The sequence below is a fragment of the Bacillus cereus group sp. BfR-BA-01311 genome (genome assembly GCF_022664295.1).
Taxonomy (GTDB): Bacteria; Bacillota; Bacilli; order Bacillales; family Bacillaceae_G; genus Bacillus_A; species Bacillus_A cereus.
The window spans coordinates 57,672-114,686 of record NZ_JAKUHC010000001.1; the positions used below are offsets into that span (position 1 = coordinate 57,672).

A 57,015-nucleotide genomic window follows, 5' to 3' on the forward strand; every position below is an offset into this window, starting at 1 on the left:
CTCTACTTCTTTCCCGAAACAAGCAGAAGAAGGAAATCCGTTTATTATGACGGATCATACGGCGGAAACACGTATTTACTACGCGCTAGATTCGAATAAAACGTATCGACTAATTGATGAGCGTCTATTACAAAAATTAGAACTTACAGAACAGCAAGTGCGTGAAATGGCATTATTCAACGCACGCTCATTAGGTTATGAATTTAAACAAGACACAGTAGCGGGTAATACATTCTACTTTTTAAACACAAATGATGGGTATGACGCGACTCGTATTTTAAACGAATCGTTACTACAATCGATGCGTGAAAAGATTTCTGGTGACATGGTTGTTGCTGTTCCTCACCAAGATGTATTAATTATTGCTGATATCGTCAACGAAATCGGTTATGATATTATTGCACAAATGACAATGAAATTTTTTGCCGAAGGGCATGTTCCGATTACATCACTTTCATTCGTATATGAAGATGGAGAATTTGAACCAATCTTTATTTTAGCGAAAAATCGGAAGAAGACAGATGGAAAAGAGAAAGGATGAACGAAGTGAACGTTTTTTACAACCTTGAAGGAATTGGTGACACTTTAATTGTTGCCTTACAAGATATTACTTTAGAGAACCGTACTTTTGATCGCAAAGGAGATGTTGCACGCGTATACGATCGTGAAAGCAATGTAACAGCAGGATTCAACATCTTTAATGCATCTTCTTACTTAGAAGTAAAAGAAATAGGCAACCTTACATTAACGAAAGAGCTTGTAGAGAAAATCAACGAAATTTTAGCGAAGAATGGCTTTGAAGAAACAGTAGAAGCAGATCTTTCTCCGAAATTTGTTGTAGGCTATGTAGCTGAAAAAGAAAAGCATCCAAATGCTGACAAGCTAAATATCTGTAAAGTAGAAATCGGTACAGAAACATTACAAATCGTATGTGGTGCACCAAACGTTGATGCAGGACAAAAAGTTGTCGTTGCAAAAATTGGTGCTGTAATGCCAAGTGGTATGTTAATTAAACCAGCAGAACTTCGCGGTGTTCCTTCTTCTGGAATGATCTGCTCTGCACGTGAATTAGAGCTTCCAGATGCTCCACAAGAAAAAGGTATCCTTGTATTAGAAGATAGCTTTGAAGTTGGACAAGAGTTTAAATTTTAATTGATATAAGAAGAGAGAGGTTGTCCTTTTGGACAGTCTCTCTTTTTGTTTTGTCATTTTTTGTTGGTAAGTCGATATTCCGTGTCGAATCGTTGATATATGTAGAGTTACGATAGATATATTTGAAAAATCGTTGATATATGTAGAGTTACGATAGATATATTTGAAAAATCGTTGATATATGTAGAGTTACGATAGATATATTTGAAAAATCGTTGATATATTGAGAGTTGTGATAGATATATTTAAAAAATCGTTGATATATTGAGAGTTGTGATAGATATATTTAAAAAATCGTTGATATATGTAGAGTTACGATAGATATATTTGAAAAATCGTTGATATATGTAGAGTTGTGACAGATATATTCAAAAAATCATTCATATTATAAGGATGTCACCTTTTTTCTTAAAATCTATATTGTATTTTATAAACAAACTAGTTAAAATTTAGAAAAATAGAAGGGGATAGACGTATGAAACAACAAATAAAAATCGCAGAACTTCTAAAACGAATTGAAACTTCAAAACAGCAAGATGTTGAGCTAGGTACTTATGAAATATATGTGTTTAGTGAAAGTGAATTAGAAAAAGGACAAATCGGTTACCGATACGATAAACATAAAAATTCATTAATAAGTGAAGAAAACGGAAAGTGGCAAGAAGGATGGATTACAATTGGATATGAAACGGATATGGGCGATCCAGTTTTCGTAAATATAGATGATGACGCTTATCCGGTTTATACTGCAGAACGTGGTACAGAAAAATGGCAGCCAGTTTATATTGGAAATATGGATGAGATTATAGGGCAATTATAAGAAAAACTTTGAATCCGGTGCAAAGTGATGGGAGAGAAGTATGAAGTATGAAGTATATAAAAATAATGAGCATGATTGCATTCATTGGAATATATATGGCCGGTTGTTCACAAGAGCAGCCGAAAAAAGAAACTACATCTTCTATACAAGAGAAAAACAAAGATACCAAAGAAGACGCACCGGTAGAAAAACAGCAAGAACAAGAAATAAACGAAGAATTGCAAGCAATTCAAACGAATGAGCAAGTAGAACATAAGCAAGAGGAAGTATCATCTGAGGAAAAGAAAGAAGAAACTACGCCAGTACAGGCAACTGAGCAACCAGTGCAAAATAATGAACAAAAAGTAGAGAGTAATGAAAAACAAGAGAAGTTTCTCGTCGTTATTGATCCAGGGCATCAACAAAAAGCGAATTTAAATTTAGAGCCAATTGGACCAGGGGCAACAACGCAAAAATATAAAGTGACAGACGGTACAACGGGTGTTGTGACGAAAAAGAGAGAGGCTGTACTTGTATTAGAAATGGCTTTTTTATTAAAAGAAAAGCTTGAAGCAAAAGGGATACAAGTATTAATGACGAGAACATCACAAGACGTTGATATAAGTAATAAAGAACGGGCGACATTCGCAAATAATCATAAGGCGAATTTATTTTTACGTCTTCATGCAGATGGTTCTGAAAATCCAAACGAAAGTGGATTTGCTGTATTGACGCCGGCAGAAGGAAGTCCGTATACGAAAGAGATTTATGCGGAAAGTCTTCAAATCTCTCAAATGATTGTAAATAAAATGAGGGAGAATCAACAAGTAAAAGTAAATGGAATTAAATTTCGGGATGATCTTTCTGGATTTAATTGGGCAAAGGTTCCTGGCGTACTATTAGAACTTGGGTTTATGTCAAACCATGAAGAAGATAAAAAATTATCTGACCCGCAATATGTAAATTCTTTATTGCAAAGTGTAACGGATAGCATAGATGCATATCAGAAGAGTAAAGCTTAAGCGCAGTCTTATATGAAAGGCTGCGTTTTTTCATATGAAACACTCGTAAATTAGAATATTGTGGATAAATATGACATGCTTAATTTTACCTGCACTTTTTGCCGAATGCTGATACAATAAAGGATGTTACTATTTAGTAGAAAGAGTGGTAAGCATGTTAGATTGGATGAAAAAGCTGTTTAACAAAGAGGAAGAACAAACAGCGATGAATAAAGAAGTACCAAAGCAAATTGAAAGTCAGCCGAAAATTCCTCGTGTAAACCACTACACTGAAGCAAGAGAAGCACAAATGGCAAGTAGGAATGCAGGTAAATGCCGTTTTCCTTTAGTACCGGATAATGGGTTCGATGAAGAGGATGAAAGCGAAGTAAATCGCTTCGAAGAACAACCTGTTCAAGGAGTAACATATGAAGAACCTACTGCCCAAAGAGGAATAAAGGTGGAAAGAAGCAGACGACCGTATGTGGAAAAGGTAGTTTCTACATATGAAGAGCCGGAAGTGCAATATGAACCGGTGCGGGAGTCTGTCGTTAAAAAGGCATCTGCACCTTCGCAAGAGAGTAACCGTAGACCATTTCGTCCAACAGAAATGATTTCGCCAATTTATGGATATAATCGTCCTTCAGTAGAGAAAAAGGAAGAAAAGCAGGAGGAAGTAAAGGAAAGAGAAGACCTTGAAATATCTGTAGAGGGTAAATCAGTCGTTGATGCATGGTTAGAGAAAAAAGGATATAAATTATCTGATTTCTCAGAAGGTCAAGCACCAACTTCTTCTAGTCATAGAGCTGCTAACCAGCAAGGAGAGCAACAATATGAAGAGAATAAAAAGGAAGAAAAGTCAGTAGTTGATCAATGGCTAGAGAAAAACGGTTATGAAATCGAACGCCAAGTGCCTTTAGTAGAAGAAAAAGAAGTGATTCAAGAAATGAGTACACCGCAGGAAGTTTCAGCGGATGAATTACTTCATAAAACAGTAGCTGAGCAGATGGAAAGTGCTAAGCTAGAAAAAGATGTAGTGGTGTTAAACGAAAACAATCTACAAGAAGAATTAGTAGCTTCTAAAGTAGAGCACGAGGATACAATATTATCAGAAGAAATTAAACGTAACACAGAAATAAAACAACCTACTATTGAAGTAGAAAAGCAAGCTCCAGAAGAATCAGTGATTGTCAAAGCAGAAGAAAAACTTGAAGAAACAATCATTGTGGAAATACCAGAAGAAGTGGAAGTAATTGCAGAAGCAAAAGAGCTAGAAGAAGTGGAAGTAATTGCGGAAGCAAAAGAGCTAGAAGAAGTGGAAGTAATTGCAGAAACGGAAGAGTCAGAAGAAGTGGAAGTAATTGCGGAAGCAAAAGAGCTAGAAGAAGTGGAAGTAATTGCGGAAGCAGAAGAGTTAGAAGAAGTGGAAGTAATTGCGGAAGCAGAAGAGTCAGAAGAAGCTGAAGTAATTGCAGAAACAGAAGAGTCAGAAGAAGTGGAAGTAATTGCGGAAGCAGAAGAAGTAGAAGTGATTGCAGAAACAGAAGAGTCAGAAGAAGTGGAAGTAATTGCAGAAACGGAAGAGTCAGAAGAAGTGGAAGTAATTACAGAAACAGAAGAGTCAGAAGAAGTGGAAGTAATTGCGGAAGCAGAAGAAACAGAAGTGATTGCAGAAACAAAAGCGCCTGTAGTAGAGACATTTGTAGCACTTGAGGAAATTCAGCAAGAAGATGAAGCAATTGAACAAAAGAGTGAATTCATACATGTTTCTGAGGCTGATGAACAAACGAAGAAAGATGTTCAAAGCTTTGCGAATGTTTTAATTGCAGAAACAGAGGAAAATAGACGAGTTGTAGAAGAAGCACAGGTCGCAGAAGAGCAACGAGTTGTAGAAGAAGCGCCAGTCGTAGAAGAGCAACGAGTTGTAGAAGAAACACCAGTCGTAGAAGAGCAACGAGTTGTAGAAGAAACACCAATCGCAGAAGAGCAACCAGTTGTACAAAAAGAAGAACCAAAACGTGAGAAAAAGCGCCATGTACCATTTAATGTTGTTATGTTGAAACAAGATAGAACACGATTAATGGAAAGACATGCAGCTAGAGCAAATGCAATGCAGCCTTCTGCTAATGTACGAGTAGAGAATAAGCCAGTACAACAAGAGGTAGCAGAACCACAAGTGGAAGAACGCCCAGTGCAGCAAGTAGTAGCAGAACCACAAGTGGAAGAAAACCCAATGCAGCAGGTGGTAGTAGAACCACAAGTGGAAGAACGTCCAGTGCAGCAGGTGGTAGTAGAACCACAAGTGGAAGAGCGCCCAGTGCAGCAAGTAGCAGAACCACAAGTGGAAGAACGCCCAGTGCAGCAAGTAGTAGCAGAACCACAAGTGGAAGAGCAACCAATGCAGCAAGTAGTGGTAGAGCAAGTACAAAAGCCAATTTCAAGTACGGAAGTACAAGAGAAAGCATATGTTGTAAATCAAAGAGAGAACGATATGCGAAATGTATTGCATACACCACCGACATATACTGTTCCACCATTAGCGCTGTTGTCGATTCCACAGCAATCAGCGTTAGATAATACAGAATGGTTAGAGGAGCAGAAAGAATTATTAGATACAACGTTTAATAATTTTCACGTTGGCGCACATGTTATTAATGTATCGCAAGGGCCAGCGGTAACTCGTTTTGAAGTACAGCCAGACCCAGGTGTGAAAGTAAATAAAATTACAAACTTAAGTGATGATATTAAGTTAAGTTTAGCTGCGAAAGATATTCGTATTGAAGCGCCGATTCCAGGGAAGAGTGCAATTGGAATTGAAGTTCCAAATAAAGAAAGCAAGCCAGTATTTCTTCGCGAAATTTTAAGAAGTCCTGTATTCACAAAGAGTGAATCACCGCTTACTGTTGCGCTTGGACTTGATATTTCAGGGGACCCAATTGTAACGGATATTCGAAAAATGCCGCACGGACTTATTGCGGGTGCAACGGGTTCAGGTAAAAGTGTGTGTATTAACGCGATTTTAACGAGTATTTTATATAAAGCGAAACCACATGAAGTGAAGTTAATGTTAATTGATCCGAAGATGGTTGAGCTTGCACCATACAATTCTGTTCCGCATCTTGTAGCACCTGTTATTACGGATGTAAAAGCAGCGACAGCTGCATTAAAATGGGCAGTTGAGGAAATGGAACGCCGTTATGAATTGTTTGCACACGCAGGTGCTCGTGATTTAACTCGCTACAATACGATTGTAAGTGAGCGAGAAATTCCAGGAGAGACATTACCTTATATCGTTATTGTCATTGACGAGTTAGCCGATTTAATGATGGTAGCACCTGGTGATGTTGAGGAAGCGATTTGTCGTATTGCGCAAAAAGCACGTGCTTGTGGTATTCATTTATTAGTAGCGACGCAGCGTCCATCTGTAGATGTTATTACAGGTTTAATTAAGTCAAACATTCCAACGCGTATTGCGTTTACTGTATCATCTCAAGTTGATTCGCGTACGATTATTGATATTGGGGGCGCGGAGAAATTACTTGGCCGTGGTGATATGTTATTCTTAGGGAACGGTACATCTAAACCAGTTCGTGTACAAGGTGTATATGTATCGGATGATGAGATTGAAAAAACAGTTGATCATGTGAAAAAGCAAATGAAGCCGAATTACTTATTTAAGCAAGAGGATTTATTAGCGAAAACAGAACAAGCTGAGTCGGAAGACGAATTGTTCCTTGATGCATGTCAATTTGTTGTAGAACAAGGGGGAGCGTCCACATCTTCTGTACAGCGAAAATTCCGCATCGGTTATAATCGCGCGGCACGTCTCATTGAAGAGATGGAATCGCAAGGAATTATTTCTGAAGGTAGAGGAACGAAACCGAGAGATGTCCTTATTTCTGAGGATGAATTTGCCGCTATGCAGGAAACAAATGTATAGTAAACGGTTTTGCTGTATACTAAGAGAAAATGTTGGATAGTAAAGTAGGGAGTAAAGCGACATGAAAGAAATTGAATTAAAATTAAAAGGTGAAATAAATAGACTAACAAATAAAACATTTAAATTTGACGAACGTGTTGGAGAAGGTTGGTTCTCTGCCGTTTACTTTTTAAAAACTAGAGAAATCATCGAAGAATTTCGCCCGAAAAGTGTTGTAACGATGCAATTTTTCCAAAAGGAAAATGCAGTTCTTTGCGGAACGGATGAAGTAATTGCATTGCTACAAACATTCGCTAAAAATCCTGAGGAACTTGAAATTAACTCTTTAAAAGATGGCGATAAAATTAGTCCATTTGAAACAGTGTTAACAATTCATGGTCCTTATGAAAATTTCGGATTTTTAGAAGGTGTCATTGATGGGATTTTAGCTCGTCGTACATCGGTTGCGACAAACGTATATAACGTTGTCCAAGCTGCGCGTAGCGTAGATAAAGAAAAACCAGTTATTTTCATGGGAGACCGTGATGATCATTATACACAACAAGCTGGTGACGGTTATGCAGCATACATCGGAGGTATGAGCGCACAAGCGACGCATGCGATGAATGAATGGTGGGGCAAAAGTGGTATGGGGACGATGCCTCACGCATTAATTCAAATGTTTAATGGTGATGTTGTGGAAGCGGCAAAAGCATATCATAAGAAATTCCCAGAAGATGAATTAGTTGTACTAATTGATTACAATAATGATGTTATTACAGATGCACTTCGCGTAGCGCGTGAATTTGGATCAACATTAAAAGGTGTACGTGTAGATACGTCCCGCACGATGATTGATCAATACTTTATTCGCCACCCAGAAGTACTTGGAACATTCGATCCACGTGGTGTAAACCCATCGCTTGTATTCGCACTTCGTAAAGCACTTGATGAAGAAGGATTCCAGCATGTAGACATCGTTGTAACTGGTGGATTTGATGAGAAGCGTATTCGTGAATTTGAAGCTCAAAACGTACCTGTTGACATATACGGGGTAGGAAGTAGCTTATTAAAAATGAATATTGGCTTTACTGGTGATAATGTAGAACTAAATGGGAAACCAGAAGCAAAAGCTGGTCGTAAATATCGTCCAAACCCACGTTTAGAGCGTGTTCAATTAGAAAAAAGAGAAGAGATGTAAAAGAGAGAAAAACTGATAGGTGATTGACCCTATCAGTTTTTCTGTTATCATAGTATAGCGGCTTCTTTTTTGCTATAATGGACTTATTATGGACATATAAAGAAGTACGTACGAGTTTATCCTGATAAGTGAAGGGAAAGAATAACTTCACTACATCAAAAATGTATGATGATTACCAAAATAAGAAAAGATTCATATACTGTCTTATAGATAGGCCGTTGTATTAGTTCGAAATGTTGGAGGTTCTTTAAGATGACAGTTTACCATTTTGTAGGAATTAAAGGAACAGGAATGAGTTCATTAGCGCAAATTCTTCATGATATGAAGCATACTGTTCAAGGGTCTGATTATGAAAAGCGTTTCTTTACACAAACAGCGTTGGAAAAGCGTAGTATCTCGATCCTTCCTTTTGATAAGAATAATGTAGAAGAAGGACAAGTGATTATTGCAGGAAATGCATTTCCTGATACGCATGAAGAAATCGTAGCAGCAAAAGAATTAAACATCCCAGTCCATCGTTACCATCATTTCTTAGGTGACCTGATGAGCCAATACACAAGTGTTGCTGTAACTGGTGCACACGGAAAAACATCAACAACAGGTTTGTTAGCCCATGTAATGCAAGGTGCACACCCAACATCTTACCTTATTGGAGATGGAACAGGGCATGGGGTAGAAAATAGTAAGTATTTTGTATTTGAAGCTTGTGAGTATCGTCGTCATTTCTTGTCTTATAATCCAGACTATGCAATTATGACGAATATTGATTTTGATCATCCAGATTATTTTGCAGACATCAATGATGTATTCAGTGCATTCCAAGAGATGGCATTGCAAGTGAAAAAAGGCATTATTGCATGTGGAGATGATGAAGAACTTCAAAAAATTCAAGCGAAAGTACCTGTTATTTTCTATGGATTTGGAGAAGATAATGATTTCCAAGCACGCAACATTCAAAAGAGAACAGATGGTACGATATTTGATGTATTCGTTCGTAACACGTACTATGATACGTTCAAAATTACAGGATACGGCAATCACAGCGTATTAAATGCGTTAGCAGTAATCGCGCTTTGCCATTATGAAAATGTTGATGTAGAAGCAGTAAAACATCAATTAACAACTTTTGAAGGCGTAAAACGTCGCTTTAATGAAAAGCCGATGGGAGAGCAAGTAATCATCGATGACTACGCGCACCATCCGACAGAAATTAATGCAACGATTGAAGCAGCTCGTCAAAAACATCCAGAGCGTGAAATTGTCGCTGTATTCCAGCCGCATACATTCTCACGTACAGAAAAGTTCTTAGATGAGTTCGCAGAAAGCCTAAGCAAAGCTGACCAAGTATACTTATGTGATATTTTCGGATCAGCACGTGAAAACAAAGGTGAATTAACAATCGAAGATCTGCAAAAGCGTATTGACGGTGCAGAATTAATTACAGATACAACAACGGATGTATTAAAGAAACATAAAAACGGCGTTCTAATTTTCATGGGCGCAGGTGACATCCAAAAATTCGAAGCGGCTTACGTAAAAGAAGTTCAAGTTGCAGAGAAATAATAGAAAAGACGCATAGCTTGGCTGTGCGTCTTTTTTGTTGTGTTCAACTTTTATTTATGTATTGACCTAGAGCTAACTCTAGGTTGTAAGATGAAAATGTAAAAACAAGGGGGAGAGAACATGTATAAAATCGGTGAAGTAGCAGAATTAACAGGGATGGGCATTCATACTTTGCGCTACTATGAGAAATTAGGTTTATTACCACCACCAACGCGATATAGCGGTATTCGTCAATATACAGAAGGCGATGTACGTTTATTAAAATTTTTATATTCATTAAAACAAACTGGGATGTCATTAGAAGAGATGGCTGAGTTTGCAAGTGATGGGTGCATTATAGAGGAAATTAGGCAGAAGAAAGAGGAAGTACCAGCGAAAGTAAAAAAGAGAATTTCCATTTTAACAACGCACTTGGAGCGATTAAAAGAACAGCAGGAACAATTGCAAAAAGTTGTTCAGCTAACGGAGGAGAAGTTAGAAATTTATTACGGTTTTCTAGAAGAAAAGGACTTGGAGGCCGGCAATGAAAAATAAAGTATATACGCAGTTATTAGGTTTTGCGATATTTACTGGTGGGACATTTAATGCTTCGAAATATGCGGTGCAGTATTTCGAAGCAATTCATATAGCAGCATGGCGTTTTGGGATTGCTGCATTTGTGATGTTATGTTTGTTAAAAATACGAAAAGATTTTGATCTGGAAGTATGGATGCAGAATAGGACCTATTATCTTTTGCTAGGTATTGTTGGTGTATTCGGCTTTAACTTCTCTTTCTTTTTAGGAATGAAATATACAGAAGCTGTTAATGGTGCACTTATTATGGCGACAAATCCTCTCGTTACGACGCTGTTAGCAAGTGTCATTTTACGAGAGAAAATTGTGAAGCGCCAAGCTATTGGAATGTTACTTGCACTAATTGGCGTTGTTTTTGTACTTACACAAGGTTCGTTTACAATACTACAACATTTATCATTTTCAAAAGGGGATTTTTATATTTTATTAGGGAATATTTGCTGGGCGTTATACGGCGTGCTAGGCAGACGGTTTATTAAAACTGGTAATCCAATACAAACGACGACATATACGATGACTATTGGTGCACTTGCCTTTATTATCATATCTTCTACACAAAAAAGTATAGTACCAGTTTTAGAAATTCCTTTGTTGGCATGGGGAGCAATTCTCTTTATGGCAATTGGAATGAGTGTGCTTGGTTACTTATGGTGGAATAATGGAATTGCTCAAATTGGTGCAGCAAGGACATCTTTATTTTTTAATCTAGTGCCTGTTGTTACAATACTTATTTCTTTTATTGAAGGAGTCAATATAACATCTGCACAATCTGTAGGAATGATATTAGTTATTACGGGAGTATCGTATTCTTCTGGTTTTATACAAAGAAAATCAAAAGAAAGTGTTAATATTTAACTTTTTACATCTAAAAATGTTAGAATAATAAGAAAACTAAAAAGGGGACTAAAAAACATGTTCACACTCCGAGTAGATGACGAAATCGAACTACAATTACTAGAAAAACATCATAAAGAGGAATTATATCAATTATTAGATCAAAACCGTAATCATTTACGAAAATGGCTCCCTTGGGTAGATGGGACAAAATCTGCTGATGCTTATGATGAAATTTTTCCGATGTGGTTAAAGAAGTTTGCAGAGGGAGACGGTTTTGAAAGTGGTATACGTTACAAAGGAAAGCTCGTTGGGATGGTAGGCATTCATCCAGTGAGCTGGGGGAAGAAAGCGACGAGTCTTGGGTATTATCTTGCAGAAGATGCTGGCGGGAAAGGTATTATGACGCGTAGCGTAAAGGCTGTACTTCACTATGCATTTGAAAATTTAAAGCTGAATAAAATTGAAATTCGGTGCGGTGTTGGAAATGCGAAAAGCCGCGCAATTCCAGAACGTTTAGGATTTAAGTTAGATGGTATTTTACGAGATGAAGAATGGCTATATGATCATTTTCATGATATCGCTGTATATAGTTTACTAGCTTCAGAATGGAAAGAGATTCGATGAACGAGAAGATTCGTATTGTTCCATATGAAAGTACGTTTCAAGAGGAAGTAGTAGATCTTATCGTTCATATTCAGCAAAAAGAGTATAATGTTTCAATTACGAAAGAAGAGCAACCTGATTTACTTGAAATAGAAACATTCTATCAAAAGGATCACGGAAACTTTTGGGTAGCAATTTATGATGGTAAAGTAGTTGGAACAGTAGCTTTATTAGATATTGAGAATCATCAAGTAGCGCTAAGAAAAATGTTCGTACAAAAAGAGTTTCGCGGAAAAGAATGGGGTGCATCACATATGTTGCTTCAAACAGCAATTTCATGGGCTGAGAATAAAAAGCTGAAAGATATTTACTTAGGAACGACAGTGAAATTTTTAGCGGTGCATCGCTTTTATGAAAAGAATGGTTTTCAAAGTGTGAGTATAGACGAGTTGCCGAAAAACTTTCCAGTGTTAGAGGTAGATAAGAAATTTTATAGGTACATTGTGTAAAGGTCATTCAAAAATGGCCTTTTTTATTATTAAAATGGAAAAAGTGGTATAATTTAGGTTAGGGGGTGCGTGTATGAATTTTCCGATTCAAAGAAGTAAATCGGTAGTAATTTTCGTTTGTCTCACGTTAGTTTTTATGTTTGTATATCCACTTGTCATGATTGTCGCAAATAAAGATCAGTGGATATCAGCGTTAATTGGAATGGGATTATGTTTCATTGTAAATGTCCCGCTAGTTTGGGAAGTATTTATTAAAAAGCATAAAGTAGAAAATGGTGTATTAAAGTACGGCATTTTAAATGATGATGTTGTATTAAAAGATATAAGAATTATACGTCAGGTCGGAAAGTATCTTGAAATTACGACAAATGCATATAAAGTACATATGGTTGCGATGCCGCAAGATATGAATGAATTTTTGGCGCTTATCGAAAAAGAAAATCCACATGTGAAAATAGAAATGGTGGGTAAGAAATGAAATATGTAAAACCTTTGTTTTGCTTAGAAATATTACTGGTGCTTGCTATTTGCACTAGAGTATATATGAAATGGGATTTGCCCTTATATATACCAATATTAATAAGTACTATTGCAGTGGCGCTTTTATATTATTTTCATTTTCAGCAAACAAAAAGTGAGAAAAGTAGCACTATGTAGTTAGGGGGATTAGAAATGAAAAAAGCCCTTATGTTATTTTTACTTCTGTTAACTGCATCCTTTCTTTTAATAGGGTGTAGTGCGAAGAAGGAAAAGGCTGATATGAACTTAGAAAAGGCACAAAAAGTTGAAATTGAATCACTTACTGATTCAAGTGAGAAAAAAGTAATTACCGATAAGAAAAAAATTGAAAAGCTGTTTGAAGTCATGAAAATGGATAAGTGGAAAATGCAATCGGCTCCTTTAGATACTCCGCAAGGGAAAACATTTACAATGTATCAAGAGGATACACCGAAATTATTGGATTCGAGTAAAGATAAAAAAGAGTTACATGAAATTGGTACGATGACAGTATATAAAGATGTCCCTTATGTCGAAGTTGAAATGAAAAATAAGAAAATGAGTTTTAAAGTGCCAGAAGATGTGGCGAAAGAGTTATTAAAGTATTAATAAAAAAAACGCTCGGAAAAATCCCGAGCGTTTTTTTTATTATTTTAAGTTCTCTGGGTTTAAAGCTTCTAATTCAGGTACAACGAAGCGCCCGTCTTTACGGATTAGTACGTCGTCGAAGTAAATTTCGCCGCCGCCGTATTCAGGGCGTTGGATACATACTAAGTCCCAATGGATGTTCGAGTTGTTACCGTTCCATGCATCGTCGTAAGCTTGTCCAGGAGTGAAGTGGAAGCTGCCATCGATTTTTTCATCGAATAGGATGTCTCCCATTGGATGTAAGATGTATGGGTTTACGCCGATTGCGAACTCACCAACGTAGCGTGCGCCTTCGTCTGTATCGAAGATTTTGTTAATGCGTTCTGAATCGTTTGCAGTTGCTTCAACGATTTGGCCGTTCTCGAACTTAAGTTGTACATTTTCAAATGTATAACCGTTGTAAGGAGATGGTGTGTTGTAAGAAACTGTACCGTTAACAGAATCACGAACTGGTGCAGAGTATACTTCACCGTCTGGAATGTTTAAATGACCGGAGCATTTAATTGCTGGAATGTCTTTAATAGAGAATGTTAAGTCAGTTCCAGGACCAGTTAAACGAACTTTATCTGTTTTATTCATTAATGTAACAAGGCTGTCCATCGCCTTATCCATTTTACCGTAGTCTAAGTTACATACTTCAAAGTAGAAGTCTTCGAAAGCTTCTGTACTCATTTTAGCAAGCTGTGCCATAGAAGCATTTGGGTAGCGAAGAACAACCCAGCGTGTTTTTGGAACGCGAATGTCTCTATGAACTTTTTTACCAACTGTTTGGCCATGAACTTTCATACGCTCACTTGGAACGTCAGCTTGTTCATTAATATTATCGCCAGAGCGAAGGCCGATATAAGCGTCCATGTCTTTCATTACGCTTGCTTCATATGCAGCGATTTGTTCGAAATGTTCTTCAGTAGCACCCATTAATAAAGAGCGATCTACTTGATGATCTTTTAAAGAGACGAATGGGAAACCACCAGCTGCATATGCTTCTTTTACAAGTGCAGTTACAAGTTCTTTTTGTAAGCCAAAGTTTTCAATTAATACTTTTTCACCTTTTTGTAAGCGGATAGAGTAGTTAATTAAATTGTATGCTAACTTTTCAATACGTGGATCTTTCATATGTAAAGCCTCCCTACTAATTATGTATCCTCTCCTATTGTAACCTACTTAGTGGAATTTGTTGAATGATTTATGTTACAGTTAACGAATAAGTATGAAAATTCTAATGATGAGATAGGGATTAGAATGAAACGGAAAATGATTGTATAATAGGGGAAAGTATGAAAAAGATAAAGGAAGTGATGAAATGCAAGTTCTTTTATATGTAAGTGCGGCTATTATCGCGGTTGCTTTCGCAGTATTAGTAGTGTATGTATGCAGAACGTTGTTATCGGTTCAGAAGACGTTAGAAAACGTTGCAAGCACGTTAGAAGGTTTAGAAAAACAAATGCAAGGAATTAGCGTAGAGACAGAGCAATTATTACATAAAACGAATGCGTTAGCTGATGATATTCAACAGAAGTCACAGTCATTAAATAAAGTGGTAGCGGGTGTAGATGGGATTGGAACGACAATCCAATCTTTAAATACGAAGCTTCGTAATGTATCAGACTCTGTAACGGACGAAATTGAAAATAACGCTGATAAAGTAGCGCAAGTTGTACAGTGGAGCAGTGCGGCGATTGAAGTATACAATCATTACCGTGCGTCGAGACAAGAGAAGAAGGTTGAAAAAGAAGAGCGTAAATTAGAAAGAATTGAGAAAAAAGCTGAAAAGAAAGAGAAACGCTCTAGATTTCGTATGAGAGGTGAATCGTGATGAATATGACAAAACTTGAAACAATTGAAGAGCTTGAAGTCTTAGTAGAAAAGAACGAGCCGTATGTTCTTTTTAAACACAGTACGACATGCCCAATTAGTCACGGTGCATACACAGAATTTCAAGCGTATTGCAGCGAAGAAAGAGAAGTACCAGCGTATTACTTATACGTACAAGATGCGAGAGATGTGTCAAATCGTGTTGCAGAACAATACAGTATTAGACATGAATCACCACAAGTGTTATACATAAAAGATGGGATGGTAGTATGGAATACATCTCATTGGAATATTAAAAAAGATGCTTTAGAAGAGAATATAAAGTAAAAAGAAGCAAGCTAAAGGTGCTTGCTTCTTTTTTTTGTTTTTGTTGAAATATATTTAGTGGTACACTATTAATAGTTCAAACTAAATAACTAGATTGTTGAAAGTAGGTTTTAAGTAATGAAGAAAATGGCATTATCCTTCGCAGTCGTAAGTTTATTACTGGGAGCTTGTAGTAACAATAGTAATACGATTAGTAAGAAGGATGAAGTTATACAAAAAGATACAAAAGAAAAAAGTATGATTCCGAGAACTGCTGTTTCTAAAGATTATTATAGAACTGTTATTCCTTTAAAAGAACAAAAGGTTATTAATACAGCTAATATAAAAACAAATTCTAAATTAGATTTAGCAGAGTATGAAAATGGTTTAATAAATATTGCAACGCAGCAATTTGATACAGAGAGTCACGTACTGCAATTAAACCAGTATATTCCAGAGAAACTAATTGATGAACTAGTTGCGAAAGTAGAAGCGCCAGTTTTGACAAATATTATAGAACAAGATTATTTCGGAAAACAGAATTCAAATGAATTAAGTTTATCTGGTGTTATGATTGGCTTAGCTATGTCTTCAAGTGTATCGAATGAAGAGGCTATGTCTAAAGGGACTGAAGTTGCTAAACAACTTATTGAAGCTATTAACAAAAATGATAAATATAACAAATCTCCAATTACGTTTGCTATCTTTAAGCAAGAAAGTACAAGTTCTTTAAAAAATGGTACGTATATTGCTAGTGCTACTGTTCAAAAGAATGATACGAACCTTGGAAATTGGAGTACGATCGATGAAAAGTCGTATTCATATCCTTCTGATGAATTTACACAAGCACATGGAGAAGATAATACAAAAATAAATAACTTTGCTAAGGAAATAAAAGGTTTTTCTAATGGAGATTTTATTCCAGTCAACGCTAAAGTTTCTTATAAGAAAGATCAAATGGATACATTAAATATGAATATTGTTATTAAATATAACGGTAAAACAGAATTAATGGCTCTTACCCAATTGGCTGCTCAAGGCATGTTAGACAAATTGCCTAAAGATGCGAAAGTACAATTACAGATCAAGTCCGAGAGTAAAATTGAGGCCGTTATTATAAAAGAGAAAAACAGTGATAAACCGTTTGTTTCCTTCTTGTAAAAAAAGACAGTATGTAAACTGTCTTTTTTTTATTTTAAATGAAAATATATAATGTTTTTTGATAGTAATTCCTTGCTGTATATCGTGTGACAATCGTATATGTATCAGCTATAATAAATTATCTTAAAAAAGTAACATATAGGAATTTGAAAGAGGTGGCTTTCTTATGGCATCACAACAATTAGGTCGTTTACGTTCTGAAATTGATCAACTTAATTTACAAATATTAGAGTTACTAAACGAAAGAGGTCGTCTCGTACAAGAAGTTGGTAATTTAAAAGAAGTACAAGGTGTGAAACGTTTTGATCCTGTACGTGAAAGAAATATGCTGGATTTAATTGCAGAGAATAATAATGGTCCATTTGAAACTTCGACTTTACAACATATTTTCAAACAAATTTTTCAAGCTGGTTTAGAATTACAAGAAGACGATCATCGTAAAGCATTACTTGTTTCTCGTAAGAAAAAAACAGAAGATACGATTGTTGAAATTAATGGTGAAAAAATTGGTGACGGAAATCAGCATTTTATTATGGGACCGTGTGCAGTGGAAAGTTATGAACAAGTACGTCAAGTTGCTGAAGCAATGAAAGGACAAGGTCTGAAATTAATGCGTGGTGGTGCGTTCAAACCACGTACTTCACCGTATGATTTTCAAGGTCTTGGATTAGAGGGATTACAAATTTTGCGCCAGGTAGCAGATGAATATGATTTGGCTGTTATTAGTGAAATTTTAAATCCGAATGATATTGAGATGTCATTAGATTACGTTGATGTTATTCAAATTGGCGCTCGCAATATGCAAAACTTTGATTTGTTAAGGGCAGCTGGTGCTGTAAATAAACCAGTATTATTAAAACGTGGTCTATCAGCAACGATTGAAGAATTCATTAATGCGGCAGAATATATTATGGCAAAGGGAAATGGGAACATTATTTTATGTGAACGAGGTATTCGCACGTATGAAAGAGCGACGCGTAATACGCTTGATATTTCCGCTGTGCCGATTTTAAAGAAAGAAACACATTTACCTGTCGTTGTCGATGTAACGCATTCTACAGGGCGACGTGACCTTCTCTTACCAACTGCAAAAGCAGCGATGGCAATTGGTGCAGACGCAATTATGGCTGAAGTACATCCAGATCCAGCTGTAGCTTTATCTGATGCAGCGCAACAAATGAATATACCGCAGTTCAATGATTTTATGAATGAATTAAAATCATTTGGAAGTAAATTATAAAAACTTTTAATGAGCTGTTCCAAAAAGGCATTTTGGAACAGCTTTCTCCTATTGTATAGCGACTGTCATTGTCGATTTTTGTTGGTAAGTTGATATATTTAAAAAATCGCTGATATAATTAGAGTTGTGGTCGATATATTTGGAAAATCGCTGATATATTTCGAGTTACAGTCGATATATTCGAAAAATCGCCGATATAAATTTCATTTACTATCGTACTGCTTAAAATAAGATTTCTACTAAGGAAACATCTATTTTTTTACAAAAAATGCCCTTTTTTCATAAAAAATACGAAAATACGAGAAAAGAAGCGAATTTTTTCGAAACTTTTGCGGGAAAATATTGTATGAGCCTGCGTTTTTATCGTATCATTAGTAAAAGGAAGAACTCGGGACGATTGGTGGCATCTGCAAATAGAGTTGATGTCTTTTTTTCATTCAAGTAACCGATACATAAAAATAGATAACAAAAATAGAAGGAGTGTGCGATGAGATGAACGTAACAATATATGATGTAGCGCGTGAAGCGAACGTTTCAATGGCTACCGTATCACGCGTTGTGAACGGTAACCCAAATGTAAAGCCTACAACAAGAAAGAAAGTATTAGAAGCAATTGATCGTTTAGGATACCGCCCAAATGCGGTAGCACGTGGACTAGCAAGTAAGAAGACAACTACAGTAGGTGTTATTATTCCTGATATCTCAAATACGTTTTATGCAGAACTAGCTCGTGGAATTGAAGATATCGCAACAATGTACAAATATAACATCATTTTAAGTAACTCTGACCAAAACAAAGAGAAAGAGTTCCATTTATTAAATACGATGCTTGGAAAACAAGTGGACGGAATTGTTTTCATGGGTGAAGATATTACAGACATTCACATTGAAGAATTTAAAAAATCTCCAGTACCAATTGTATTAGCAGCATCATTTGATGAGCAAAATGAAACGCCATCAGTAAATATTGATTATACACAAGCAGCTTATGATGCAATGAAGCACTTTATCGAGCAAGGACATAAACGTATCGGTTTCGTCTCTGGTCCTTTCATTGATAAAGCGGGAAGCGCGAAGAAGTTACAAGGTTACAAAAAAGCTTTAGAAGAAGCAGGTATTTCATATGATGAAAATCTTGTAATCGATGGAGATTACACATATGACTCAGGTATCGAAGCATTCGAAAAGCTTTGGAGCAATGATGAAAAGCCAACAGCAATCTTCGTATCTTCTGATGAAATGGCACTAGGTGTAATCCATGCAGCACAAGACGCTGGATTAAACGTACCAACTGACGTAGAAGTACTTGGTTTCGATAATACACGCCTTGCATTAATGGTTCGTCCGCAGCTTTCAACAGTTGTTCAACCGATGTATGATATCGGTGCAGTAGCAATGCGTCTATTAACAAAGTATATGAACAAAGAAAAAGTGGAAGATCACACTGTTATCTTACCTCACCGTATCCAATTTAGAGATTCAACGAAGTAAGTATAAAAAAGCTCACAGCGATTGCTGTGAGCTTTTATTCGTATTCAGGAAAGTATTTTTGTACGACTGCATTTACCATTTCGTCTTTCTTAACGTGTAAAAATCTTGCATACAATTCTTTTCCGGTTTCAAATGGGGTATCGTCTAATTCAAACACATGCAATAGTTTTCGAAACGTCCATGTTATTTGCTGGCCGTACTTATTATCGTACGTATGCTCAGACTGTATAGCGATTTGTTCGCCTAGTGCATGAGCTTCTTCCAAACTGTTTGCTTTAACAAGAATAATACTTTCTTCAAAAAGTGTATCGTGATTCTCTTCATAATACTCATCAATTTTCGTAGAATCAGGCTCACTAGAATGAACAGACTCAAACAATAATTTTACAGCGTACATATTATGCTGCATGGTTCACTTTATAAATAATACTTGCGACAAGCGAAGCAGGTATTGTAAATACGTTACTTTGATAATGGTAATGTACTTGGGATTCTTCATAAGACATGTTGTCATATAGTTCGTTTTGTGAGACACTCATTTTTTTCTGTTTTTCTTTGAGCATTTTAATGTAGTTGTACTGTATTGGGACGAGAATGATGAAATAAGCTAATACGATTAGTGAAATCCAAATCATTATGAACACTCCCTTATAAAGAATATTTCTATATAACAATTATATCAATAAAAAGAAAAAATAACCATTTTTTTGTTGGAGCTAATTTTCTTCTAAAAATGCAAACAGTTCCTTTTGGTTTTTTAAATTGTGATCAATACATGTTCGAGCAACATATTTCAATCCTTGTAATAATGCATCTACGTGAAAAGTATCATAATGAATTATATTTCCCTCTACCATCGTTTCGTCTTTTTGCAAGTTAATTGATATTTTTAGTACAGTTATATTACTTTGTAAATTTACAACTTCGATGTAAAAAAACTGTTTGTCTAAGTCAATCGTAACATAATCGAATCGTTCGGATAGCTCTAATTTATATGTAGTAGTATATTCCAAATGAAAGCCTCCTTATTGTATAAGTGTATGTTATAATGCCTTCGCTATAGATGGGGCTATTCCTTGTTATATGTCACATAAGTGCAAATTTAACTATTATAGGGCAATGTCATGTATAATAGAAAGAAAAGGCTTGTGAGGGGGGAAAAGAGATGATCGTTCTTTGGATAATTACGCTTTGTATGACTGCTATTTTTGCATATATGACGTTAAAACAAAATGGTTTAAAGCGATTTGTTCCAGGAAGTATTCTTGCAGGAATTGCCCTTATCACGTATGTAATTTCTATTTTTATTGAAAGTGTATCAGTAGATATGAGCACAAGTTTAATGTTTATTGGTATTACACTATTTGCAGGTAGCATTATGGTACTTATGGTTGCTGGTATTATTTTATTTATTCATATGAATTCGGAAACGTTATAGCATATAGAAAAGGCATGTCCCAAGGGGACATGCCTTTTTATCCGTTCAATTATGCTCTATCTTTAGAAGAGTTTTGCTGTTTTAGTAAGTCGCGAATTTCGCCAAGAAGTTCTTCTTCTTTTGTTGGTTCTGGAAGTTCTTCCTCTTTTTCTTTTTCTCTTTTAGATGTTAGTTTGTTGAAAACTTTAACAAACATAAAGATAGCAGCTGCAATAATTAAGAAATCAAAAATAGTTTGGATGAAGTTACCATACATAATAGATGATTTACCGAATGTAATTTTTAAATCTGTAAAGTCAACGCCACCTAATACCATACCAAGTAATGGTGTGATGATATCTTTTACTAAAGAACTAACGATTTTACCGAATGCAGCACCGATTACAACCCCGACAGCTAAATCGATTACATTCCCTTTGAAAGCGAATTTTTTAAACTCGTTCCACATGTGTTAATCCCATCCTTTCCACGATTCATTATGAAATTTATAATTCCTATCAACATATTCTATAGAAATTTACGAGAGAAATAAAGAGGGAATGGGAATGAAAGTAAATTCTGAAAAATGTATCCGTTTTAATTTTTATTTACATCATCTAGTAAAGATTGTAGCATTTGCTGCGTTTTTAATCCTTCTAATCCATCTACAACAGGCTTTGTATCGCCTTGTACACACTCAATAAAATGATGAACAGCATCTTCAAAACCACGTTGTTTTAACGTCGTATCCCATGATGGGGAACCACTTTGTGAAACTGAGTTTTCCTGTTCAATTTCAAATGTATTCATATTTTTTACGCGAATGATTTTCCCTGGCATTACAAGTTCAATTTGTTCTAAATTTGTACCGGCATGGCGATGCATTGCAGTAGAAAGTAACAGTCCACTTGGAGTTGTATATGTATGATGTCCGTAAAGAAGTTCATTCTTTTCATTGATTTGCATCATATTGTGAACGGTGTTAAGGTCATCATTAGCTAACCAGCGAGCGGTATCTACAATGTGTAAATAATCATCTAACATAGTGAAGTCGTACGTATATGGCCCGACTTTATTTGTACGATGCTTTTCAATTCGAATCCATGAAATATCATTAGCCTGTTCTTTGGCAGCGACATACATAGGAACGAATCTGCGATTAAATCCGACCATTAATTTTCGGTTATACTTCTCGCTCAACTCGACTAGTTGCTCAGCTTGTTCCACTGTATCTGCTAGCGGTTTATCAACATAAACGTCGATCCCTTTTTTTAGAAGTTCAGAAACGATTTCATAATGCGATGCAGTTGAACTATGAACGAAGATTGCATCGCATTCCGAAGCTAACATTTCAATAGAATGAAAGTCTTGAATTCGGTATTGCTGGCAAACTTGTTTTCTTTTCTCTGCGTTAGGTGTAAACGCCCCTACAAAATTCCAATCAGTTTCTTTTGTAAGTGTTGGAAGATAGGCCTTTTGCGCAATACTTCCAAGTCCAATCATCCCAATTTTAGGTTTGTTCATGTTTATTCCCCCCCTATTAATAGTAATGTAACGGCTTAAATGTAGCATAGGGTGGGGGAGGAAGGCAAAAATTAGCTTTTTACTTACGGCCTTCTAACAAAATCTTCTCTATCTCTTCAAAGTGATGAGCGCGAGCATGCTCTAACGGGGTAACACCATCATTGTCTGGAATATTTACATCTGCACCGTGCTCAATAAGAAGGCGAATGACTTGTTGCTGTGTTTCGTTTCCGTTACTTAGTACGATGGCTTCCATTAAAGCTGTCCATCCCAGGTTATTTACATGATTTACATCAATATTTGTTCGAGTGAGGAGTTCCTTTATAACGTCAATATAGCCATGTTCTGAGGCTGGGATAAGAGCTGTTCCGCCGTAACGATTTGTAATCGTAGGATCTGCACCAGCATCAATTGTTAATTTTAAAATGTCTAAGTAACCTTCCGCACCGGCGTATAGAAAGGGATTATTTTTTATGTCATCTTGGATATTTACGTCAGCACCAGCTTCGATAAGTGCCTTTGCGGTTTTTACATCATTTTTGTATGTAGCAATCATAAGCGGGGTGCGTCCTTGACTATCCGTCGCATTTATATTTGCGCCTTGTTTTAGTAAAGATATAACAGTATTCGTTTCATTTTTTTCAGTGGCTGCTAGTAGTGCAGTCTCCATGTTTATCATCTCCTTTTTTACTTCTTGTTCTTGCGAGCATCCTTGTAAAAAAATTACGCAACATATCATACTGAATGTTTTTTTGAACATGGAATTTCAACCTCCTAATTTCAACTGTAAAATAGGAACATTAAATTTTTATAAACTGACGCTAAAATTACTATAAAATCGCTTGAGTAATTGAACATATATTTTTATGCTTATAAATAATAAGGTTTGATAAAGTGAAACTTTAATCAGTGGGGGTTTTGTTCATCCCCCACTGATTATTAGTTGAACCAATCGGGCTTTTATGGGCAGTTGATCCCCCACTTAACTTCTTTGCTTTCTCTGAATTTTGAGGTCGGGATCTTACTGCCCGTTAATGCGGGGTAAAGTGAGGATTTAAGATATGTCTATTAAAACAAGGTTTTTATTTTCTTATATTGCTGTTATCCTCGTTTCCATTACGCTTATATTAGTCGCGGGATTTTTAATCGTTTTTTCGATAACAGGTGACTTGGAAGCAGTGAAAAATTTCTATAAAAGTTCTTATATTCAAAAGCCGCTTACACCAGAAGAAGAGAATGCCTATCTTGAGTTGAAGTCAGCAGCTAAACAGCATCAATCTCAATTGTTAGATGAGTCGTTTGTCTCAGCAATAGAAAAAGAGGGTGTGAAAATAGTAGTAAGAAAAGGAGAAACACTTTCATATGCTTCAAACGTATTTGAAAGTGTATCTTTAAAAGAAGCCCTTCCGAAATTTGAATCAGCAAATATTAATAGTCGTGGTACAACGGAACTAGGCGATACATTTTATCGATATGTAAAGTTTGATTTTTATTTTCCTCAGGAAGAAGAGGGAAGTATATTTGTATTAAAAAAGCAAAGTTCATTTGTAGATCTTACACAAAAATTATTTCCAATCTTATTTGTATCTCTCTTACTACTAGCCATTTTACTCATTGGATTATTAAGTTACCTCGTTTCAAGAAGTGTAATAAAACCAATTTTTGTATTGAAAGGCGCAACGGAGAAAATTAAAGAAGGAAATTTAGATTTTCAAATACCAGTTACATCACACGATGAAATAGGACAATTAAATCAAGGATTTGAGGAAATGAGGAAGAGATTAAAAGAATCGATAGAGATGCAAACACAGTATGAAGAAAATAGAAAAGAGCTTATTTCAAACATCTCTCATGACTTAAAAACACCGATTACATCAATTATCGGATATGTAGAAGGAATAAAGGACGGGGTAGCAAATACGCCAGAAAAAATGGATAAGTATTTAACAACTATCCATACGAAAGCAAGACATATGGATACACTTATTGATGAATTATTTTTATTCTCAAAGCTCGATTTGAATCGAGTTCCCTTTCAGTTTGAAACGGTTGAATTGAATACGTTTATGCAAGAGTTAATCGAAGAGATGCAAATGGATTTAAGTAAAGAAGGTATAGAAGTTAACTTACAATTACATGCATCACCATTATATGTAACGGCTGATTGCGAAAAGATCAATAGAGTTATATCAAATTTAATTCATAATAGTGTGAAATACATGGATAAAGAAGAGAAGAAAATTACTGTAACAGTATCGAGTGATAATAATAAAGTTATTGTGAAAGTGATGGACAATGGATCAGGTATAGAATCTGATACGCTACCTTATATCTTTGAACGTTTTTATCGTGCAGAACAATCGCGGAATTCTAGCACAGGTGGAAGTGGACTTGGTTTAGCAATAGCGAAGCAAATTGTTGAAGAACATGGCGGGGAAATTTGGGCGGAAAGCGAGCTTGGTAAAGGCACAAGCATTTTCTTCTCATTGGAAAAAGTAGAGGAATGTGGTGAGTAAATTGAAAAGAATTTTACTAATAGAAGATGAAGTAAGTATTGCAGAATTACAGCGAGATTATTTAGAAATTAATGATTTCCAAGTTGATGTAGAGCATACAGGAGAAATAGGTTTACAAACAGCTCTGCAAGAAGACTATGATTTAATTATTTTAGATATTATGCTTCCGAAAATGAACGGATTCGAAATTTGTAAACAAATACGTGCTGTAAAAGATATTCCGATTCTACTTGTTTCAGCAAAAAAAGAAGATATAGATAAAATTCGCGGACTCGGATTAGGAGCGGATGATTATATAACGAAACCGTTTAGCCCGAGTGAATTAGTCGCAAGAGTAAAAGCGCATATTGCCCGTTATGAAAGATTATTAGGAAATGTAAGTAAGCAACGTGATACGTTATATATTCACGGAATTTCTATCGATCAACGAGCGAGAAAAGTTTTTATAAACAATGAAGAAGTGGCATTTACAACGAAGGAATTTGATTTATTAACATTCTTTGTAACACATCCAAACCAAGTATTAAATAAAGAACAGTTATTTGAACGCATTTGGGGACTAGACTCAGCTGGTGATTTAGCTACTGTTGTTGTTCACATTAGAAAACTACGTGAAAAAATTGAAAGAGATCCTGCTCACCCGCAATATATTGAAACAGTATGGGGAGCTGGCTATCGTTTTAATGTGTAGGGAACCTGCCGAGTAATTGGCAGGTTTTTTGTATGTTATTCGAATGAAAAGGAAGGAATAGGTAATTTATGTTAAAATGTAAAGAGAAACAAAACAGAGGAGAGCATAGGGAGCGTGCTATATGTTGGGGGATATATTAAAATATAATAAATCAAACAAGACTTTAAAGATTGGAACTAATATCGTACTTATCTTATTGATTATTGGTGCAATACAAATGTTTTATGATGAAGATTCTACGAATAATCATTTCGGTTGGTTCTTTTTTGCGATTTTTTGGGTAATTAAAATCATTTCTAGCTCTAAGGTAAGTTTAAAAGATAGAGATAAAAAGTCGGTATTACTTGATGTGGGTTTAGTTGTTATTTCTTTTGTTTTTTTAGTTGTTTTTAGTGTGAAATATTTCTTTTGAAAAAAGCTCATAGTCGTATAGAGGCTATGAGCTTTTTGTCAGTGTTTAGGTTTTCTTAATAATAACGGTACTGGCGTAACGATTTATAAAATGTTTGAGTAGTAGAAGTAAACTGAGCAGCTTCTTCTAAAAAAGGATAATGGTTGCTGTTTTCGAATGGAATGAAGATAGAATTACGTATCCCATCATGTATCTCGATAGAATATTGAATTGGGCACTGTACATCATATCTTCCGCATATAATAAGTGTCTTTGTTTGGATGGAAGGTAAATTCTCTCTTAAATCAAATGAAGGATATTCATTGGCGAAAGCATTCATCCGGCTAATGGACATTGTTTTATTGATTGGTTTACAAAAATAAGAGTTGTAGTTTTCTGGTTTATACAATGATAATTTTGTTCTCTTAGTAGATAGTTCTTTCCGTTCTTCATTTGTAAGGTGAGGGCTTTTTAAGTTTTCGATGAGCTCTTGCATATAATGAAACTGTGGATGTGCTGGGTGATAAATGCAGAATGGTGTTTCGGTATAGTTACTTGCTGCAGCTCCTACTACGGCTAATGATTGTAAGGAATTTGGATATGTAATCGCATATAAAAGTCCAAGCATGCCACCTGTTGAATGGCCAGCGAAATGCCATGTTGGAAGTTGTAATGCTTCTCGTATGGCTTCCAAGTCGTGGATTGTTTCAATCATGCTTAATTCGTTTTCTGACTGGGCGGTTACAGAGCGACCAGTATCTCGTAAATTAATGAGAAATACACGATGCGTAGCAGTAAAACATCCGCAAAGTAATCACCAGTTTCATTAAATTGTGAATAGTGATGTGTAATACAAAGCGATTCGCCATCTCCTTTTGTAAAGAGTTCAAATGTACCACGTTTCGTGTGGATCATTTGTCGTTTCCACATAATATCACTACCTTTTCTCATAAAAGTTGGGCCAGGCTGTTATGAAATGAAAATATATCGGCGCATTTCGAAATATATCAGCGATTATTAAAATATATCGACTTACCGACAGAAACCGACAATAAATAAAAGGAGGCTATTCAAAAACGAGCCTCCTTTTCGTTTAGTATAAAGATTTTGTCATATTATTCCGAATAATTTCAAGGGATTTCGCTACAGTTAATGCATTCTTTTCTTCAATTTCTGGTTTACGGGGGATAGGTTTATACATGTTGTCTGGATCTTCCCATGTGAGGGGAAGTTCTGTTTCTGCTTGTCCTTTCCAAGCTTCAATCCATTCTGGAGGGAGATAACCTGAGATGTTTTGGATGTTGTTCATTTCGAGCCAAATGAGTGCCCAAGCTCTTGGAACGACGCGCCAGTGATCATAGCCACCGCCACCGACAGCGATCCAGCGACCGTCGCAATATTCATTAGCAATTTCACGAGCGAGCTTCGGTATTTCGCGGTAAATATTCATTGTCGCACAAAGATGCGTAAGTGGGTCATAATAATGTGCGTCAGCACCATTTTGCGTTAAAATAATATCCGGTTTAAAGTACGCTGCAACTTCTTTTACAACAGTTCGATATGATTCTAAGAACGATTCATCTTCTGTAAAAGCATCGAGTGGAACGTTAAAAGAATAACTATAGCCATTACCTTGTCCGCGTTCATTTACAGCGCCAGTTCCAGGAAATAAATAGCGACCAGTTTCATGTAATGAAATTGTGCATACGTTAGGGTCATCATAAAACGACCACTGTACGCCATCACCGTGATGAGCATCTGTATCAATATATAAGACGCGTAAACCGTATTTCTTTTGAATATATTTCATTGCGATAGAACTGTCGTTATAAATACAAAAGCCAGATGCTTTGCCGCGAAAGCCGTGATGTAAGCCGCCGCCCAAATTAAGTGCATGTTTTACTTTCCCAGAGAGAACAGCATCGACAGCTGTTAACGTACCGCCGACGAGCAATGCGCTTGCTTCGTGCATATTTGGGAACATTGGTGTATCTTCTGTTCCGAGTCCATATGTCATCGCAATTGATTTTTCTAACTTTCCTTCTCCAGCACGTTTTACCGCATTTATGTACTCCTCTGTATGAACGTAGGCGATCTCTTCATCTGTAGCCATCCGTGGTGAGATGATTTGAGAGGGAGAGATGAAACCGCCCTTTTGTAATAAATCATACGTAAGTGTGACGCGCAGTTGGTTAAAAGGATGATCAGGGCTAAATGAATAGCCCCGAAAGTCATCCGAATAAATAAACGCGCTACTCATGCTTGCATCCCCATGATGTTTGGCCATAGTACGCGGTAGCCTTCTGCTTCAAGTGCATCAATCACTTTTAGAGGATTCATCGTTTGAATACGGAAAACGAGTACTTTATCATTCTCATCTTTTGCTGGGTAGACGAGAACGCTCACGATATTTATTTGTAAATCACTAAAAATAGCAACGACTTTTCCAAGAATACCAGGTTCATTTTTTACTTGAATTTCAATTTGCGAACTTGGTTGATGTGCTCCTGTTAATTTTACTAACGTGTGCAGTACTGTAGATTCAGAAATGATTCCAACTAACTTTCCGGCCTTTGTAACAGGAAGACAGCCAATTTTATTTTCAAAAAATAAAGTAGCAATTTCCTCAACGAAATCGAGAGGATGGCAAGTCATAACAGGATGTTTCATAATAAGTTCGAGCGGTTGCTGTAGCATATCGAGTGAAACTTGTTCATCTAGAATAGACGGACTTGCATCTCTTACATCCCGATCAGAAATAATGCCTACGACGTGATTATTTTGATCGACAATTGGAATGTGCCGAATGCCTTTCGTGCGTATCGTTCGGATTGCTGTTTCGATTGTATCGTTTGGATGTAATGTAACTACATTTTGATTCATAATTTCTTCTACAATCATTCCAGTTGCCCCCTTTATTAATACATAAAACGATTGTGAAAACGTAGACGATCAAAAGCTTGAATAGAATCCGTATCAACGCGTTTACCGATGCGGACCATTAAACAGTTGGCAGGATGTGAACAAATTTCAGGATCGTCTGTAGCCATCCATTGTAACCCGCCAGCATTCATCATCTTCTCCATTACTTTTCGGTATTCCCACACATTCAATCCTGTTTGTTTCAAATCCCAGTGCCAATAATATTCAGTCGTCAATATAATGTAATCTTCCATATAATCGTCCATCATAGAAACCTCTAGTAAGTTCTTTCCGACAGAACTCCCGCGGAAGGCTGGGACTACTTCAATTGCCCCAAGCTCAATTAAGTTTTCCATTTTTCCTTCTGACCATCGTTCAAGTGGATCAGGATACAAGTATGTAACATATCCAACAATTGTTTGGTCATGTCTAGCAATAATGAGACGAGCTTCTGGTAATTTAGAAATTTCGACAATTGCTTTATATTGTTGCTCGGCAGGACGAAACGCAATTAAGTCTGGATGAAACTCATACATTTCTAAGTTATGTGTAGAGACAGGACCTTCAATAATTAAAGTGCCTTTCGCTGTTTTTAAGTTTCTAGCATTATATATTTTTTTATGAATCAATGTATTGCTCACCACCTTGAGGGTTTGTGAATCTATTAATATCGTACTTTATAATATATGCGATGTGAATCGAAATTTGTCATTAAAAATTTGTCTAAAAATCAACAAATATACTGAAAATTTTAAATAATGTCATTATAATAGATAATAGAATACATAGGAGGGGGATGTAAAGTATGAAAGTAGAAACGCTTCCTGTCATTAAAGGAGAAAATAATTTGCCGAATTATGATGAGGCATACGCGAATTTTAACTGGGAAGAGGTTAATAAAAACTTTACTTGGAATGAAACAGGCCGAGTAAATATGGCGTATGAGGCAATTGATAAGCATGCGAAATCCGATCGAAAGAATAAAGTAGCTCTTTATTATCAAGATGGATCGCGAAAAGAGAAATATACATTTAAGGAAATGAAGGATTTTTCTAATAAAGCAGGAAACGTCCTTAAGAATTATGGCGATGTAGAAAAAGGCGATCGCGTTTTTATTTTTATGCCACGTTCTCCAGAGTTATATTTCGCACTTTTAGGTGCAGTGAAATTAGGAGCAATTGTTGGACCGCTATTTGAAGCATTTATGGAAGGCGCAGTTCGCGATCGCTTAGAAGATAGCGAAGCAAAGGTGTTAATTACAACGCCTGAATTGTTAGAGCGCGTACCATTAAATGATTTACCGGCTTTAAAAACAGTTTTCCTTGTTGGAGATAATGTAGAAGAAGGCGGTAAAACGGTAGCGTTCAATCCGTTATTTGAACAAGCTTCAAAAGAATTACATATTGAATGGTTAGGCCGTGAAGACGGTTTGATTCTACATTACACGTCTGGTTCTACTGGTAAGCCAAAAGGTGTGCTTCATGCGCAAAACGCAATGATTCAGCACTATCAAACGGCGAAGTGGGTATTAGATTTAAAAGAAGACGATGTATATTGGTGTACTGCTGACCCGGGCTGGGTAACTGGAACAGCTTACGGTATTTTCGCACCGTGGTTAGTTGGAGCGTCAAATGTTATTTTAGGTGGACGCTTTAGTCCAGAAGCTTGGTATGAAGCACTGCAAGATTACGGTGTGACGGTTTGGTACAGCGCCCCAACAGCATTCCGTATGTTAATGGGAGCTGGACAAGACGCAATTAAAAAATATGACTTATCACAAGTTCGTCACGTATTAAGCGTTGGTGAGCCGTTAAATCCAGAAGTAATTCGCTGGGGTATGAATGCATTTGGACTTCGTATTCATGATACGTGGTGGATGACAGAAACAGGTGGACAAGTAATTTGTAACTACCCTTGTATGGAAATCCGTCCAGGTTCAATGGGGAAACCAATTCCAGGTGTGAAAGCAGCGATTGTTGATAATGAAGGAAATGAAGTGCCTCCTTACACAATGGGTAACTTAGCAATTGCGAAAGGTTGGCCATCTATGATGCGCGGGATCTGGAATAACCAGCAAAAATATGAATCTTATTTCATGCCGGGAGATTGGTACGTATCAGGTGACTCTGCTTATATGGATGAAGATGGATACTTCTGGTTCCAAGGACGTATTGACGATGTAATTATGACGTCAGGTGAGCGCGTTGGTCCGTTTGAAGTAGAAAGTAAATTAATCGAGCATGCTGCTGTTGCAGAAGCTGGTGTAATTGGTATTCCTGATCCGGTGCGCGGCGAAATTATTAAAGCATTTATCGCACTTCGAGCAGGATACGAACCATCTGATGAATTAAAAGAAGAAATTCGTCAATTTGTAAAGAAAGGCCTAGCAGCTCATGCAGCGCCACGACAAATTGAATTTAGAGATAAATTACCGAAAACGAGAAGTGGTAAAATTATGCGCCGCGTATTAAAAGCGTGGGAGTTAAACTTACCAACAGGTGACTTATCAACGATGGAAGATTAAGAGAGAAAGGTCTGAACGAAAAATGTTCAGGCCTTTCTTTTTTATGATATCATGAACTCATATATATAAGTTAAAGGGGATAGTATGATGAAAACAGAAAAGGAAAAGATGATACTAGGAGAAATGTACATACCGGCTGATCCAGTTTTAGTACAAGAAAGAGAGCAAGCACGTATATTAACGAGAAAATTAAATGATACGCCAGAAGAGCAATTGAAAGAGCGTAGCGAAATCGTAAAAGAATTATTCGGAACGACAGGAGATAATATTCATCTTGAATCTTCTTTTAGATGTGATTACGGCTATAACATTCACGTTGGCGAAAATTTTTACGCGAACTTTGACTGTACGATTTTAGACGTATGCCCGGTAACAATCGGAGTGAACTGTATGTTAGCTCCAGGTGTTCACATTTATACAGCAACGCACCCGCTTGATCCAGTAGAGCGTATAAGCGGATCAGAATACGGAAAACCAGTTAAAATTGGCGATAACGTATGGATTGGCGGAAGAGCAATTATTAATCCAGGTGTAACAATTGGAGACAATGCGGTGATCGCATCTGGTGCTGTCGTAACGAAAGATGTGCCTAATAATGTAGTAGTTGGCGGGAATCCTGCAAAGATTATAAAAAAACTAAAATAATATTTGAACGAAGTGCCTTCCTCGTCTGTATACATTTATGAAAGAATAGATGAGGGAGGCTTTTTTATGTCTAATAAATTACTTCTTGCTTTTGCTTTAATTGGAATTATAGTTGTATTTTCTTGTGGTCTTTTCTTACCGATACCAATTGGATATAGAGTATCAATGCTTACAGCTGGAGTTATAATGGGTGTTCTGTTTTCAATCATTATTCCATTTGATAGAAAACATATAGTACGGAAAAATGGATATAAAATTGATTTTACAAAAACAAAAGTGTATTTTCGCTGGAATGTATTTGATACTATTTCTGTCTGCCTTGCGTTGTATGCATGCATATGTGTGCAAGCGTTAAATATTTTAGTTGCAATGGGATTTACGATTCAAAATCCATATGTGCAATTTTTTACAAATCAATCACAATTGTGGATTTTTATTGCGATTGCATATTTAATTTCCCGTATTTCATTAACGTTAAAAGGAATAAAGGAGATCAAAAACCATGGCGCAGATTGGGATTGAGGAAGAGCTCATGCTTGCGTATCAAAGTGGGGATAAGCAGGCTGGGGAAAAACTATACGTTTTAATCAAACCAGCGCTATACACATTTTTATATCGATTTAACCGAGATGAACAATTAAGTATCGATCTTGTGCAAGATACGTTTTTGACGCTAGAGCGTAAGAAACATATGTATGAACTTGAAAAAGGTAAAATAAAAACGTATTTATTTCAAATTGGTTATCGTCTTATGATTAATAAATTAAATAGGAGAAAGAAGTGGCGTACGCTTTTGCCATTTTTAGTGCCGATTCCGGAAAAAGAATTTTCTCACGAAGATCGGCTCACAGTAAGAGAAGCAATTTTGAAAGTTCCAGAAGAGCAAAGAGCGGTCCTAATCCTTTCTTATTATCATGACATGCAGCAAAAAGAAATTGCAGAGATATTAAACATTCCGATTGGAACCGTGAAATCGAGACTTCATAACGGGATAAAGAAATTGAAACAATTGCTGGAGGTGGACGAAATTGAGCGAAAATCCCTTTAAGAGTGAATATAAGTTAAAACAACATTTAGATAGTGATCATGTAGAAATACCAGACTTTCCAAAAACGGTAAGTCGATTCGATCGATTAATCGGGTTTCTTGGTTCCCCGGCGAAAGATCCTGTGGAGGCGACCATTGGGAATGATTTATCGGTTGTGTTTCATGTATCGTTATTAGTTGGGGTTCCAATTCTTTCTCTTATTACGATACTCTTTATGGCGTTGTAAAGGATTGGCAAGGAGGGAAACCCGACCTCTATTTGACACGCCTATATAAATGATGGTATAAAGAAAAGTATATGAATAATTGAGCGTGGAAAGGGAGAAGTAGTGATCATTTCCCTGTTTTAGAGAGCTGATGGCCGGTGAAAATCAGCACATAGATGATCGCGAATTACGCCCCTAGAGCATCTTTTTTCGATTGAATTGTATTCAAAAGGGAAAAGACGGTGCTAAGCCGTTATGTAAATAAGGTGGTAGGCTTTTTTGGTCTGCAACTAGGGTGGTAACGCGATAATCAAAATCGTCCCTTATTTGAAGGGGCGATTTTTTTATGTTTTTAACCTTCACGCCAGTAATGAACTTAAAGGAGAGTATGTAGGATATGGGTATTTTACAAGATCTTGAATTTCGCGGTCTAATTAATCAGCAAACAGATGCTGAGGGCCTTGAGCAATTATTAGAAAAAGAAAGCGTTAAATTATACTGTGGTTTCGACCCGACAGCAGATAGCTTACACATTGGTCATATGTTACCAGTATTAATGTTACGTCGTTTCCAATTAGCTGGTCACCAACCAATCGCACTTGTTGGCGGTGGTACTGGTATGATCGGTGATCCAAGTGGTAAAAAAGCAGAGCGTACATTAAATACGAAAGATACAGTTGCTTACTACACAGAAAGCATTAAAAACCAACTTTCAAACTTCTTAGAGTTTGAAAACGTGGACAACCCAGCAACGATGGCTAACAACTACGACTGGCTTGGTAGCTTAGATGTAATTTCATTCTTACGCGATATCGGTAAAAACTTCGGTTTAAACTATATGTTAGCAAAAGATACAGTAGCATCTCGTTTAGAAACTGGTATTTCATTCACTGAGTTCAGTTACATGATTTTACAATCATACGACTTCTTAAACTTATACCAACAACATAATTGCCGTCTGCAAATCGGTGGTAGTGACCAATGGGGTAACATTACAGCTGGTCTTGAATTAATCCGTAAATCAGAAGAAGATGCGAAAGCATTCGGTTTAACAATTCCACTTGTTACAAAATCTGACGGTACGAAGTTTGGTAAAACAGAAGGCGGCGCAATCTGGTTAGACCCAGAGAAAACAACTCCTTACGAGTTCTACCAATTCTGGATTAACACAGATGACCGCGACGTTGTTAAATACTTAAAATACTTCACATTCTTATCTCATGAAGAAATTCTTGAGCTTGAAAAGCAAGTAGCTGAAGCGCCAGAAAAACGTGCAGCACAAAAAGCGTTAGGTTCTGAAATGACAAAACTTGTTCACGGTGAAGAAGCATTAGAGCAAGCGATTAAAATTTCAGCTGCATTATTCAGCGGTTCTGTAGCAGAACTAACTGCAAGCGAAATCGAGCAAGGATTCAAAGACGTACCATCTGTAGAACGTACTGCAGAAGATACAGTATTAATCGACTTACTTGTAGAAAGCAAAATCTCTCCATCAAAACGTCAAGCACGTGAAGATGTAACGAACGGCGCAATCTATGTAAACGGTGAGCGTACACAAGCATTAGACTACGTTGTAACAGAAAAAGACCGCATCGAAGGTAAATTCACAATCATTCGCCGCGGTAAGAAGAAATATTTCTTAATTCGTTACTAATAAATAAAAAGCTTTGAGGAAATTCCTCAAAGCTTTTTTGTTTTAATCTCCTTTTCGAGTTCATACGGAAATCACATGTAAGCGGTATGATAAACGTATAACAATTAGAAAGGAGTGGTAAAACGAAATGTCACTAGAAGCATTGATTATTTTTTCTTTGCTAAACGCGGGTCAACTTGCAGAGAATTCGAAAGTTGATATACATAAAGAGCAGAAAGATGCTTATGTATATGTTCAAAAAGAGGAAAATAAATAACTTTAATATATATAAATAAAAGCTACTCGAAGTAACTGTTTTGGTGTCTTCGGTAGCTTTTTACATTATGAATAGATAGGAATTAATTCTCGCTTGAAATCTTCGTACATTTCAAAGGCAATTTTCATGATTTCTTTGAGTTCATCGTAACTGTGGAAATATAACACGGGTACTTTTCCCATGTCATTTGATAACAATCTTATAAATACGTCCCAAGGGTCTCCAACTCTAACTTCATCATTATGCCATGCTTCCCAAATTAATTCAGCAACACCATATTTTAAGCTGATGTTAAATCTAAAGGCGTAGCTATCTTTGTTTTTTACTTCACCTACAATAAAAAAGTCTGCTTTTTTATTGTAACGAGCTTTATAGCCAAGAGTCTCGAATACTTCAAATACTTTTTCATTTTCATAGTTTTCAAATGTATTTTCACTATTAGAAAATTTTTCTGATAAAGCTTTATATCTTTCTACAAAGTTAATTTTCTCAAGTACCTCTTTTATTTCAAGTTCTAAATCATATGCCATCAATTATTCCTCCCTAAATCTAATCCTAATAGCATATTTACCTTTCATTTCTTTCAAATACGTCTCAAAATTTTCCCTGAATTTGTTTCTTTTTTCGTACGTGAAATTGAAGTCTTTACAAATGTATAATTTGCTTGATACAGTTCATTTTGAAGTATCTTAGTTATAATATTTTCACCAGTAAAATCAAATATTCCTTTTCCATGATATTTGATTCGAAACAAAGGAAAAGCTAGCGTAAACGTTAGTTTAAATATTAATCAGGCGTTCTTCTTTGTGTGATTTTTATCTCCATCGCCATGCAATCGTGGTATCTTCAATGTGGATTGCTGGAATGCCGATTCCTAAATATTTCTCTTCGTTTTCATCGAAAACGGACCAATTTTCATCGTCTAGAAATTCAGGGTCAATACTTTCAAAGCCAAAAGTACTGTCTTCGTCTACCATTTCACGAAAATATTCTTGATAGGGTTTACTATTATCATTTAAATGTATTGTTCCATACATCCATGGTGTTTCTGCAAAAATGTCTCTGATTTCACCTATTTCAGTATCTTTAAAGTATAATTTCATATTTGCACCCTCTTATTCATGAATTTTGAAATAGTCTTTTGGTATCTCGCCTTTTATCAAATACTCATTATCTCTTTTTGTCCACTTTAGAGCGAGTTTTTTCCGATGAGGTGTTGTTAGTCTATCCTGCTCAATTAAACGTTCGAAATCGAATAGAACGGTATAAATTTTAGTTAAATGAAGAAATCCTGCTCTTGTGAGTCGGATTTTCTTTTTTTATATTTAAAATAACATTGTCTTTCTTGAATATGAAATTATGAATAGATAGGAATTAATTCTTGTGGCTCCACTTTTACTATTCATGTTAAAAGTCTAAATCTTTTTCATTACCATCATAATCTACTAGTAATGATCCTTCGTCTAAGGTATCCATTAACCATTCCACCAAACCATTCCATGATCTAGAAACGCTGTGAGTCTCCCTATCCCATTGTATTACCGTTGCATCGTATCCATTGCTTGATTCTAAGTCTATACATATCGAGTCACCATAGTTTAAATCTGCGATGATTAAATACGTGTCTGGCATCTTTGTCGGTCTTCGTTCTTTTTTAAACGAATCATTTAGATAAGAGCCACCACGCTGTTTTGGGCCCTGAGCAGCTGTATGAATTTCTGACAGGACTGTTCCAGGTATAAATAATTCTCCACCATTACACACTTGGACAAAATCTTTATATATATCAGGAATTTGAATGTTAAGTTCATTTTGAAGGCTTGTTATATCTTCTAAGTTAATTCCATTGTTTAGGGTGTGAATGCCATCTACATATTTATTAACTTCCTCAAAAAATGGTTGTAAATGATTGTTTTTTGAATAATATTTTCTTAGCATAAAACCATCTCCCTTTATTCATGTTTCCAAGGCACAACATCTCAAATCTAGATACATAAAGAAATCCTGCTCTTGTGAGTCGGATTTTCTTTTTTTATATATAAGATAAGATTGCCTTTCTTATATATAAAATTATGAATAGATAGGAATTAATTCTTGTTTAAAATCTTCATACATACCTAAAGCAATTTTTAAAATTTTTTCTAAGCTGTCATAATCGCTAAATAGTACGGGCTTAATTCTAGTATCTGGAGAAATTAAAAGTCTTGAATATAGACTCCATGGACTACCTAATCTTAGTTCATCATTATGATAAACTACCCAAGTAAAATCCAGAACGTTTACTTTAATACCAATATGAAAATAAAATAAATTTTCTTTTTTATCACCTAGTTCTCCAACTTTTAAAAACTTTTCTTTTTTATCATAAACTGATTTATAACCTAGCTTTTCAAGTATTTGTTGAATTTCTTCAATATTGGGATTAGGAATGATTTCTTCGGCATCATAATTTTCTCTCGAAAAAGAAGAAAGTTCTGTGTATCTATTAACAAAGTCAATTTTTTTAAGTGCTGTTTCTATTTCAGGTTTTAATTTTAAGTTCATAATTAATTCTCCTAAAACCTTAAGTCTGTCCTTGTTTTTTAGTCATTACTTCATGTATTTTTAAGGTGAAATTATGAATAAATAGGAATTAATTCTCGCTTGAAATCTTCGTACATTTCAAAGGCGATTTTCATGATTTCTTTGAGTTCATCGTAACTGTGGAAGCATGGACGAAGTATTTTTTCTGTATCATTTGATAATATTGCTACAAACATAGCCCATGGATCTCCAGCTCTTATTGCACCATTATGTCGTGCAGACCAAATAAACTCAACAAGGCCATGTTTTAAACTAATATTAAATCTAAAAGTATAGATGTTTTTATTCTTGACCTCACCAACAATAAAAAAGTTTTCTTTTTTCATAAAACGAGCTTTATAGCCAAGAGACTCAAATACTGCAATTACTTTTTCGTTTTCATAGTTTTCAAATGTGTTTTCTCTATCTGGAAATTGTTTTGATAATGCTTTATATCTCTGAATAAAATCAATTTTCTCAAGTACCTCTTTAATTTCGGGTTCTAAATCATACGCCATCAATTATTCCTCCATAAATCTAATATCAATATCATATTTTTCTTTTGCTAGCTTGATATATTCATCTATTTTTTTGAATTTTTTATTAGATGTTGGAATCTCTAAAATATGTCTTCCTTCTAGTAACTTTCCATCTATTCTCTCATATACAAGAAAATAATACCAATTTAAGGAAGGGGTTGTAAATTGAATATTCTAATAATTTGACAGTTAAAGAGATACTTGTTCATTAAGTTTTTTTAATCTTATTCAGATGCTCGGGTGATGAAGAGGTTTTTAAGTTGAATGTGAATAGAAAAAGGGAAGGTATAGATTATGTACAAATAAATACGTTGTAAAAATAATGTTAACAAAAGGAGAGTACAGCAAAGAAAAATGAATTATGGGGTAGGTTTTTATTAATGTGGATAAAAATGGATGAAATTTTAGAGAGAGGGCTAAGTTTTATTTTGTTACATTGTTCCGTTTTTATACATATACAGGCTATATTCAATAAAAAAAGCCCAGGCCCCTTGATAAACAAGGTTCCTAAGGCTTTTAATAATACTCTTTTCAGAGTACCGAGATTAACGAGAGTAGAACTCTACGATTAATGCTTCGTTGATTTCAGCTGGTAACTCAGCACGCTCAGCGTGACGAGTGTAAGTAGCTTCTAATTTGTCAGCATCGAAAGTTAAGTATTCTGGTACGAAGTTGTTAACTTCGATCGCTTCTTTAACAACAACAAGGCTGTTAGATTTTTCGCGAACGCTGATAGTTTGACCAGGTTTTACACGGTAAGATGGGATATCTACGCGAGCGCCATCAACCATGATGTGACCGTGGTTTACTAATTGGCGAGCTGCACGACGAGTGCGAGCTAAGCCCATACGGTAAACTAAGTTGTCAAGACGAGCTTCAAGAAGGATCATGAAGTTTTCGCCGTGCTTACCAGGCATTTTACCTGCTTGGTCAAATGTGCGACGGAATTGACGCTCAGTCATGCCGTACATGTGACGAAGTTTTTGTTTCTCTTGTAATTGTAAACCGTATTCTGAAAGTTTCTTACGTTGGTTAGGACCGTGAGGACCTGGTGCGTAAGGGCGTTTTTCTAATTCTTTTCCTGTGCCGCTTAGAGAGATTCCAAGACGACGAGACAGTTTCCAAGCTGGACCTGTATAACGAGCCATAGTTGACTCCTCCTTTAAAAATGTTTTTATTTACGTAAAATAAAAACAGACGTAATCGATATTTACGGGCATTTTGTTTTCATGTACCTTCGCTCCAGCAGCAGGGAGTTACGAGATACACCTCCGTAGAGGAACAAAATACAAACGATAAACTCACATTACAAGGCTGCCTTTTTATTTTACACAAACGCTATTATATCTTTTACCCAGAGTTTCGTCAAGCAAGTACGTTTTTGTTTTATGCATAAAAATTTTGGAAATTAATATAAGAAGGAATTTAAAACAATATAGAAGAAGAGATAGAAACACAAATAAAACGCTTACATAAAATGAAGGAAAACGTTCATCAAATTTTTATGGATGAATATGCGGCAATAAAAACATAAGGGGGATGTTTTTATGAAAAAGAAGCATATGGAGACAGCGTTAATTCATCACGGTTATAAACCTGAGGAACATAAAGGAAGTTTAACACCACCTTTATTTCAAACTTCTACATTTACATTTGAGACTGCGCAGCAAGGAGAGGCGAGTTTTGCGGGAGTGGATCCATCTTATATTTACTCACGGCTTGGAAATCCAACTGTGAAATTATTTGAAGAACGTATGGCGGTGTTAGAAGGAGGAGAAGAGGCACTTGCCTTTGGATCTGGTATGGCAGCTATTTCAGCGACTTTAATCGGTTTTTTAAAGGCTGGAGATCATATTATTTGTTCAAATGGATTATACGGATGCACGTACGGTTTTTTAGAAGTGTTAGAAGAAAAATTTATGATTACGCATTCGTTTTGTGATATGGAGACAGAGGTTGATATTGAAAATAAAATTCGCCCAAATACAAAGCTTATTTTCGTTGAAACACCGATTAATCCGACAATGAAATTAATTGATTTAAAACAAGTGATTCGGGTTGCAAAGCGAAATGGCTTACTTGTTATTGTTGATAATACATTTTGTTCACCTTATTTACAAAGACCGCTTGAGCTTGGCTGTGACGCTGTTGTGCATAGTGCGACAAAATATATTGGTGGTCACGGTGACGTTGTAGCAGGCGTAACAATTTGTAAAACGAAAGCATTAGCTGAAAAGATTCGCCCGATGCGAAAGGATATCGGCGGTATTATGGCACCGTTTGATGCGTGGTTATTATTACGCGGGTTAAAGACGTTAGCAGTAAGAATGGATCGTCATTGTGATAATGCAGAAAAAATTGTATCGTTCCTAAGAAAACATGATGCGGTAGAAGGTGTTTGGTATCCAGAAGGGGAGTTAGCATCTCGTCAAATGAAACGCGGGGGCGGTGTTATTTCTTTTTCAGTAAAAGGCGGAAAAGAAGAGACGCAAGCGTTTATTAATGATCTTCACTTTATTACAATTGCGGTGAGTTTAGGAGATACAGAAACGTTAATTCAGCATCCAGCAACGATGACGCACGCTGCGATTCCAGCTGAACTAAGAAAAGAAATGGGCATTTTCGATAATTTAATACGCTTATCAGTCGGTTTAGAATCGTGGGAGGATATCGTTTCTGATTTAGAGCAGGCATTAAAGAAAATATCTACTGTAAATCAATGAAAAAAGAGTGAGCTATCGGTTTTGTACAGGGCGTACTAAATCGATAACTCGCTCTTTTCTTTTTACATATGTTTTAGGAGTGTTTCCACAAACTTTTCTAAATAGCGCTGATCTACTTCATCAAAACGATTCTTTTCAGGACTATCAATGTCAAGTACACCAATGACAGCTCCTTCTTTCACAATCGGTACAACGATTTCTGAATTAGAAGCACTATCGCAAGCGATGTGACCTGGGAATTGGTGAACGTCTGCTACAAGCTGTGTTGTTTTCGTTTCAGCTGCTACGCCGCAAACGCCTCGTCCAAATGGAATGCGTACGCAAGCAGGCATTCCTTGGAACGGTCCAAGGACAAGCTGATTTCCTTCTGTTACGTAAAAGCCAACCCAATTAACGCGATCTAAAAATTGGTTTAATAATGCGGACGCATTTGATAAGTTTGCGACTACGTTTGATTCGCCAGTTAATAACGCATCCAGTTGTTTAATTACTGTCTCATATTGCTGCACGCGAGATCCTGCATAACTTTCTTTAGTAAACATGGAAACAGCTCCTTTTTTATCGAGATGTGTAAAATATTAGCAAAATACGATGTATTTCACATGACTTTGTCGATAGAAAATTAAAGGAATTTGTCTTAAAAGTCAAGAAATTTAAACTATAGCTGTTCAGTGAGGGGAAGTGAGCGCATGAAGCAGACGAAACAAAAAGTAATTGATGCGGCAATATCGTTGTTTAATACGAAAGGGTATGATGGAACATCGGTGCGAGACATTGCAAAGCGAGCGGATGTGAATGTAGCGAATATTTCATATTATTTTGCTGGGAAGCAAGGTTTATTAGAACAGCTTATTACTGATTTTTTAGAAGGATATATTCATGTGATTGAAATGTCGTTTGAACAGAGAGAGTATTTGTCGGCTAAAGATGTGATGGTGCAAATGGTGCGCGGGATTTTACGATATCAATTTGAAAATAGAGAACTAACACGTTTCTTCTACCGAGAGCTTTCGCTTGATACGACATTAATTCGTGAAGTGATGACCGTTTATTTTTCTAAAGAAAGATATTATATAGAACAAATGATTAGACAAGGACAAATGAAACAAGAATTTCAGAAAGTATCATTTACAATGTTTATGACGCAATTAAAAGGTATGATAAATATGCCGTTTTTATATCCACAATATATATCAGAAGTACTGCATTCTTTCCCGTCTGAGACATTTTTCATAGAAATGTACACGAAAGAGATTGAGCAATGGATGGAACAAGCATTATGTAAGGCGAATATGTACCATGAATGGCCAAGAGCTGTTCATATGTAAAGAATCCCCACCTAACGAACTGAGGTGGGGATTTTTATGTTTACTTTTCTTTGCCATAAATTGTTACATAATAGCGCGATAATTGTTAATGCAGCTCCAGCGATTTCAATTTTATCGACTGTATAACCTCGAAAGATAGAACCGATCAGTGCAAGGATAGGAACTAAATTCATAAATAATATGCCGTTAATAGATGAAATATAGCGATTTCCCATATTCCAGCAAAATACAGCGATAACGCCTGCGATAATCGACATATAAAAGAGCTCAAAACGAACGCTCACAACTGTACGCAGTGACGGCATAGTAACTATATTTGTGTACGTTAAGAAAGTAACAATAACGATGAGTGAAATGGAGCCAAATAAACAAGTTAATGTCGTGTACCTAAGTGGTGACCAAGATTGAAAACGAGCACCCCCGTTTGTATAAATGACCCAGCAAGTAACGCCGCATAGCATCAATATGTTTGTTGATAAGTGGCTTGCAGCTCCAAATAATAAGTGAATATTTCCTTTTGAAATGACAAGCATAACACCAAGTAATGCAACAAACATACAAAGGAATGTGTAGTTTTGTGGGCGGCGATTTTTCGTTATCCATTGCAGTGATAAGGCAATCAGTGGCATAAGGGATTGAATCATAGCTGCATGGATTGCTCCGGAAGGTCCGGCAAGTTGTTGTCCGTAGAAAACGAGAAAACCATACCCCGCAAAACCGACTGTCCCGTAAAAGAATAGAGAAAGTGTTCTTTTTTCTAAGCGGAGTGAAGTCTTTCCTTCAGTAATTAATAGCAAAATAAGAAAAATAATAGCTGCTGATCCATAGCGAATCGTTGTGAAGAAGAATGGATCGATAAATTGCAGAGCATTTGCCATTACAGGAAACATAAATCCCCAGGCAGTGACAGCGAGTAAGCATAGAAAGGATCCGAGTAGCATTTGTTTTTTGTTCAAGAGTATCTTTCCCCTTTACATTTCGTTATAGTAAGTTGATGAAATAAGTATAAAGAGTAATTGTTTATAGGAGGAAATATCGATTTCTTATAACGGTTATAACTTTTTGTTAGAGGTGTGTACGATGGATTTGGAGGCAGTACGATCGTTTATTGAAGTGAAGCATACGCGAAGTTTATCAAAGGCAAGTAAGATTTTACATATATCGCAACCAGCGCTTAGTAAACAAATTCAAAAGTTAGAAGCGGATTTAGAGGTTACGTTACTTAAGCGTTCTGCGCAAGGAGTAGAGTTAACGGAGGCAGGAGAGTTATTTATAAAAAGAATGTTACCGATTTTGGAGCAAATAAATGAAGTGAAAACAGAAATGAGGGGGTATCAAGAGAACCGGAAGTTTTCAATTGGTATACTACCGAGTTTAGCGGAGCATTACATATCAGAATGTAAAGATATATTAGGTGATGAGTTCGAAGTGGAATGGCAAATCGGGCATACGGAAGTATTAAGAGATTTATTTAAAGCGCGGGAGATTGACGCGATGTTCATCGATTCAGTAGTAGAAGGTGCTACGTATATAAAAGAAGTGCAACAAGAGAAAATTGTTTGTGCCGTTTCAAATAATCATCCGTACAAAGAGAAGATAGTCATTCAAATAGAAGAGCTGCACAATGAAAAATTAATTGTATATCCAGAAATATGTGATGTAAGGAAAATGATTATGAACATGTTTCATGAAATAGGTGTAAAACCAACTATAGCTGTGGAAACATCTTACGCAGAACCGATGCTTGCAATGGTAAAAGCTGGCCTTGGTATCACGTTACTTCCAGAAAGGGCAGTGGAGCAGTCTGTAAGGCAAGGAAATGTACATGTAATTTCTGTTGAACCACCACTCATGCGGAAAATTTATTTCGTATCCCATACGAAAGATTGTTTGTTATTACAATCATTTGAGGATAGGTAGTGAGGTAGGCGGAATATTGAGAAAGATTACAATCACATTGAAAGAAACATGAAATTTTAAAAAAAACTAGGTCAAAAACAAACCATTACATGGTATGATTAGTACATTGTTAGTTGTTAAATATAGGGGAATTCCCTTTTTATACATAATGCCTTCCATTTCATAAACGGAACGGACAAAAAAAGAGATATAACTAGGAGGCTTTTTTGCATGGATTCTATCCTGACGATCGTTATCATTGTAGTAAGCTCTATTCTAGTGCTGCTCATGATAGAGCTTGTGATAAGAAATCGTTCATATAAAGATATTGAAGCACTGGAGCAGTGGAAACAAGAGATAAAAGATAAACCTGTGGCAGATGAACTAAAACGGGTAAAAGATTTAAACATGACGGGTCAAACAGAAGAACTGTTTGGTAAATGGCGTGAAGAATGGGATGAAATTGTATCAACAACCCTTCCGAAAGCTGACAAAGATTTAGCGCAAGCGCGAAAATTCGCCTCGCAATTCTCCTTCCGAAAAGCAAAGCATGCGATGAACGAATCCATAAGTGGTTTAGATGAAGCTGATAATCGTATTACGGACATTTTAAATGAATTACAGCAATTGTTAGAAAGCCATGAGAAAAATAGCTCGGAAATTGAAGGGTTACGTGATACATATCGTAGTATGAAAAAGAGTGTTCTTGCTCATAGACATATGTATGGAGCAGCAGAGCAGAAAATCGAAGAGATGCTAGACGCTGAATCTGAGAAATTTAAAACCTTTGAAGAAGCAACAAACAATGGCGACTATTTAAAAGCGAGAGAAATTGTTATTAGTTTGGAAGAAGGTTTAGCAGATTTAGAAATCATTATTCACCAAATTCCAGATTTATTGGTAGAGTGTCAAGCGACGTTACCAGTTCAGCTGGAAGATTTATTACACGGACATAATGATATGGTAAGACAAGGTTATGTATTAGATTATTTGGAAGTCCCTAAAGAAGTTCGCGATATGACGAAACAACTACAAACATGTTTAATGGATATACAGGAGCTTCATATAACAGAAGCGGCTGAAAAAGTAGAAAATTTAAAAACACGTTTAGATGGCTTCTACGATCAATTGGAACAAGAAGTACATGCGAGACATTATGTGGAGCAAAAAACACTTTCTGTTTACGATGACTTAGAAGAAATGCGTATCGAAACGATTGAAACGAAAACAGAAACACAACTTGTAAAACAAAGCTATCAGTTACAAGATAAAGACATTGAGTCTCAAAAAGTAATTGAAAAGCAAATGCACATTTTAACGAAACGTTTTGAAATGCTACAATTACGCGTTGCAGAACAAGATATTGCCTTCTCTATTATTCGTGAGGAACTAGAAGAGGTTTATGAGCAATGTGAAACGTTAAAAGTACTTCATGCAGAATATAAAGAAATGCTGCAAGCGATGCGCAAAGAAGAATTTGAAGCACGTGAGAAGTTACAAGAAATGCGAAATACTATTTTCGAAACGAAACGCTTTATGCAAAAGTCGAATTTGCCAGGTCTTCCAGAGAGTATTATGGAAGATTTAAAAAGAGGGCAAATGGCAATGCAAGCTGTATATGAACAATTAGAAGTGAAGCCGTTAAATATGAACGCTGTAAATAGCAGTTTAGAAGAAGCATACACAACTGTGAACGGTGTGGCTGAAATGACAGAAGAGTTAATTGGACAAGCATATTTAGTGGAAAAATTAATTCAGTACGGTAACCGTTACCGTAGTCATGATGAAAACCTAGCAGAAAGTTTAAATTATGCTGAGAAATTATTCCGTGAATATCAATATGATGCAGCTTTAGAACAAGCGGCTTCAGTATTAGAGCAACTTGAACCTGGCGTTGTTCAAAAAATAGCTGAATATGTAGACAATGAACAAACCCTTTCATAAAAGGGTTTGTTTTTTTGTGTAATTTTGCAGACGATGTTGCTATAATGAATAGCGGAATACAGCAAGGTTATTCGTTTCAAAATAAAGTGAAACTGTAATCAGTAGGAGGATTCATCCCCATTGATTACTAGCCTTCACCAATCGGGCATTTACGGACAGCCCGACTCCTACCTAACTTCTTTGCTCTAACTGGATTTTGAGGTGAGAGTCTTATTGCCCGTTCATGCGGGATAAAGTGAAACTGTAATAGGAGGGCATCCTCGACAATTATTAGCCTTCACCAATCGAGATAAAACGGAACCTTTGCGTAGTCTTAGCGTAATGACACGTATTTATGATATGATTATACGATGTGATAGCGCTGAAAGGGGAAGAACGATGATCTATTTTGATAATAGTGCGACGACGAAGCCATATCCAGAAGCTCTTCAATCGTATGTGACGGTTGCTGGGAAATATTTTGGTAATCCTTCTTCTATTCATTCGCTTGGAGGAGAGGCAGAGCGTCTATTAACACAATCAAGAACGATTGCAGCGCAGCTTCTTCGTGTTAAACCTTCTGAAATTATTTTCACATCAGGTGGAACAGAAGGGAATAACCTTGCGATTAAAGGGATAGCGATGAGGAATCGTTCGCGCGGCAAACATATCATTACAACAAATATTGAACACGCGTCTGTGTTTGAGGCATATAAGCAATTAGAAGAACTCGGGTTTGATGTAACATATTTACCGGTTAACGAGCATGGTGTTGTGTCGGTAGAAGATGTGAAACGAGCACTTCGTGAAGATACGATTCTTGTGTCAATTATTCATGTGAACAACGAAACTGGAGCAATTCAGCCCGTTGCTGAAATTGGAACGTTATTATCGAATCATCCGAAAATAAGATTCCATGTAGATCATGTACAAGGGATAGGGAAAGTACCGCTTGATTTATATGCGTCTCATATTGATCTTTGCTCAATATCTGGACATAAATTCCACAGTGTAAAAGGAACGGGTCTTCTATATGTACGCGATGGTGTAAGATTAGATCCGATTTTATCAGGTGGTCAACAAGAGCTTAAGTATCGCTCTGGTACAGAGAATTTACCTGGCATTGTAGCGATGGTGAAAGCACTTCGCATGACAATGGAACAAGTGAAAGAAAAGGTAGCTCATTTGCAAAGTTTACAAGCAGAGCTTGTTCGTTTCTTTAAAGAAATGGAAGATGTAACGATTAACACGTCGCTTGCATATGCAGCACCGCACATTTTAAATGTATCATTTGTTGGTTTAAAACCAGAAGTAGTCGTTCATGCTTTAGAAGAACACGGTGTATATGTGTCAACGAAATCTGCTTGTTCTTCAAAAGCAAATGAAGTGAGCAGAGTGTTAGTGTCAATGGGAGTACCGCATGCAGCAGCTGCAAGCGCTATTCGTATTAGTTTGGCACCAGAAAACACAATGGAAGAAGTAAAACGATTTGAAGGTATTGTAAAAGAGACGATGCCAAAATTATATGAAGTGATGAGGTAAAGAAATTATGTTGAAATATGAATATATTTTAGTGCGTTACGGAGAAATGACGACAAAAGGTAAGAACCGTTCTAAGTTTGTAAGCACATTAAAAGATAACGTGAAGTTCAAACTGAAAAAATTCCCAAATATTAAAATCGATGCAACACACGATCGTATGTACATCCAGTTAAATGGTGAAGATCATGAAGCAGTCTCTGAAAGATTGAAGGATGTATTTGGTATTCATAAGTTTAACTTAGCGATGAAAGTACCATCAGAATTAGAAGACATTAAAAAAGGTGCATTAGCAGCTTTCTTACAAGTAAAAGGTGATGTGAAAACATTTAAAATTACTGTACACCGTTCTTATAAGCATTTCCCAATGAGAACGATGGAATTATTACCTGAGATTGGCGGACATATTCTAGAAAACACAGAAGATATTACAGTAGATGTTCATAATCCAGATGTAAATGTACGCGTAGAGATCCGCAGTGGCTATAGCTATATCATGTGCGATGAGCGTATGGGAGCTGGCGGTTTACCAGTTGGCGTTGGCGGAAAAGTAATGGTACTTCTTTCTGGTGGTATTGATAGCCCAGTAGCAGCTTACTTAACGATGAAACGCGGCGTATCTGTGGAAGCAGTTCACTTCCATAGTCCACCTTTCACAAGTGAGCGTGCAAAACAAAAAGTAATCGATTTAGCGCAAGAGTTAACGAAGTATTGTAAACGAGTAACGCTTCACCTTGTTCCGTTTACAGAAGTGCAAAAAACGATTAATAAAGAAATCCCATCTAGCTATTCAATGACGGTTATGCGCCGTATGATGATGCGTATTACAGAACGTATTGCTGAGGAGCGTAACGCACTTGCAATTACGACTGGTGAAAGTCTTGGACAAGTAGCAAGCCAAACGTTAGATAGTATGCATACGATTAACGAAGTAACAAACTACCCAGTTATTCGTCCGCTTATTACGATGGATAAATTAGAGATTATTAAAATCGCTGAAGAAATCGGCACGTATGATATTTCAATTCGTCCATATGAAGATTGCTGTACTGTATTCACACCAGCAAGCCCAGCGACGAAGCCGAAACGTGAAAAAGCAAATCGTTTTGAAGCGAAATACGATTTCACACCATTAATCGATGAAGCTGTAGCGAACAAAGAAACAATGGTATTACAAACGGTAGAAGTAGTGGCGGAAGAAGAAAAATTCGAAGAACTTTTCTAAAACCATAAATTACCATATCTAAATCGTGTATGAAGTCATGTTATTTATCACACTCTATACTCACAAGGAGGTGATATAACATGTCACGTAGCACAAATAAATTAGCGGTTCCTGGTGCTGAATCAGCATTAGACCAAATGAAATACGAAATCGCTCAAGAGTTTGGTGTTCAACTTGGAGCTGATGCAACAGCTCGCGCTAACGGTTCTGTTGGTGGTGAAATCACTAAACGTCTAGTTTCACTAGCTGAGCAACAATTAGGCGGTTTCCAAAAATAATCCCATATGATGGCTTAGAAAGAGCGGGTTCTCCCGCTCTTTCTTTTTTTGTGTTGTGTCGCTATTTGTCGGTAAGTCGATGTAATTTCGTTTACTAATTCGACAGAACTGAAAAATTTGTCAAAAGAAGAGGGTTCAAAATTAACAGAAAATTCTTTATTATATAAAGGAGGCATAAAGAAAAGGGAGGATATTTTATGAAGCGAGAAGAATTGTTGGCGCCACCGTCTTATAATTTAGTTTCTGAAATAGAGAAATATACAGGTGATAAAGGGAAGTTAGCTTTAATTTGGCAAGATGATAAAGGGAATCGAAGGGAAGTTACATACGCTGAATTAATGCAAGGTGCGAATAAAATTGGAAACGCTTTTATAAAAAGTGGTTTGCAAAAAGGGGACAAGCTTCTCATTATGATGCCGCGTTTAATTGAAGCGTACATGACGTATATTGCTGCTATTAAAGCAGGATTTGTCGTAATTCCAAGCTCGGAAATGTTACGTAAAAAAGATATAGAATATCGAATTGGACATGGAGAAGTAAAAGCGATAGTAAGCTATGAGCCGTATATTAGGCAGTTTGATGATATAGAAGCGATGGAATCTCTTCGAAAATTTGTCCTGAGCGAGCAGTCAGTAGATGGATGGGTTAATTTAAAAACAGCGTTAGAAACAGAGAGTGACATGTTAGAAATGGCGAAGACAGATAAAGAAGATATGGTCTTTTTATCTTACACGTCAGGAACGACAGGAAATCCAAAAGGTGTCGTTCATACACATGCGTGGGCATACGCTCATTTACGTACGAGCGCTCCAAATTGGCTCGGAATTGAAGAGAATGATATTGTATGGGCAACAGCTAGTCCAGGCTGGCAAAAGTGGATTTGGAGCCCGTTTTTAGCAACTTTAGGATCAGGGGCAACAGGGTTTGTATATCACGGTAAGTTTGAACCGAAAACGTACCTGAATTTATTAGACGATAATAAGGTGAATGTGCTTTGTTGTACACCGACTGAGTATAGATTAATGGCAAAGGTAGAAGATTTAAGTCAGTACAATTTAGAGGCATTACATAGCGCTGTATCCGCAGGAGAACCGTTAAATAGAGAAGTCATTGAAACGTTCAAAAAGCACTTTCATATTACAGTAAGAGACGGCTATGGGCAAACGGAAAATACATTACTTGTTGGTGTAATGAAAGGGATGGATATTAGACCAGGATCAATGGGGAAACCAACGCCAGGTAACCACGTCGATATCGTAAATGAGGAAGGTACTCCAGTTAAAGTAGGCGAAGTTGGTGATATTGCAGTTCACATTGAAACGCCAGCCCTCTTTAAACAATATTACAAAGACGATGAACGTACAGCGATGCAATTCCGCGGTGATTATTATATTACAGGGGATAAAGCGAAGAAAGATGGAGACGGCTACTTCTGGTTTGAAGGGCGCGGTGATGATATCATTATTAGTTCTGGTTATACAATCGGGCCGTTTGAAGTAGAGGATGCTCTTGTAAAACATCCGTACGTAAGAGAATGTGCAGTTGTCGCAAGTCCTGATGAAATTCGTGGAAGTGTCGTGAAGGCATTTATCGTATTAAGAGAGAATATAGAAAAGAACGAAGAAACATTAATTCCAACACTCCAACAACACGTCAAAGAACTCACTGCACCATATAAATACCCTCGCAAAATTGAATTTGTAGATGAACTACCAAAAACGATTTCTGGAAAAATTCGCCGTATTGAACTTAGAAAACAAGAGATGGAGATTCCGTCAAAATAATTTTGAAAACAGTGAAGTAAATAGTTGAATGAAATGCAAAACAATGATAATATAAAAACGAACACAAGTTCGATTTTATAAACTTAAAAAAGAGGTGTCCGTATGATTTTAGGTATTAATCCGTACTTAGTTTTAGATGGTAGTGGGCAAGAAGCTGTACAGTTTTATAAAGAGGCTTTAGATGCAAAAGTAGAAGTTATGCAAACTTTTGGTGACATGCCTGAAAATCCAGAATACCCGATTCCAGCTGAAGCGAAAGAGCGCGTTTTACATGCTACTTTAAAAGTTGGTAATACGGATCTTATGATTTCTGATACATTCCCAGGTCAAGGGCATGCAATCGGATCTCAAGTAACAATCGCAATTCAAATTAGTAATGCAGAAAAAGCAAAAGAAGTATTCGATAAGTTACAAGAAGGTGGAGAAGTTATCATGCCACTTCAAGAAACATTCTGGAGCCCAGCATACGGACAAGTAAAAGATAAATTTAATATTGAATGGCAAGTTACAACATCTACTACTGAACAAAAGTAATTTTTAGAAAAGCACCATGTTTTGAAATGGTGCTTTTTTTTATACAATAAAAAATAAAGGAGATGGGATATATGGGAGAAATTTGGTATGGCGGCACCATTTACACAGTGAGAGAAGAAAATGAAAAAGTGGACGCTGTTTACATTGAAAACGGTACGATCGTTGATGTTGGAAGTAAAGAAGAGTTAGAAAACCAATATGCCGCGGTTACATTGCACGATTTAAAAGGCAAAACGATGATTCCAGGTCTCGTTGATAGCCACATGCACCTTATTGGGCATGGGGAGAGATTGCTTCGTTTAGATTTATCAAATTGCACATCTTATGGCGAAGTGCTTACTCTCGTTCAGAAGCGAGTGGAAGAAGCTCCAAAGGGCTCTTGGATTATTGGAGAAGGATGGAATGAAAATAACTTTACAGATACAAAAGATGTTCACGCGCGTGATTTAGATGAAATTTCGAAAGAACATCCCATTTTACTAAAGAGAGTTTGTCGTCACGTTACATGGGTGAATGCATACATACTGCAAGAAGCGAATATAACAGCAGCGACAGAAGATCCAAAAGGCGGGAAAATTGGTAGGGATTCATCAAATAAGTTAACAGGGCTTTTATATGAACAAGGGCAAGAATTAATTAAACATGTTCAGCCAGAAATTGATGAAGCTTATTTACAAAGAGCTCTGCAAACAGCGATTAAAGATTGCTGGAAATACGGACTTGTTGGCGGGCATACGGAAGATTTAAATTATTATGGTGGTTTTAGAAAAACATATAATGCGTTTTCTCACGTTATAAAAGAAATGCCATTTAAAGCCCATTTGCTCGTTCACCATGAAGTAGCACATGAACGAAAAGAATATGAAAATGAACATTGTATTGAATTTGGAGCAATGAAAATTTTCTCTGACGGTTCTTTTGGCGGAAGAACAGCATTATTAAGTGAACCGTATGAAGATGCGAAGGAAACAAATGGAGTTGCGATTTTCTCACGTGAAGAACTTGCGGAATTAGTAAAGAAAGCACGAGATCTACATATGCCAGTTGCGATTCATACTATCGGTGACTTATCGCTTGAATATGTCATTGATGCACTCGAATTATATCCACCAGCAGAAGGGGTGCGTGACCGCATTATTCATTGTCAGCTTGCTCGTGAAGAGTTGATAGAAAGAATGAAAAACTTGCAAGCCATTATCGATATACAGCCAGTCTTTCTTTCATCAGATTTTCCGTCAGTCATTGAAAAACTAGGCGAGCACCGTCTTCGTTATGCGTACGCTTGGAAGACGTTACTGGAGGCAGGATTACACTGCAACGGTGGCTCAGATGCTCCTATTGAACAAGTGAATCCGTTTCTAGGCATATATAGCGCTGTTACACGTAGAAGTTTTATTGACGGTATATGCTATATGCCTGAGGAAAGATTAACGGTTTATGAGGCTGTTTCTTTATTTACAACAGGAAGTGCCTATGCAATCGGAAAAGAAGCGAAGCGAGGGCAAATTGCAAAAGGATATGAAGCAGATTTTACAATATTAGACCGCAATATTTTTGAAATTGAGGCAGAAGAAATAAAAGAAGTACAAGCAGAAATGACCGTAATAGATGGCCAAGTTGTCTATAGAAAAGATGCGTAAAAATATATGAGCGGTTTTCGGAATATATCGAATTACCGACAAAAACTGACAAGAATAACGGCCGGATAGTAAGAGAGTATTGTTCGCGTCAATCGGGGGAAATAAATAACCGCAGAATTATGGAATTTCATAATTCTGCGGTTATTTTAATCTTATAAAAACGTTCTCTGTACTTTTTCCCAGAAAGAATTGTTTTTTAATTTAACTGTTTTAATTTGTTTATCGCTTAAGCGTACAACAGCTTTTTCCACTTGTTTAATGCTAAGCGCTTCGTTATCCATGCCGATAACAGGATAATCGTTACCGTCTGGTCTTAGTTTTAAAGTTAATGTACGTTCGTGATTTAAAATGAAAGGTGAACCGAGCGTACGGTAAGTGTTGTTGTTTAAAGATGCTAGTTCGCTTACTTGGAAACATGGGATAAGCGGGTCAACAACTGCACCATGCAATGATTTATTGTAAGCAGTACTTCCTGTTGGGGTAGAAACAACTAAACCGTCCCCTCTAAATGTTTCGAAATATAAATCATCAACATGAACATCTACAACGAATGTTTTAATAATGCTAGAACGTAATGAGAACTCATTTAAACAATGGAAAGATGTACTGCCATCTACATCTACCTGAATTGTTGGATATTTTCGCACTTCAATTTCATTTTTTGTAATTTCTTGAAGGGCTGTATCAACGTGATCAATATGGAAATCGCAGTAGAACGAAATTTCATCTTTCGTAGAAATCCCTGCATATAAGCAATCTTCCCTAAAACCAGTTTTACGAACGGCTTGTAAGAAGGTTGCATCATCTCCAACACTGACGATAGCGTTTGCATTTTTTGGATGATCTAATATGGTAAATCCATTCTCTTCTAAAATACGATAGATTGGTTTCATTTTTTCAACGAGCGTTGCTTTGTCATCACCATAAAAGAAAAATAAATTGCGACGATCTGCCATTATGTATCCCTCCACTGCAGTTAAATTTTCTGTTTTTCGTGCTACATATCATTAGAGTCCGTTCCCTGATGATATGTTCAAATAATATATTTCGATATAAATTGTCAAAATACCTTTTTATTTTTAGAAAAATTTTTATATTCAATCTTATAAAACTCTGTTTAACGATGAATAAACTTGTCGATAATGGGTACGGAGTGAAAGGATGATACGTATGAAGTGGCTCGTAATTGGAATAATAATTCTTCTTCTTTTTATTTTGTTTATACTATTGTCGAAAATAAAGCTTAAGGTGACATTTTTATATTCAGAAATGGAAAAGCAATGTTTGCTTCAAGTGAAAATATGGATGATTCGATATACATTTGATGTGTTGGAAAGAATTGAAAAACAGCAGAAAAAGACAGGACAGAAAATCGAAAAAGCTGAAGAGGACGGCGGACTCGATAATAAAATTATGGCGCAACTTGACAGCATTGGTGAACTGATAAAAAAGCTTCAAGAAGTTCATACTATTGTTAAAGATTTTCTCAAACGAGTGAAAATCAATGGTTGGAAATGGCATACACAAATTGGAGCAGGCGATGCAGCTAGTACTGGAATTGTCACTGGATATGCATGGGGGACAAAAGGTATGGCTGCTGGAGTTGTCGGACAATATATGCATATTGTCGACGTACCAGAATTTGAAATTACCCCAGTTTTTCAAGGGAAAGGATTTGCATCAAGATGCGAGTTAACAGCATCTTTTCGTATATTCCGCGCTATAAAAACTGGCGTCAAATTACTCGTATTTATGAGAAGACAAAGATCTGGTATGACAGAAAAATCTGTTCAAGCATAGGGGGGATATAGAATGGACCATCCAATTCAAGGTTTAATGACAACAGCAATGCAGCATTTAAAACAAATGACTGATGTAAATACAATTGTTGGTGACCCAATTAAAGCGGCAGATGGAAGCGTAATTCTTACAGTTTCGAAAGTAAGTTTCGGATTTGCTGCTGGTGGAAGTGAATTTGGTAAAGTAGAACATTCAGGCCGTCATCCATTTGGCGGGGGAAGTGGTGGAGGAGTTTCTATTAATCCTGTTGCCTTTCTTGTTATAAATGGAGAAGGTGTAAAAGTGTTGCATTTAGATAAGCAAACACACGTCATCGATAAAATAATTGAATTAGCGCCACAAGCTGTTGATAAAGTGAAGGAAATGATGGATAAACGAAAAGAAGACGATCCTGAATTTCAAATTTAACGAATAGAGAAGCTAATCAATAGGTTAGCTTCTTTTATTTTTTTGTAAATAAAGCGATTTTATTTGCATTATCGATAGGGACAAACTATCATTTACATTGTACATATTTTGTTTAAATAAGGGAGGATTTTCAAGTGGCAAACGTAACTTTTAAAGGTAACCCAATGACTTTGGTTGGAACAGAAGTTAAAGTTGGCGATCAAGCGCCAAACTTCCAAGTATTAGCAAACGACTTATCTCCAGTAAGTTTAGAAACATACAAAGGCGAAGTAAAATTAATTAGTGTTGTACCTTCAATCGACACAGGTGTGTGTGATGCACAAACACGTCGTTTTAACCAAGATGCAGCAGGTATTGAAAACGCGAAAGTATTAACAATTAGCGCTGATTTACCATTCGCTCAAAAACGCTGGTGTGCAGCGAACGGTTTAGAAAATGTTGTTACACTTTCTGACCACCGCGACCTTTCATTCGGTGAAGCTTATGGCTTAGTAATGAAAGAGCTTCGTTTACTTGCTCGTGCAGTATTCGTAGTAGATAGCAATGACAAAGTAGTTTACGCAGAATACGTAAGCGAAGGTACAAGCCATCCAAACTATGAAGCAGCATTAGAAGCAGCTAAATCTGCGAAGTAATGTGATGAAAATGACCTCTTATAAAGAGGTCGTTTTTTCTCATATATTGCTCTGTAACAGCATCGATATATGAGAAAAAACGTTATATCATATATAACTAAAGGGGAGCTCTTGATAGGAGGTCGCTTTTTCTTTTTGGAAAAAATCACTTTGTGGTATGATATAAGTTATGTGTAAAAGAGAGAAGGAGGAATGTACGTGAGTCAGACAGTAGAAACATTATTTTCTATTTTTGATTCTTCTGCGGTAGTTTTACGTAAAGAATTAGATGTAACATATTTAGAGGCGCTTGTAGAAACAGGTGATAACTTGTTTGAGGGAGCGATTTTACAAGAGGAATTATCCGAATCAGCAATTGAAAGGCTGAATCGTGAATATAGTACGTTTAATGAAGAAACATATAAAGGTGAAGAAATTCGTAAAGCATTTCAGTTAGCCATCTTAAAAGGAATGAAAGAAGGCGTACAAGCGAATCATGAAATGACGCCTGATGCAGTTGGAATGTTCATGAGTTACTTATTCCATAAATTTATGCAAGGTCAAAACGAGATCACAGTTTTAGATCCTGCAATTGGAACAGGTAATTTAATGACTACAGTGTTTAATAGCGCCAAAGAAGGACTAACAATGAGTGGATTTGGTGTAGAAGTGGATGAAGTGCTAATTAAACTTGCTTTAGTAAATGCAAATTTACAAAAGCATGCAATCGAATTCTTCCATCAAGATGGACTAGCACCACTTTATATCGATCCAGTTGATGCAGTCGTTTCAGACTTACCGGTTGGTTATTATCCAAACGAAATCGGTGCAAGTGAATATAAATTAAAAGCAGATGAAGGAATGTCGTATGCCCATCACTTATTTATTGAACAAAGTGTGAAACATACGAAAGAGGGCGGTTACTTATTCTTCTTAGTACCAAACTTCATTTTTGAAAGTGACCAAGCACCGAAATTACATGCATTTATTAAAGAAACATGCTTTATTCAAGGGTTATTACAGCTTCCTGTTTCCATGTTTAAAAACGAGAAAAATGCAAAAAGTATATTTGTTCTCCAAAAGAAAGGCGCTAATGTAACAATGCCAAA

General features: G+C 36.4%; 63 protein-coding genes, 1 pseudogene and 1 other annotated feature (2 of these 65 running past the window's edge). Of the genes and pseudogenes, 44 read left to right on the forward strand and 20 right to left on the reverse strand.

The window, feature by feature from the left end:
• From MR136_RS00305 to MR136_RS00370, 14 genes are all read left to right on the forward strand, one after another.
• A protein-coding gene (locus tag MR136_RS00305; RefSeq protein ID WP_000784588.1) for a DUF1444 domain-containing protein crosses the window boundary here: on the forward strand, positions 1 to 541 show its 3' portion. 272 nt of this gene lie to the left of the window's left edge; 541 of the gene's 813 nt are visible here — the last part of the coding sequence; the start codon falls outside the window, past its left edge; it ends in the stop codon at positions 539 to 541.
• Entirely contained in the window at positions 538 to 1,152 is a 615-nt protein-coding gene (ytpR, locus tag MR136_RS00310) for a YtpR family tRNA-binding protein (protein ID WP_242259214.1), read from the forward strand. Before MR136_RS00305 ends, ytpR begins: the two co-directional genes overlap by 4 nt.
• Positions 1,153 to 1,627: 475 nt before the next feature.
• Positions 1,628 to 1,972, forward strand: coding sequence for a hypothetical protein (locus MR136_RS00315; protein WP_017674323.1), 345 nt, complete (start codon positions 1,628 to 1,630; stop codon positions 1,970 to 1,972).
• A gap of 47 nt (positions 1,973 to 2,019) precedes the next feature.
• On the forward strand, positions 2,020 to 2,973 hold the full coding sequence (locus MR136_RS00320; RefSeq protein WP_242259215.1) for an N-acetylmuramoyl-L-alanine amidase: 954 nt from the start codon (positions 2,020 to 2,022) through the stop codon (positions 2,971 to 2,973).
• 154 nt (positions 2,974 to 3,127) lie between these two features.
• A complete protein-coding gene (locus MR136_RS00325) occupies positions 3,128 to 6,892 on the forward strand; it encodes a DNA translocase FtsK (RefSeq protein ID WP_242259216.1) in 3,765 nt (1,254 codons plus the stop codon).
• Positions 6,893 to 6,953: 61 nt separating this feature from the next.
• On the forward strand, positions 6,954 to 8,072 hold the full coding sequence (locus tag MR136_RS00330) for a nicotinate phosphoribosyltransferase (protein ID WP_000658370.1): 1,119 nt from the start codon (positions 6,954 to 6,956) through the stop codon (positions 8,070 to 8,072).
• Positions 8,073 to 8,324: 252 nt separating this feature from the next.
• Positions 8,325 to 9,635, forward strand: a complete 1,311-nt coding sequence (murC, locus tag MR136_RS00335) for a UDP-N-acetylmuramate--L-alanine ligase (RefSeq protein ID WP_000219468.1) — start codon at positions 8,325 to 8,327, stop codon at positions 9,633 to 9,635.
• A gap of 120 nt (positions 9,636 to 9,755) precedes the next feature.
• Positions 9,756 to 10,169 carry a MerR family transcriptional regulator gene (locus MR136_RS00340; RefSeq protein ID WP_000276605.1) on the forward strand — a complete coding sequence of 138 codons (414 nt, stop codon included), beginning with the start codon at positions 9,756 to 9,758 and terminating at the stop codon, positions 10,167 to 10,169.
• A complete protein-coding gene (locus tag MR136_RS00345) occupies positions 10,159 to 11,064 on the forward strand; it encodes a DMT family transporter (RefSeq protein WP_017674377.1) in 906 nt (301 codons plus the stop codon). Before MR136_RS00340 ends, MR136_RS00345 begins: the two co-directional genes overlap by 11 nt.
• A 57-nt stretch (positions 11,065 to 11,121) precedes the next feature.
• Positions 11,122 to 11,670, forward strand: a complete 549-nt coding sequence (locus MR136_RS00350; RefSeq protein ID WP_000494681.1) for a GNAT family N-acetyltransferase — start codon at positions 11,122 to 11,124, stop codon at positions 11,668 to 11,670.
• Positions 11,667 to 12,158 carry a GNAT family N-acetyltransferase gene (locus MR136_RS00355; RefSeq protein ID WP_017674376.1) on the forward strand — a complete coding sequence of 164 codons (492 nt, stop codon included), beginning with the start codon at positions 11,667 to 11,669 and terminating at the stop codon, positions 12,156 to 12,158. Before MR136_RS00350 ends, MR136_RS00355 begins: the two co-directional genes overlap by 4 nt.
• 73 nt (positions 12,159 to 12,231) lie before the next feature.
• On the forward strand, positions 12,232 to 12,636 hold the full coding sequence (locus MR136_RS00360; RefSeq protein WP_001010645.1) for a PH domain-containing protein: 405 nt from the start codon (positions 12,232 to 12,234) through the stop codon (positions 12,634 to 12,636).
• Positions 12,633 to 12,815 (forward strand): hypothetical protein, encoded by a 183-nt coding sequence (locus tag MR136_RS00365; RefSeq protein WP_000878355.1) that lies wholly within the window; start codon positions 12,633 to 12,635, stop codon positions 12,813 to 12,815. Before MR136_RS00360 ends, MR136_RS00365 begins: the two co-directional genes overlap by 4 nt.
• Positions 12,816 to 12,830: 15 nt before the next feature.
• Positions 12,831 to 13,265, forward strand: coding sequence for a hypothetical protein (locus tag MR136_RS00370; protein ID WP_000709855.1), 435 nt, complete (start codon positions 12,831 to 12,833; stop codon positions 13,263 to 13,265).
• A gap of 39 nt (positions 13,266 to 13,304) precedes the next feature.
• On the opposite strand, the gene MR136_RS00375 is transcribed toward MR136_RS00370, so the two are convergent.
• On the reverse strand, positions 13,305 to 14,420 hold the full coding sequence (locus MR136_RS00375) for an aminopeptidase (RefSeq protein WP_000654729.1): 1,116 nt from the start codon (positions 14,418 to 14,420) through the stop codon (positions 13,305 to 13,307).
• A 187-nt stretch (positions 14,421 to 14,607) separates the two neighbouring features.
• Here MR136_RS00375 and MR136_RS00380 point away from each other — a divergent pair, with 187 nt between their 5' ends.
• The 5 genes from MR136_RS00380 to ccpA all read left to right on the forward strand — a co-directional run bounded on the left by MR136_RS00380 (position 14,608) and on the right by ccpA (position 19,317).
• Positions 14,608 to 15,120 (forward strand): DUF948 domain-containing protein, encoded by a 513-nt coding sequence (locus MR136_RS00380; RefSeq protein ID WP_001197720.1) that lies wholly within the window; start codon positions 14,608 to 14,610, stop codon positions 15,118 to 15,120.
• Positions 15,120 to 15,446, forward strand: a complete 327-nt coding sequence (ytxJ, locus tag MR136_RS00385; protein ID WP_001057469.1) for a bacillithiol system redox-active protein YtxJ — start codon at positions 15,120 to 15,122, stop codon at positions 15,444 to 15,446. The genes MR136_RS00380 and ytxJ overlap by 1 nt, the downstream gene beginning before the upstream one ends.
• A 117-nt stretch (positions 15,447 to 15,563) precedes the next feature.
• Entirely contained in the window at positions 15,564 to 16,586 is a 1,023-nt protein-coding gene (locus MR136_RS00390) for a CamS family sex pheromone protein (protein WP_000738025.1), read from the forward strand.
• A 166-nt stretch (positions 16,587 to 16,752) separates the two neighbouring features.
• On the forward strand, positions 16,753 to 17,826 hold the full coding sequence (locus tag MR136_RS00395; protein WP_000168209.1) for a bifunctional 3-deoxy-7-phosphoheptulonate synthase/chorismate mutase: 1,074 nt from the start codon (positions 16,753 to 16,755) through the stop codon (positions 17,824 to 17,826).
• A gap of 492 nt (positions 17,827 to 18,318) precedes the next feature.
• Positions 18,319 to 19,317, forward strand: a complete 999-nt coding sequence (ccpA, locus tag MR136_RS00400) for a catabolite control protein A (RefSeq protein WP_001103297.1) — start codon at positions 18,319 to 18,321, stop codon at positions 19,315 to 19,317.
• A 34-nt stretch (positions 19,318 to 19,351) separates the two neighbouring features.
• Here the strand turns inward: ccpA and MR136_RS00405 are convergent, their stop codons facing one another.
• From MR136_RS00405 to dhp61, 3 genes are all read right to left on the reverse strand, one after another.
• Positions 19,352 to 19,714 (reverse strand): DUF4288 domain-containing protein, encoded by a 363-nt coding sequence (locus MR136_RS00405; protein WP_031312407.1) that lies wholly within the window; start codon positions 19,712 to 19,714, stop codon positions 19,352 to 19,354.
• A gap of 1 nt (position 19,715) precedes the next feature.
• Positions 19,716 to 19,952 carry a DUF3949 domain-containing protein gene (locus MR136_RS00410; protein WP_000637903.1) on the reverse strand — a complete coding sequence of 79 codons (237 nt, stop codon included), beginning with the start codon at positions 19,950 to 19,952 and terminating at the stop codon, positions 19,716 to 19,718.
• Between the two features lie 81 nt (positions 19,953 to 20,033).
• Positions 20,034 to 20,330, reverse strand: coding sequence for a protein Dhp61 (gene dhp61, locus MR136_RS00415; protein WP_000456864.1), 297 nt, complete (start codon positions 20,328 to 20,330; stop codon positions 20,034 to 20,036).
• A gap of 152 nt (positions 20,331 to 20,482) precedes the next feature.
• On the opposite strand from dhp61, the gene MR136_RS00420 reads away from it, so the two are divergent.
• Entirely contained in the window at positions 20,483 to 20,755 is a 273-nt protein-coding gene (locus tag MR136_RS00420) for a DUF3917 domain-containing protein (RefSeq protein WP_000636589.1), read from the forward strand.
• Positions 20,756 to 20,804: 49 nt separating this feature from the next.
• Here MR136_RS00420 and mscL read toward each other — a convergent pair whose 3' ends face one another.
• From mscL to MR136_RS00435, 3 genes are all read right to left on the reverse strand, one after another.
• A complete protein-coding gene (mscL, locus tag MR136_RS00425; protein WP_088338885.1) occupies positions 20,805 to 21,203 on the reverse strand; it encodes a large-conductance mechanosensitive channel protein MscL in 399 nt (132 codons plus the stop codon).
• A 128-nt stretch (positions 21,204 to 21,331) separates the two neighbouring features.
• The gene (locus tag MR136_RS00430) at positions 21,332 to 22,258 is read right to left on the reverse strand and encodes a Gfo/Idh/MocA family protein (RefSeq protein ID WP_088338884.1); all 927 of its coding nucleotides are present in this window, start codon (positions 22,256 to 22,258) and stop codon (positions 21,332 to 21,334) included.
• A gap of 79 nt (positions 22,259 to 22,337) precedes the next feature.
• The gene (locus MR136_RS00435) at positions 22,338 to 23,018 is read right to left on the reverse strand and encodes an ankyrin repeat domain-containing protein (protein WP_242259218.1); all 681 of its coding nucleotides are present in this window, start codon (positions 23,016 to 23,018) and stop codon (positions 22,338 to 22,340) included.
• Positions 23,019 to 23,319: 301 nt separating this feature from the next.
• Between MR136_RS00435 and MR136_RS00440 the strand changes: the two genes are divergently transcribed.
• The 3 genes from MR136_RS00440 (at position 23,320) to MR136_RS00450 (ending at position 25,877) form a co-directional block, all read left to right on the forward strand.
• Positions 23,320 to 24,774: a sensor histidine kinase gene (locus MR136_RS00440; RefSeq protein ID WP_017674374.1), complete on the forward strand. Its 1,455-nt coding sequence runs from the start codon at positions 23,320 to 23,322 to the stop codon at positions 24,772 to 24,774.
• A 1-nt stretch (position 24,775) separates the two neighbouring features.
• Positions 24,776 to 25,465, forward strand: a complete 690-nt coding sequence (locus MR136_RS00445) for a response regulator transcription factor (protein WP_088338888.1) — start codon at positions 24,776 to 24,778, stop codon at positions 25,463 to 25,465.
• Positions 25,466 to 25,586: 121 nt separating this feature from the next.
• Positions 25,587 to 25,877, forward strand: coding sequence for a hypothetical protein (locus tag MR136_RS00450; protein WP_088338883.1), 291 nt, complete (start codon positions 25,587 to 25,589; stop codon positions 25,875 to 25,877).
• A gap of 55 nt (positions 25,878 to 25,932) precedes the next feature.
• Here MR136_RS00450 and MR136_RS00455 read toward each other — a convergent pair.
• From MR136_RS00455 to acuA, 4 genes and pseudogenes are all read right to left on the reverse strand, one after another.
• Positions 25,933 to 26,807 (reverse strand): annotated as a pseudogene (locus tag MR136_RS00455) (alpha/beta fold hydrolase).
• 142 nt (positions 26,808 to 26,949) lie between these two features.
• A complete protein-coding gene (gene acuC / locus MR136_RS00460) occupies positions 26,950 to 28,116 on the reverse strand; it encodes an acetoin utilization protein AcuC (RefSeq protein ID WP_000092823.1) in 1,167 nt (388 codons plus the stop codon).
• A complete protein-coding gene (locus MR136_RS00465; protein ID WP_000634583.1) occupies positions 28,113 to 28,757 on the reverse strand; it encodes an acetoin utilization AcuB family protein in 645 nt (214 codons plus the stop codon). The genes acuC and MR136_RS00465 overlap by 4 nt, the downstream gene beginning before the upstream one ends.
• A 17-nt stretch (positions 28,758 to 28,774) precedes the next feature.
• Positions 28,775 to 29,407 carry an acetoin utilization protein acetyltransferase AcuA gene (gene acuA, locus MR136_RS00470; RefSeq protein ID WP_000581388.1) on the reverse strand — a complete coding sequence of 211 codons (633 nt, stop codon included), beginning with the start codon at positions 29,405 to 29,407 and terminating at the stop codon, positions 28,775 to 28,777.
• A gap of 176 nt (positions 29,408 to 29,583) precedes the next feature.
• On the opposite strand from acuA, the gene acsA reads away from it, so the two are divergent.
• The 7 genes from acsA (at position 29,584) to MR136_RS00505 (ending at position 35,110) form a co-directional block, all read left to right on the forward strand.
• Positions 29,584 to 31,302: an acetate--CoA ligase gene (acsA, locus tag MR136_RS00475; RefSeq protein WP_088338882.1), complete on the forward strand. Its 1,719-nt coding sequence runs from the start codon at positions 29,584 to 29,586 to the stop codon at positions 31,300 to 31,302.
• An 84-nt stretch (positions 31,303 to 31,386) separates the two neighbouring features.
• Positions 31,387 to 31,947, forward strand: a complete 561-nt coding sequence (locus MR136_RS00480) for a maltose acetyltransferase domain-containing protein (protein ID WP_069461629.1) — start codon at positions 31,387 to 31,389, stop codon at positions 31,945 to 31,947.
• Between the two features lie 66 nt (positions 31,948 to 32,013).
• Positions 32,014 to 32,469, forward strand: a complete 456-nt coding sequence (locus MR136_RS00485; protein WP_000066428.1) for a hypothetical protein — start codon at positions 32,014 to 32,016, stop codon at positions 32,467 to 32,469.
• Entirely contained in the window at positions 32,450 to 32,995 is a 546-nt protein-coding gene (locus MR136_RS00490; protein ID WP_000057185.1) for an RNA polymerase sigma factor, read from the forward strand. The genes MR136_RS00485 and MR136_RS00490 overlap by 20 nt, the downstream gene beginning before the upstream one ends.
• Entirely contained in the window at positions 32,976 to 33,221 is a 246-nt protein-coding gene (locus tag MR136_RS00495; protein WP_001293782.1) for a hypothetical protein, read from the forward strand. Before MR136_RS00490 ends, MR136_RS00495 begins: the two co-directional genes overlap by 20 nt.
• 77 nt (positions 33,222 to 33,298) lie before the next feature.
• Positions 33,299 to 33,527: a binding site (T-box leader), on the forward strand.
• 70 nt (positions 33,528 to 33,597) lie between these two features.
• Complete coding sequence (tyrS, locus tag MR136_RS00500; protein WP_242245127.1) at positions 33,598 to 34,854, forward strand: tyrosine--tRNA ligase; 1,257 nt, start codon at positions 33,598 to 33,600, stop codon at positions 34,852 to 34,854.
• A gap of 127 nt (positions 34,855 to 34,981) precedes the next feature.
• Positions 34,982 to 35,110 carry a hypothetical protein gene (locus MR136_RS00505; RefSeq protein ID WP_000050940.1) on the forward strand — a complete coding sequence of 43 codons (129 nt, stop codon included), beginning with the start codon at positions 34,982 to 34,984 and terminating at the stop codon, positions 35,108 to 35,110.
• 65 nt (positions 35,111 to 35,175) lie between these two features.
• On the opposite strand, the gene MR136_RS00510 is transcribed toward MR136_RS00505, so the two are convergent.
• The 6 genes from MR136_RS00510 to rpsD form a co-directional block, all read right to left on the reverse strand.
• Positions 35,176 to 35,640: a hypothetical protein gene (locus MR136_RS00510; RefSeq protein WP_065703043.1), complete on the reverse strand. Its 465-nt coding sequence runs from the start codon at positions 35,638 to 35,640 to the stop codon at positions 35,176 to 35,178.
• A 285-nt stretch (positions 35,641 to 35,925) separates the two neighbouring features.
• The gene (locus tag MR136_RS00515) at positions 35,926 to 36,213 is read right to left on the reverse strand and encodes a hypothetical protein (RefSeq protein WP_000780767.1); all 288 of its coding nucleotides are present in this window, start codon (positions 36,211 to 36,213) and stop codon (positions 35,926 to 35,928) included.
• 304 nt (positions 36,214 to 36,517) lie between these two features.
• Positions 36,518 to 37,048, reverse strand: a complete 531-nt coding sequence (locus MR136_RS00520; RefSeq protein ID WP_000944939.1) for an SMI1/KNR4 family protein — start codon at positions 37,046 to 37,048, stop codon at positions 36,518 to 36,520.
• Between the two features lie 132 nt (positions 37,049 to 37,180).
• On the reverse strand, positions 37,181 to 37,654 hold the full coding sequence (locus MR136_RS00525; protein ID WP_001049760.1) for a hypothetical protein: 474 nt from the start codon (positions 37,652 to 37,654) through the stop codon (positions 37,181 to 37,183).
• A gap of 71 nt (positions 37,655 to 37,725) precedes the next feature.
• Positions 37,726 to 38,190, reverse strand: a complete 465-nt coding sequence (locus tag MR136_RS00530; RefSeq protein WP_000312819.1) for a hypothetical protein — start codon at positions 38,188 to 38,190, stop codon at positions 37,726 to 37,728.
• A gap of 566 nt (positions 38,191 to 38,756) precedes the next feature.
• Entirely contained in the window at positions 38,757 to 39,359 is a 603-nt protein-coding gene (gene rpsD / locus MR136_RS00535) for a 30S ribosomal protein S4 (RefSeq protein WP_000135315.1), read from the reverse strand.
• A 399-nt stretch (positions 39,360 to 39,758) separates the two neighbouring features.
• Here rpsD and megL point away from each other — a divergent pair, with 399 nt between their 5' ends.
• Positions 39,759 to 40,934 carry a methionine gamma-lyase gene (megL, locus tag MR136_RS00540; protein ID WP_063220471.1) on the forward strand — a complete coding sequence of 392 codons (1,176 nt, stop codon included), beginning with the start codon at positions 39,759 to 39,761 and terminating at the stop codon, positions 40,932 to 40,934.
• 62 nt (positions 40,935 to 40,996) lie between these two features.
• Here the strand turns inward: megL and MR136_RS00545 are convergent, their stop codons facing one another.
• Positions 40,997 to 41,476, reverse strand: coding sequence for a GAF domain-containing protein (locus MR136_RS00545; protein WP_000494340.1), 480 nt, complete (start codon positions 41,474 to 41,476; stop codon positions 40,997 to 40,999).
• Between the two features lie 147 nt (positions 41,477 to 41,623).
• Between MR136_RS00545 and refZ the strand changes: the two genes are divergently transcribed.
• Positions 41,624 to 42,262, forward strand: coding sequence for a forespore capture DNA-binding protein RefZ (gene refZ / locus MR136_RS00550; RefSeq protein ID WP_000814921.1), 639 nt, complete (start codon positions 41,624 to 41,626; stop codon positions 42,260 to 42,262).
• 11 nt (positions 42,263 to 42,273) lie between these two features.
• On the opposite strand, the gene MR136_RS00555 is transcribed toward refZ, so the two are convergent.
• The gene (locus MR136_RS00555; RefSeq protein ID WP_001036052.1) at positions 42,274 to 43,218 is read right to left on the reverse strand and encodes a DMT family transporter; all 945 of its coding nucleotides are present in this window, start codon (positions 43,216 to 43,218) and stop codon (positions 42,274 to 42,276) included.
• A gap of 124 nt (positions 43,219 to 43,342) precedes the next feature.
• Between MR136_RS00555 and MR136_RS00560 the strand changes: the two genes are divergently transcribed.
• From MR136_RS00560 to MR136_RS00595, 8 genes are all read left to right on the forward strand, one after another.
• Positions 43,343 to 44,182, forward strand: coding sequence for a LysR family transcriptional regulator (locus MR136_RS00560; RefSeq protein ID WP_000362528.1), 840 nt, complete (start codon positions 43,343 to 43,345; stop codon positions 44,180 to 44,182).
• Positions 44,183 to 44,392: 210 nt separating this feature from the next.
• Entirely contained in the window at positions 44,393 to 46,105 is a 1,713-nt protein-coding gene (ezrA, locus tag MR136_RS00565; RefSeq protein WP_242259223.1) for a septation ring formation regulator EzrA, read from the forward strand.
• A gap of 378 nt (positions 46,106 to 46,483) precedes the next feature.
• Positions 46,484 to 47,626 (forward strand): cysteine desulfurase family protein, encoded by a 1,143-nt coding sequence (locus MR136_RS00570; RefSeq protein WP_061457760.1) that lies wholly within the window; start codon positions 46,484 to 46,486, stop codon positions 47,624 to 47,626.
• A 7-nt stretch (positions 47,627 to 47,633) separates the two neighbouring features.
• Complete coding sequence (thiI, locus tag MR136_RS00575) at positions 47,634 to 48,848, forward strand: tRNA uracil 4-sulfurtransferase ThiI (protein WP_000922341.1); 1,215 nt, start codon at positions 47,634 to 47,636, stop codon at positions 48,846 to 48,848.
• A gap of 80 nt (positions 48,849 to 48,928) precedes the next feature.
• Positions 48,929 to 49,126 carry an alpha/beta-type small acid-soluble spore protein gene (locus MR136_RS00580; RefSeq protein WP_000091639.1) on the forward strand — a complete coding sequence of 66 codons (198 nt, stop codon included), beginning with the start codon at positions 48,929 to 48,931 and terminating at the stop codon, positions 49,124 to 49,126.
• 197 nt (positions 49,127 to 49,323) lie between these two features.
• Positions 49,324 to 50,910 carry an acyl-CoA synthetase MbcS gene (gene mbcS / locus MR136_RS00585; protein WP_103622268.1) on the forward strand — a complete coding sequence of 529 codons (1,587 nt, stop codon included), beginning with the start codon at positions 49,324 to 49,326 and terminating at the stop codon, positions 50,908 to 50,910.
• Positions 50,911 to 51,012: 102 nt separating this feature from the next.
• Positions 51,013 to 51,444 carry a VOC family protein gene (locus MR136_RS00590; protein WP_000600350.1) on the forward strand — a complete coding sequence of 144 codons (432 nt, stop codon included), beginning with the start codon at positions 51,013 to 51,015 and terminating at the stop codon, positions 51,442 to 51,444.
• Positions 51,445 to 51,515: 71 nt separating this feature from the next.
• Entirely contained in the window at positions 51,516 to 53,084 is a 1,569-nt protein-coding gene (locus tag MR136_RS00595; RefSeq protein WP_000504018.1) for an amidohydrolase, read from the forward strand.
• A 152-nt stretch (positions 53,085 to 53,236) separates the two neighbouring features.
• Here MR136_RS00595 and MR136_RS00600 read toward each other — a convergent pair whose 3' ends face one another.
• Positions 53,237 to 54,040 carry an NAD kinase gene (locus MR136_RS00600; RefSeq protein WP_000785177.1) on the reverse strand — a complete coding sequence of 268 codons (804 nt, stop codon included), beginning with the start codon at positions 54,038 to 54,040 and terminating at the stop codon, positions 53,237 to 53,239.
• A 205-nt stretch (positions 54,041 to 54,245) separates the two neighbouring features.
• Between MR136_RS00600 and MR136_RS00605 the strand changes: the two genes are divergently transcribed.
• From MR136_RS00605 to MR136_RS00620, 4 genes are all read left to right on the forward strand, one after another.
• Positions 54,246 to 54,884, forward strand: a complete 639-nt coding sequence (locus MR136_RS00605; RefSeq protein ID WP_002164419.1) for a DUF2953 domain-containing protein — start codon at positions 54,246 to 54,248, stop codon at positions 54,882 to 54,884.
• A 12-nt stretch (positions 54,885 to 54,896) separates the two neighbouring features.
• A complete protein-coding gene (gene ytfJ / locus MR136_RS00610) occupies positions 54,897 to 55,292 on the forward strand; it encodes a GerW family sporulation protein (protein WP_000350005.1) in 396 nt (131 codons plus the stop codon).
• A 134-nt stretch (positions 55,293 to 55,426) separates the two neighbouring features.
• Complete coding sequence (tpx, locus tag MR136_RS00615) at positions 55,427 to 55,927, forward strand: thiol peroxidase (RefSeq protein WP_000024525.1); 501 nt, start codon at positions 55,427 to 55,429, stop codon at positions 55,925 to 55,927.
• Positions 55,928 to 56,125: 198 nt separating this feature from the next.
• Positions 56,126 to 57,015 carry the 5' portion of a class I SAM-dependent methyltransferase gene (locus MR136_RS00620; protein ID WP_000084367.1) on the forward strand. It continues 97 nt past the right edge of the window, so only the first 890 of its 987 coding nucleotides appear in the window; the start codon lies at positions 56,126 to 56,128; the stop codon falls past the right edge of the window.

Bases quoted from the DNA above. Each gene is read 5' to 3' on its own strand.
- mbcS (WP_103622268.1), top strand. From the start codon at position 49,324: ATGAAGCGAGAAGAATTGTTGGCGCCACCGTCTTATAATTTAGTTTCT.
- MR136_RS00430 (WP_088338884.1), bottom strand. From the start codon at position 22,258: ATGAACAAACCTAAAATTGGGATGATTGGACTTGGAAGTATTGCGCAA.
- MR136_RS00360 (WP_001010645.1), top strand. From the start codon at position 12,232: ATGAATTTTCCGATTCAAAGAAGTAAATCGGTAGTAATTTTCGTTTGT.
- MR136_RS00350 (WP_000494681.1), top strand. From the start codon at position 11,122: ATGTTCACACTCCGAGTAGATGACGAAATCGAACTACAATTACTAGAA.
- tyrS (WP_242245127.1), top strand. From the start codon at position 33,598: ATGGGTATTTTACAAGATCTTGAATTTCGCGGTCTAATTAATCAGCAA.
- MR136_RS00590 (WP_000600350.1), top strand. From the start codon at position 51,013: ATGATTTTAGGTATTAATCCGTACTTAGTTTTAGATGGTAGTGGGCAA.
- MR136_RS00480 (WP_069461629.1), top strand. From the start codon at position 31,387: ATGATGAAAACAGAAAAGGAAAAGATGATACTAGGAGAAATGTACATA.
- MR136_RS00450 (WP_088338883.1), top strand. From the start codon at position 25,587: ATGTTGGGGGATATATTAAAATATAATAAATCAAACAAGACTTTAAAG.
- MR136_RS00505 (WP_000050940.1), top strand. From the start codon at position 34,982: ATGTCACTAGAAGCATTGATTATTTTTTCTTTGCTAAACGCGGGTCAA.
- megL (WP_063220471.1), top strand. From the start codon at position 39,759: ATGAAAAAGAAGCATATGGAGACAGCGTTAATTCATCACGGTTATAAA.
- MR136_RS00595 (WP_000504018.1), top strand. From the start codon at position 51,516: ATGGGAGAAATTTGGTATGGCGGCACCATTTACACAGTGAGAGAAGAA.
- ytxJ (WP_001057469.1), top strand. From the start codon at position 15,120: ATGAATATGACAAAACTTGAAACAATTGAAGAGCTTGAAGTCTTAGTA.
- MR136_RS00420 (WP_000636589.1), top strand. From the start codon at position 20,483: ATGATCGTTCTTTGGATAATTACGCTTTGTATGACTGCTATTTTTGCA.
- MR136_RS00485 (WP_000066428.1), top strand. From the start codon at position 32,014: ATGTCTAATAAATTACTTCTTGCTTTTGCTTTAATTGGAATTATAGTT.
- refZ (WP_000814921.1), top strand. From the start codon at position 41,624: ATGAAGCAGACGAAACAAAAAGTAATTGATGCGGCAATATCGTTGTTT.
- MR136_RS00525 (WP_001049760.1), bottom strand. From the start codon at position 37,654: ATGAACTTAAAATTAAAACCTGAAATAGAAACAGCACTTAAAAAAATT.
- MR136_RS00330 (WP_000658370.1), top strand. From the start codon at position 6,954: ATGAAAGAAATTGAATTAAAATTAAAAGGTGAAATAAATAGACTAACA.
- MR136_RS00465 (WP_000634583.1), bottom strand. From the start codon at position 28,757: ATGATTGTAGAAGAAATTATGAATCAAAATGTAGTTACATTACATCCA.
- MR136_RS00490 (WP_000057185.1), top strand. From the start codon at position 32,450: ATGGCGCAGATTGGGATTGAGGAAGAGCTCATGCTTGCGTATCAAAGT.
- MR136_RS00545 (WP_000494340.1), bottom strand. From the start codon at position 41,476: ATGTTTACTAAAGAAAGTTATGCAGGATCTCGCGTGCAGCAATATGAG.
- MR136_RS00410 (WP_000637903.1), bottom strand. From the start codon at position 19,952: ATGATTTGGATTTCACTAATCGTATTAGCTTATTTCATCATTCTCGTC.
- mscL (WP_088338885.1), bottom strand. From the start codon at position 21,203: ATGTGGAACGAGTTTAAAAAATTCGCTTTCAAAGGGAATGTAATCGAT.
- MR136_RS00320 (WP_242259215.1), top strand. From the start codon at position 2,020: ATGAAGTATATAAAAATAATGAGCATGATTGCATTCATTGGAATATAT.
- acuC (WP_000092823.1), bottom strand. From the start codon at position 28,116: ATGAGTAGCGCGTTTATTTATTCGGATGACTTTCGGGGCTATTCATTT.
- murC (WP_000219468.1), top strand. From the start codon at position 8,325: ATGACAGTTTACCATTTTGTAGGAATTAAAGGAACAGGAATGAGTTCA.
- MR136_RS00365 (WP_000878355.1), top strand. From the start codon at position 12,633: ATGAAATATGTAAAACCTTTGTTTTGCTTAGAAATATTACTGGTGCTT.
- MR136_RS00530 (WP_000312819.1), bottom strand. From the start codon at position 38,190: ATGGCGTATGATTTAGAACCCGAAATTAAAGAGGTACTTGAGAAAATT.
- MR136_RS00395 (WP_000168209.1), top strand. From the start codon at position 16,753: ATGGCATCACAACAATTAGGTCGTTTACGTTCTGAAATTGATCAACTT.
- MR136_RS00345 (WP_017674377.1), top strand. From the start codon at position 10,159: ATGAAAAATAAAGTATATACGCAGTTATTAGGTTTTGCGATATTTACT.
- MR136_RS00380 (WP_001197720.1), top strand. From the start codon at position 14,608: ATGCAAGTTCTTTTATATGTAAGTGCGGCTATTATCGCGGTTGCTTTC.
- MR136_RS00580 (WP_000091639.1), top strand. From the start codon at position 48,929: ATGTCACGTAGCACAAATAAATTAGCGGTTCCTGGTGCTGAATCAGCA.
- MR136_RS00315 (WP_017674323.1), top strand. From the start codon at position 1,628: ATGAAACAACAAATAAAAATCGCAGAACTTCTAAAACGAATTGAAACT.
- MR136_RS00390 (WP_000738025.1), top strand. From the start codon at position 15,564: ATGAAGAAAATGGCATTATCCTTCGCAGTCGTAAGTTTATTACTGGGA.
- ccpA (WP_001103297.1), top strand. From the start codon at position 18,319: ATGAACGTAACAATATATGATGTAGCGCGTGAAGCGAACGTTTCAATG.
- MR136_RS00375 (WP_000654729.1), bottom strand. From the start codon at position 14,420: ATGAAAGATCCACGTATTGAAAAGTTAGCATACAATTTAATTAACTAC.
- MR136_RS00570 (WP_061457760.1), top strand. From the start codon at position 46,484: ATGATCTATTTTGATAATAGTGCGACGACGAAGCCATATCCAGAAGCT.
- MR136_RS00370 (WP_000709855.1), top strand. From the start codon at position 12,831: ATGAAAAAAGCCCTTATGTTATTTTTACTTCTGTTAACTGCATCCTTT.
- MR136_RS00600 (WP_000785177.1), bottom strand. From the start codon at position 54,040: ATGGCAGATCGTCGCAATTTATTTTTCTTTTATGGTGATGACAAAGCA.
- ytpR (WP_242259214.1), top strand. From the start codon at position 538: ATGAACGAAGTGAACGTTTTTTACAACCTTGAAGGAATTGGTGACACT.
- ytfJ (WP_000350005.1), top strand. From the start codon at position 54,897: ATGGACCATCCAATTCAAGGTTTAATGACAACAGCAATGCAGCATTTA.
- MR136_RS00510 (WP_065703043.1), bottom strand. From the start codon at position 35,640: ATGGCATATGATTTAGAACTTGAAATAAAAGAGGTACTTGAGAAAATT.
- thiI (WP_000922341.1), top strand. From the start codon at position 47,634: ATGTTGAAATATGAATATATTTTAGTGCGTTACGGAGAAATGACGACA.
- MR136_RS00435 (WP_242259218.1), bottom strand. From the start codon at position 23,018: ATGTTCAAAAAAACATTCAGTATGATATGTTGCGTAATTTTTTTACAA.
- MR136_RS00340 (WP_000276605.1), top strand. From the start codon at position 9,756: ATGTATAAAATCGGTGAAGTAGCAGAATTAACAGGGATGGGCATTCAT.
- rpsD (WP_000135315.1), bottom strand. From the start codon at position 39,359: ATGGCTCGTTATACAGGTCCAGCTTGGAAACTGTCTCGTCGTCTTGGA.
- MR136_RS00440 (WP_017674374.1), top strand. From the start codon at position 23,320: ATGTCTATTAAAACAAGGTTTTTATTTTCTTATATTGCTGTTATCCTC.
- MR136_RS00325 (WP_242259216.1), top strand. From the start codon at position 3,128: ATGTTAGATTGGATGAAAAAGCTGTTTAACAAAGAGGAAGAACAAACA.
- MR136_RS00605 (WP_002164419.1), top strand. From the start codon at position 54,246: ATGATACGTATGAAGTGGCTCGTAATTGGAATAATAATTCTTCTTCTT.
- MR136_RS00560 (WP_000362528.1), top strand. From the start codon at position 43,343: ATGGATTTGGAGGCAGTACGATCGTTTATTGAAGTGAAGCATACGCGA.
- ezrA (WP_242259223.1), top strand. From the start codon at position 44,393: ATGGATTCTATCCTGACGATCGTTATCATTGTAGTAAGCTCTATTCTA.
- MR136_RS00515 (WP_000780767.1), bottom strand. From the start codon at position 36,213: ATGAAATTATACTTTAAAGATACTGAAATAGGTGAAATCAGAGACATT.
- MR136_RS00405 (WP_031312407.1), bottom strand. From the start codon at position 19,714: ATGTACGCTGTAAAATTATTGTTTGAGTCTGTTCATTCTAGTGAGCCT.
- MR136_RS00355 (WP_017674376.1), top strand. From the start codon at position 11,667: ATGAACGAGAAGATTCGTATTGTTCCATATGAAAGTACGTTTCAAGAG.
- MR136_RS00520 (WP_000944939.1), bottom strand. From the start codon at position 37,048: ATGCTAAGAAAATATTATTCAAAAAACAATCATTTACAACCATTTTTT.
- acsA (WP_088338882.1), top strand. From the start codon at position 29,584: ATGAAAGTAGAAACGCTTCCTGTCATTAAAGGAGAAAATAATTTGCCG.